This is a genomic window from Muricoccus vinaceus, assembly GCF_042433125.1.
Lineage (GTDB): Bacteria > Pseudomonadota > Alphaproteobacteria > Acetobacterales > Acetobacteraceae > Roseomonas > Roseomonas vinacea.
In genome coordinates this window covers 55738-107508 of record NZ_JBHLVZ010000074.1, presented here as the reverse complement: position 1 = coordinate 107508, position 51771 = coordinate 55738, and the positions used below count along the sequence as shown (strand labels likewise).

Below are 51771 nucleotides of genomic sequence, written 5' to 3'. Positions count from 1 at the left end.
GGTCGATGCCTTCCTCAACGGCATCCGCGCCGCGTGAGGCCACCTCGCCGGAAGTAGGGGCGCCCGCCCCTACTCCTCCTCCACCTCGCCCGGTCCCCGCTCCAGCCGGCTCCGCACCGCCGTCAGCTCCTCCAGCCAGCGGTCCAGCATGGCGCGCAGCCCGTCGGGCGTGACCCCCTCCACGCTGTCCAGCCGCGACACCACCACGCGCTTCTCCTCGGGCAGTTCCACCCGCGCCCAGCGCGTCAGCCCGTGCAGCGCCAGCGCCAGCGCCAGCGCGTCCCCCTCCTCCACGGAGATCGCCAGCGAGAAGGCGATGGTGCCGTAGTGCCAGGCCAGCGCCGGCGGGTCCTCCTCCTCCACGGGGTCCGTCAGCTCCACCTGGAAGGGCAGCGGCGCGCCGTGCTGCACCAGGAAGGCCGGCGCCTCGTCGTCGTCCTCCGGCTCCCCCTCGATGATCTCGAGCCCGGCCTCGCGCAGCAGCCCCTCCACGTGGATCGGCCGCAGCCCCTCCAGGAAGGCCTCCGCCTCGCCCAGCGCCGTCTCGTGGATCACGGAAGCCTGCAACGGCACGCTCGGATCCCAGCCAAAGGCGCCCACCAGCGCCTCCATCACCGTCCGCGCCAGCGAGGCGCAGCCCGCCTCGTCCAGCGGCGGCAGGTCGCGCGACCAGTCCTCCCGCCCCTGCGGCGCCAGCGTCAGCCCGAGCGTCTTGAGCACGCTCGCCCGCTTGCGCGCCGGGACCGCCAGCTTGGCGAAAGCCCCGCGCGGCGCGAACCGCCCGGAGGCCACCTCCACCGCGCTGCTCGCGAAGGGGGCCGAGAAGACCTGCGCATAGGCCGCCTCCCCCATCTCCGGCAGCATGGCCGAGACCGTGAGGAACCGCATGTCCCCCAGGGCCCAGGAGATGCCCTCCTCCTGCGGGTCCCACAGGCAGGTGGACATCACCGCCCGTGTCAGCTTGCGCAGTACCTCCGCCTGGGAGGCCCGGGAGCCCCCCCGGTGCAAGGTCCAGCCCCGGGTCCGTCGTTCCATGGTCATGCGCCCATTGTTTGCGCCGGCGGCCCGATCGCCAAGGCCCCCGCCCGCAACGGTCGCCCCTGCCCCGGACGGTTCCCGGGGATCAGGCGTTCAGGAAGGCCAGCAGGTCCGCGTTCAGCCGGTCCTTCTCCGTGAAGAACAGCCCGTGCGCCGCCCCGCCATATTCCACCAGCTTCGCCCCCTGGATCAGCCGCGCCGCCGCCCGCCCGGACACGTCGATGGGAACGGTCTGGTCGGCATCCCCGTGGATCACCAGCGTCGGCACCGTGAAGGCGCGCATGTCCCCCCGGAAATCCGTCTCCGAGAAGGCGCGCACGCAATCCACCGTCGCCTTGGGCGAGGCCTGCATCGCCAGCCCGAGCGCCCATTGCTGGATCTCGTTCGTCACCGTGAAGTTCAGCATCCCCGCGCCGAAGAACTGTTTCCCGAAGGTGGCCAGGAAGCTCGGCCGGTCCTCCAGCAGCCCCGCGACGATCTTGTCGAACACCTCCCGCGGCACCCCTTCCTCATGGCCCGGGGCCTTCAGCAGATAGGGCGTCACAGCGCTCACCAGCACCGCCTTCGCCACGCGCGACGACCCGTGCCGCGCGAGATACCGCGCCACCTCCCCGCCGCCCATCGAGAACCCCACCAGGGCCGCCCCCTGAAGATCCAGCCCCTCCATCAGAGCCGCCAGATCGTCCGCGAGGGTGTCGTAGTCATAGCCCGAATAGGGCTTGCCGCTTTCCCCGAAGCCGCGCCGGTCATAGGCGATCACCCGGAAGCCCTGCGCCGCCAGGAACATCGCCTGGTATTCCCACATGGCCCCGCTGAGCGGCCAGCCGTGGATCAGCACCACGGGCTTTCCCGACCCCCAGTCGTTGTAGTGGATGGCAACGTCGTCACGCGTCTTCACGAAGGGCACGGCGGTCTCCTCGGCACACAGCGCCGAGGGAACGGCCCCCCGGCGGGCCGGTTGCCCCCGGTCCCCGCCCGCGGGGAAACCAGCGCGGAGAAACCCCGCGGGGAAACCCCCGTTTGCTGCACCGCACATGGCAGCCATGCCCGACGGTCCCCCTCAACACGGCCGCGGCGCACCAAATCCCCCTTCAACCGCCGGCACCCCGGCGCAGCGACCCCGCCGGTTCCCGGCACCCGCAACCCGTGCCCGGCGGCAACCGCCGCTTCGGCACGCCCGACAAAGGCCCAGCATGAACAACGATCCCGCCGGCAGCCCCCTCTTCACCCCCACGAAGACCGGCGCCATCGATCTCGCCAACCGCGTCGCCATGGCGCCCCTCACCCGCAGCCGCGCCGTCGCGGGCGACGTCCCCCGCGCCTCCGCCGCCACCTACTACGCCCAGCGCGCGACCGCCGGCCTGATCATCTCGGAAGCCACCCAGATCTCCCCGCAGGGCAAGGGCTACGCCTACACCCCCGGCATCCATTCCGAGGAACAGGTCGCCGGCTGGCGCCCGGTGACGGAAGCCGTCCACAAGGCCGGTGGCCGCATCGTGGCCCAGCTCTGGCACGTGGGCCGCATCTCCCACCCGGACCTGCAGCCGGGCAACGCCCTGCCCGTCGCCCCCTCCGCCATCACCCCCAAGGGCCAGGCCTTCACGGAAACGGGCTTCAAGCCCCATGTCGAGCCCCGCGCGCTGGAAGCCGGTGAGATCCCCGGCATCGTCGCCGACTACGCCCGCGCCGCCCGCAACGCGCTGGCCGCCGGCTTCGACGGTGTCGAGGTCCACGCCGCCAACGGCTACCTCATCGACCAGTTCCTGCGGAACGGCAGCAACAAGCGCACCGACCGCTACGGCGGCAGCATCGAGAACCGCGTCCGCCTGATGCTGGAAGTGACCCAGGCCGTGGTGGACGCCATCGGCGCCGACCGCACGGGCATCCGCCTCTCCCCGGTCACCCCCGCCAACGACGCCAGCGACAGCGACCCCGCCCCTCTCTTCCAGTACGCGGTGGAAGCCCTCGCCCCCCTCAACCTCGCCTATCTCCACATGATCGAGGGCGCGACCGGCGGCGCGCGCGACGTCGTTCCCGGCTTCGACTTCATGGCGCTGAAGAAGGCCTTCCGCGGCCCCTACATGGCCAACAACGGCTACGACTTCGCGCTCGCCGACGCCGCCATCCGCGAGGGCCGCGCCGACCTCGTCGCCTTTGGCCGCCCCTTCATCGCCAACCCCGACCTGGTGGAGCGCATGAAGACCGGCGCCCCCCTCGCCACCCCCGACAAGAGCACCTTCTACGGCGGCGACGAGCACGGCTACACGGATTATCCCGCCCTCGCCGCCTAAGCGGCCATGGGCCGCCCTCGCCGCGTAAGCGGCAGTTGGGGGAACGCCCTGTCCTGACAGCCCATCAAGGCTGAGCCCCGGGGGGAGGAAGAAGCAGTTCTTCCTCCCCCCGGACGCGTCGAAGGCCGTGCTACCAGCGGGAGAATGGGAAGCGCCCACCAGCGGCCTCAAGCAGGCTGGGTGAACTCCCAGGCTCCGGATGTGCCATGCCCGGGGAAACCGAGCCCCGGCGGTTCACCAGGCAACGACCGCCGAGTAAACCCGCAGGAGCGCCGAGGAGAGCCGGCGCGTGCTGGCCAGCGACCCGGCGCCCGAACCGCGCGCCGGGCTGCTCGTCGCACCGCCCATCGCCGGGAAGGTCCTCAAGGTGAAGGCCGGCCGAGCCGCCGCGCTTCCCGGCATCCCGCCGGAACCCTCAGGCCGAGCGTCCCTCCACCGGCCGGAACGGCACCACCGTTCCCCCGGCCGGTGCGCTGGCGGGCGGCCCGGCCGCCGCCCCGCTCCCGGGCGCGGCGGCCCCCAGGCAGGCCTCCACGGCCTGCACCAGCTCCGCCTGGGCGAAAGGCTTGCCCAGCAGCGGCAGCCCCGACCGCGACAGCTCCGCCCGCTCGGCATAGCCCGTGCCCAGCAGCACCGGCAGCCCCGGCCAAAGGCGCCGGAGCTCCATCCCCAGCTGCACCCCCGTCATGCCCGGCATCACCTGGTCCGTCAGCACCAGGTCCAGCTTGGCCCCGGCCCGCAGGATCTCCAGCGCCTGCCGGCCGGAAGCCGCCTCCACCACCGCGTAGCCCACGTCCTCCAGCATGGAAGCCGTGCTCGCCAGCACCAGCGGGTCGTCGTCCACCACCATCACGGTCCGCCGCCCGGGCGTGTCCTGGGCTGGCCAGGCCACCTCCGGCACCGGCGCCGGCGCACCGCGCGCCGCCGCCTCCTCCGCCCGCGGCAGCCAAAGCTCCGCCGTCGTGCCCTCCCCCGGCCGGCTCCGCAGCACCAGCCGCCCGTTGGACTGCGCGGCCAGGCCATAAACCATGGAAAGCCCGAGCCCGGTGCCCTTGCCCACGCCCTTGGTGGTGAAGAATGGCTCCACGCAGCGCGCCAGCGTCCCCTCGTCCATGCCCATGCCGGTGTCGGTCACCCCCAGCACCACATAGGCGCCCGGCCGCAGCTCCCCCCCGGCCGGGGAGGCCGCCACCCGCTCCTCCCTGGCGAAAACCGTCAGCTGCCCCTGCCCGGCCATCGCGTCCCGCGCGTTCACCGCCAGGTTCAGCAGCGCCAGCTCAAGCTGGTTCGCGTCCACATGCGCGGCGCCGATGCCCGGCGGAAACAGCGTCTCCAGCCGCACCCCGGTGCCGAGCGAGGAGCGCAGCAGGTCCGACATCCCGCGCACCAGCGCCACCACGTCCACCGCCTGCGGCCGGAGCGCCTGCCCGCGGCTGAAGGCCAGCAGCCGCTGCGTCAGCGACGCCCCGCGCTGCGCCCCCTGCAAGGCGTTCTCCAGCAACCGCGCCGCCCGCTCGTCCCCGGCCGGCAGGCGCTTTCTCAGCAGGTGCAGGCTGCCCAGCACGGCCGTCAGCAGGTTGTTGAAGTCGTGCGCGATCCCGCCCGTGAGCTGCCCCACCGCCTCCATCTTCTGCGCCTGGCGCACCCGCTGCTCCGCCGCCTCGCGCTGGCGCGTCTCCTGCCGCAGATTGGCCAGCGCGGCCCGCAGCCGAAGCATCGTCGCCCGCTCCGTCTGCACCCCGCGCAAGGCCAGCCAGGAAACCAGCAGCAGCATGAAGGAAGCGACCCCCGACACCGCGCCGAACAGCCGGAGGTTGTCGTGCCAGCGCCGCAGCAGCGCCGACTTGTCCACGCCATGCGCCACGAAGACCGGGTAATTCCCCACGCGGCGGTAGGCATAGGCCCGCTCCACCCCGTCCTTCCCCGTGACGCCCAGGAAGGACCCGCCCTCGGGCCGCTCCGCGATCTGGCGCAGCAGCCGGCTGTCGGGCGGCAACCGCGCCGCGGCCTCGCTGTGCTCGGGCACCCGCGCCAGCACCGCCCCGTCCGAGCGCAGCAGCGCCGCCACATGCGCCCCCCGCGGCGCCGAGGCCTCGTAGTAGCGCGTGAAGTAATCCGGGCTCAGCGCGATGTGCACGATGCCGTCGAAGCGCCCATCCGCGCTGACGTGCCGCCGGCTGAGGGCGAAGCTCGAAGCCCCCGTCGCCCGCCCCCAGAAGGCGGCGCTCACGAAAAGCCCGGCGTCCCGCTCGCGCTGGGCCTGGAAGAACTCGCGGTTGGCGATCGACGCCTCCGGGTTCCAGCCGTGGCTGCCGGCGCGCACCACCCCCTCGGCATCGGTCACCCAGACGGAAACCACCTGCTCCAGCGGCGCCTTCAGCCGCGCCAGGAAGGCGCTGGTTTCCGGCGCCGCGATCTCCTCCCAGCCCATGCCGCGGATGCGGTCGTCCACCCGCCCCAGCACCAGCTCGCCCGTTTCGAACACCTTGCGCGCATGCTCGTCCATCACCGTCACGGTGCGCGCCACCCCGGCCTGGCCCTCGCGCAGCACGTCCATGCGGTTGTTCAGGGCGGCCACGGCGAACAGCACCGCCGGCATCAGCACGGAAGCGGCGACCAGCAGGTGGTGCAGGCGCAGCGAGCGGGTTCCGCCCTCCGCGGCACGCGACCGGTCCGGCCCGACACCGGATGTTCCACGAAACTGCATCATGCCTTTCCACAGGCGGCCGGCACAACCGGGCCCGGTTCGCCGCGAAGAGCGCTCCGGCAAGGCGGCACAGGCACCGCAGCGTTGCAGGCCGCGCCACACCCGGCTGGCAGAATACCACGCGGCCGCCCGCACTTGCAGCGATGTTCATGCAGCGCCAGTCTCGCCGCCCGGCCGCGCCCGCTCCGGAAAAGCGTCCTGAGACAAGGCCTTGCGGCCCGGCGAATTCATTGGGCTTTGTAAAGAATGGTAGCACGGCGGCGCCCCGCCCGCCGGTCCAGCCCGCCGGCCGGGCCAGGCAGCGGCAGGCCGGTGGAGCAGCGCGCTCCCTCCGGCCCCGCACGTGACCCGTCCAGCGCCTCGAGCCGGAGGGAAGCCCCCGCTCGATCAGCGCCCGCCCGCAGCCGCGGCGCCCCGCCGCGACGGGCGCGGGCATCCGCACGCCGGGCGGCGTCGATGCCCGGCCGAAGGAGCGGGGGCGATGCGCGGTGAACGCCCCGCGACGCTCCTCCCCATCGGGGGAAATATCCCGCTCCCCGATGGAATGGTCCCCTCCGCCCCGCGGATCGGACCCGGCGCGATCCCAAATGCATCGCGCCCGCGAACCTGTTCCCCGGCGCCGCGTTTTCCCGGCACATCCAAGGATCGCACCATGTCCGCCACCGGCCAGGACACCCCCCGCCGCCTCATCTCCGCCGACAAGGTGGAGGGCACCACCGTCTACAACCGCGCCGGCGAGCACCTCGGCACCATCGAAACCCTCATGATCGACAAGGTGTCCGGCCGCGTCGCCTTCGCCGTCATGGCCTTCGGCGGCTTCCTCGGGATCGGGGAAAGCCAGCACCCCCTGCCCTGGTCCGTCCTCACCTACGACACCGGGCTCGGCGGCTACGTCGTGGACCTCACCCAGGACCAGCTCAAGGGCGCCCCCAGCTACGCCCCCGCCGAGGACATGGACCTCAGCGACACCCAGGGCCGCCGCGTCTACGACTACTACAAGGCCGAGCCCTTCTGGCTGGACAACCCCTGAGCCCCCTTCCCCCCGCCCCCGTTCCGCCCGAAAACCTCCGGCACCACCAAGGGGGCAGCACGGCAATGGGCAGGATCGGCATCCTCGGCATCTCCGGCCGCATGGGCCAGCTCCTGGCGGAGGAAGTGGCCGCCGCCGGCGCCACCCTCGCCGGCGGCACCGCCCGCCGGGGCGAGCAATGGCCCAGCGACCCCAATGCCCTCGCCCGCGTCTCCGACGCCCTGATCGACTTCACCACCGCGGACGCCGCCCAGGCCCATGCCCGGGCGGCCGCCGCGGCCCGCAAGCCCCTCATCCTCGGCACCTCCGGCCTGTCCCGCGCCCAGGAAGCCGCGCTGGAGGAGGCCGCGAAGCACATCCCCATCGTCTATGCCGCCAACTTCGCCCCCGGCGTGAACCTCCTCCTCGCCCTGGCCGAGCGCATGGCCGCCGCCCTGCCGGGCGAGACCTACGACGCCGAAATCCTCGAAACCCACCACCGCCAGAAGATCGACGCCCCCTCCGGCACGGCCCTGGCCCTCGGCCGCGCCGTCGCGGCCGGCCGCGGCACCACGCTGGAAGCGGCCGGCATCGAATCCGGCCGCGACGGCCACACCGGCGCCCGCAAGCCCGGCGCCATCGGCTTCGCCGCCCTCCGCGCGGGCCAGGTGGTGGGCGAGCACACCCTTCTCTTCGCCTCCGGCGAGGAACACATCGCCCTCACCCACCGCTCCTTCGACCGCCGCGTCTACGCCACCGGCGCCGTCCGCGCCGCCCTCTGGGCGCTCAAGCAGCCCCCCGGCCTCTACGGAATGAAGCACGTCCTCAACATGGCCTGAGCGCGACCCCCGGATGGACTTCGCCCGCCACAACCCGCGCCTCTTCCACGTCACCCACCGCACGGCGCTGGACAGCATCCGCGCCCACGGCCTCCTGCCCACCGCCGCCCTCGCCACCGGCACCCCCACCACCAGGAACCGCAACGCCTGGACCCCGGCCCCCGCGCCCGACGGCACCACCGCCTGGCTCCGCTGGCAGAACATGCCGGAAGACCCGATCGCCACCCGCCTCCACCCCGCGATCCCGCCCGCGGCCTGGCGCCTGTTCATCAACAGCATGGTCTTCCTCTTCGCCAGCGAGGCCGATGCCCGCCGCCTCGCCGCCAGCCCCCGCGACGCCGACCGGGACTAGGTCACGCTGCGCTTCGAAACCACCGCCCTCCTCCAGGCCGGCTGCGCCCTCCTCGCCTGCCGCTGGAACAACGGCTACCTCGACCGCGCCCCAGCCACCCGCCGGCGCCTCCGCGCCTATGACGACTACCGTCCCGCCGCCCTCTGGCGCCGCGGCGACAACCTCGGCGAGATCACCGCCTTCGGCGGCATCCCCGCCGGCATCCCCTTCGAAGCCCTGGCCTGACCGCCCGGCTTTACCGAATGAAACACCTGTTCGACATGATGTGACGCCCGCAGCCACGCCGGGTTGAGCGCGTTCCCTACCCCGTCACGCCCCCGCAAATGGCCCGACGGACCCCGACCATGACCCACCCCACCCGCCGCACCCTCGCGACCCGCCTCCTCCCCGCCGCCGCCCTCACCCTCGCGGCCACAACCCCTCTTCTCCGCCCGACTCCCGCCCAGGCAGCCACCCGCGCCGAGATCGACGCCGACGTCACGGCCGCCCTCACCCGCCTCCGCAACCTCCCCCAGGCCCGCGCTCTCCACGAGCAGGTCCGCGCCACCCTCATCTTCCCCCGCATCATCCAGGGCGGCTTCGTCGTCGGCGGCCAGTACGGCGAAGGCGCCCTGCTGCAAGGCGGCACCACCCGCGGCTACTTCAACATCGCCGGCGCCTCCTTCGGCCTCCTCATCGGCGCCCAGGCCTCCGGCCTCGCCATGTTCTTCATGACCGAGGAAGCCCTGCGGAATCTCATGAACGCCGAAGGCTGGGAAATCGGCACCGGCCCCGCCGTGGTCGTGCTGGACCGCGGCGCCCAGATCAACGCCACCTCCACCACGCTGCGCGAACCCGTCTACGCCGTCACCTTCAACCAGGAAGGCCTCATGGCCTCCATCGCCCTCAACGGCACCAAGATCACCCAGATCCGCCCCTCTTAATCCGTCGCGGGCAGCCTTCGGGGAGGCTCCGCTCCCCGAAACCCCCAGCCGAAAGCGGAAGGCTTCCTGCCGACGCCGAGGGGGGTGGACGCACCCCCCGGACCCCGCGATCTAATAGCGGGATGGAAAACGTCCTCACCGTTCCCGCGGAACTGCTCCACCGGCAGCTCACCACGGTCTTCACCACCTGGGGCATGTCCCAGGACCACGCCGACACCGCCGCCACCATCATGGTCGAAACCGACCTGTCCGGCGTCGACTCCCACGGCGTCGGAATGCTCCCCTTCTACCAGATCGCCGTGCGCGAAGGCCGCCTCGACCCCCGCGCCACCCCCACCATCGCCAACGACCGCGGCCCCGCCGCCCTCATCGACGCGCACCACTGCATCGGCCACGTCGCCGCCCACCTCGCCATGACCACCGCCATCGACAAGGCCAGGGAACACGGCATCGGCGTCACCGCCGTCACCAACTCCACCCACTACGGCGCCGCCGGCTGGTACGCCCGCATGGCCGCCGAGCACGGCCTCATCGCCATCTCCCTCACCAACTCGCCCCCCCTCCTGGTCCCGACCAACGGCCGCGACCCGGCGCTGGGCACCAACCCCATCGCCTTCGCCGCCCCCGCGCGCGACGGCGCCCGCCCCGTCCTGCTGGACATGGCCACCACCGCCGTCGCCTACGGCAAGGTCTCCATCGCCCGCCGCGCCGGCAAACCCATCCCCGAGGGCTGGGCCCTCACCAGCCAGGGCACCCCCGAGACCGATTCCGCCGCCGCCGCCATCGCCCGCCGCCTCTCCCCCCTCGGCGGCACCCGCAAGCTCGGCGGCCACAAGGGCTACGGCCTGGCCCTGATGGTGGAGGTCCTCTGCGCCACCCTCACCGGCGCCCGCATGGCCGAGAACGAAACCGGCCACTTCTTCCTCGCCCTCGACCCCGCCGCCTTCCGCACGGCCGAAGCCTTCGAGGAAGACATGGAAGAACTCCTCGCCCGCATGCGCGGCATCGCCCCCATCGACCCCGCCCAGCCCGTCCTCATCCCCGGCGACCCCGAGCACGACACCACCCTGCGCCGGCGGGAGAAAGGAATTCCGATGGTGGACACCCTCGTGGAGGAAGTGCGCGCGGTCTGCGCCGAGAGCGGGGCAGCCTTCCTCCTGTAAGAAACGGGCCGCCCGGCCCGGGGCTCTGGCGTCTCCGCCGGCGCGTGGGCACCACAAGCGCGCACGCGCCCCGGCCCGCAAGCGGGGTGCAACTTGTCTGCAGAACGCACCGTTCCCAGGGCGGGTTATAGATGCAATCTCAACGCCTCCAACGAGAGACGAATGTGTCCAGCATCCCAATCGCCGAGCGCCAGCTCGGTGCCGCCGCGGGCCAACCCGGCGCAACCACCAGCCCGTCATGGGGCGGCATCTCACGAACCCTCATGGTGCACGGCCTTTTCCTGGCGGCCGTGCTCGCGCTTCTCCCCGTCGCGGCCAGCAAGGGGCTGGAAATCACCGCGATCACCCCGGCCTTCGCGTCCCTCGTCTTCGTCACGGAGCTGACAACCAGCTTCCTTCTCTTCGTCCAGTTCCGCGCCACCCGCACCTGGTCCGTGCTGCTGCTCGGATGCGCCTACCTGTTCGGCGGCCTGATGCCGCTCCTCCACCTCCTGACCTTCCCCGGCGCAATCCTCCAGAACCAGATCATCCTGGGCACACCCCAGTCTACCGCCTGGGCCTTCCTGTTCTGGATGAGCGGCTACAGCATCCTCATGCTCGCCGCCGTCATCGCCGAACTCGCCGCGCCCGACCGCAAGCTGGCCCCCGCGAACACGAACCGCGCCGCCGCCTGCGCCGTGGCCGCCATCCTCGCCACGGCCGCCGCCTGCGCCCTGGTCTCCACCGCCATGACCGACCGCCTGCCGCCCCCCATGGCCGGCGCCGCATGGACGGGCCTGAACACCGCCATCATCTACACGGCGATGAGCATGCTCGCGGCCAGCGTCCTGCTCATCCTCCTCTTCATCGGCCGGCGGAACACCCTCTTCCTCTGGCTGAGCTGCGCGCTCACGGCCGTGCTCGCCGCCACCATCCTCAGTCACGCCGGCGGCGGCCGCTACACCGTCGGCTGGTCCGTCGGGCGGCTGAGCTGGGCACTCTCGGCCGTCGTGCTCCTCATCTTCTTCCTGCGGCAGTTCGCCCGCCAGCAACACGCCCTCGCCCAAGCCCGGCAATTCCTCGAACAACGCGTGGCCGAGCGGACGACCGACCTCACCCGCACGGTGCACGAGCGCGACCTCCTCCTGCGCGAGGTCCACCACCGCGTGAAGAACAACCTCCAGGTCGTCGACTCCCTCATGAACCTGGAAACCAGCCGCCTGGACGACGCCGCGGCAAAGGAAGCCTTCGAACGCCTGCGCCGCCGCGTCTTCACCCTCGGCCTCGCGCACCAGCAGCTCGCCTCCTCCGAGGACATCCGCGCCTTCAGCATCGCGCCCTTCCTGCGGGACCTCCTGGAGAACCTGTCCGTCGCCCTCTCCGCCAGGGAGGCGGGCATCACCTTCGGCGTCACGGCGGAACCCCTCCCCGTGAACCTCGACCTCGCCATCCCCGTCGGCCTCATCATCACCGAACTGGTCTCCGAGGCGGCCCGGGCCCCGAGGGTGCGGAACGTGTCCGTCGAGTTCCGCCAGGCGGGCGCCGGCACCGCGCTGCTCGCGGTCGACAACGACGCGGCCGCCCCCACCTTCCCCGATGGCCACGTCTCCGGCGTCGGCACCCGCATCGTCACCGGCCTGACCCGCCAGCTCGGCGGCAAGATGAACATCCCGGGCGGCCAGGGCGGCCGCGTGGAAATCCTGATGCCTTCAATGGAGACGACATGACCCTCGCGGCCGAATCCGTCCTGATCGTCGAGGATGAGTATCTCATTGCAGAACTCCTCTCCTCCATGGTCGAGAGGATGGGCCTGACCGTCTGCGGCATGGCCGCCACGGCCGACGAGGCGGCGGAACTGGCGCGGCTCCACCAGCCGCGGATCGTCCTGATGGACGTCCGCCTCCAGGGCCGGAAGGACGGCGTCGACGCGGCCCTGGCCATCCACGCGCAGGTCGGGTCGCTCGTGATCTTCGTCACCGGCTCCCAGGAACCCGCGACGGTCGCCCGCATCCACCTGGACCACCCGGCGGCGATCCTGTTCAAGCCGGTCAGCTACGGCCAACTCCGGAAAACCATCCAGGACGTCAGCGCCTGAAGGCGCCCCCCTCCCCTGTCGCCCGCACGAACAGGAACAAGACCGGCCACTTCTTCCTCGCCCTCGACCCCGCCGCCTTCCGCACGGCCGAAGCCTTCGAGGAAGACCTGGAAGAACGCCTCGCCCGTAGGCGCGGCATCGCCCCCATCGACCCCGCCCAGCCCGTCCTCATCCCCGGCGACCCCGAGCACGACGAGACGGCGCGGCGGCGGGAAGGGGGGATTTCGATGGTGCCGACGCTGGTGGAGGAGGTGGGGGGGGTTTGTGCGGAGAGTGGGGCGGAATTTTTGCTTTCTTAGAAGTGCGTTCCAACAGTGTTGGCGGGAAGCTCTTTAACCTGATAAACCACGTCGCTTCATCGCCATCGCTACTCGGTCATTTATTTTGCGCCGTGTGGCTAACTGCTTACCGGATAGAATTCTCTTCTTGAGATTATCTACGGAAAATCCATATTCCCAGGAGTTGATTAGGCCAACCTCCTTCAGGAAAGCTAGTGCATCTGCATTTAAACTCTTTGTGTTATCCAGACGGACCCTCTTTATGCCTTCGAAGATGAGGTCTGATCGAAATCCGAAGAATCGTTTTACGCACCGGTTGCCGACTTCCGTATTCTTCTTTGTAATTACATTGTGTATGCAGCAAATCTCAATGATTGGAGCGTGACCACATAGGCACACCTGCGGCTCATCCGCCTCATAAATATCAGTGAGTTTCCACTCCTTGCGTGCAACTTCCCAATCTCTTGCTTCACTCAACGCGAGAATTTTCTCCATTAATTTTCTAAGATTGTGTCCGCCTTCCGAGGAAATATCCACTGCATGCCTCACAAGCCAAAGATATTCGGAAAACGCCGCCTTCTATGGTGCAGAGCTTTTCTTTCTTGTGGGTTTCTTTTTCGGAGATGCCACTGAGAGGTCTTCAACGAAGCAGATGCTGCGGTGAACGCCCATAAGCTTAAGAGCCTTCGCCGTTCGCATCAGTGTCATACGCGAGAACAACGGCAAGTTGTCCGATTTTTTTGTTTCATCGCGCGTGGTAATAATACAATAACGCACCGCGTACTCTTCGGATAAAATGGGTGCCAGCAAGGAGGCTGTAGCGGAGCCGCCTGCTGCTCTAACAAGATTTTGTAAATTTATGGATGCAGCCGGTTCAACCTTCAATAGTTCGACTGACACCGCACCTTGGTTAAATAAATGACTTAGCTGACTTGATCTAGTCGAGATTTTGACGTGTCGAAGCAGCGCCCTGCCGCCTTCCACGCTGTATATGTCACATGGCTCCACCGGCGTGTACGATTTCGGGCTGATATTTGTTGTGTCCAGACACAGAGTATCAGGGAGTGACGCCGCTACGGCGGAGTTGTACTCGCCCTCAGTTGCTTGGCTGAACGAAGGAAGCTGTGCGTCGGTGACAAACAAAGGGTCTAGATATTCTCGCATTCGATTGATGTAGCTCTTATCGAAGCGATACCAATTTCCTTCCACTAAATGGTAAACACCGCCATTGCCAGGAAGATTTGTATCAAATATGAGAGATTTATAAAAGGGAAAGGCTTCTCGATCATGAGAGTCGTCGTTGACGAGCAGCATTTTGTATCGTTCTACATCAGCCAAAGTAATGGATGATGGTTTCTTTGCTCTTTCCTCAAGATAGTCATAGAAGTTTTCTATGTCAGCACCGTCGTATAATTGGCTCGGGCCTTGCCCCGAAAAGCTGACGGATAAACTTTCATTGTAGTTTATGATGCTTGGAACTGCCAGGCTAATTGAATCTGATTTCCGCCGCAGTGCTTGCAACAGCTTGTGGTCTAATTGGCTTACAACTGCCGGATCATTAATCGGCGAAACACTTTGAACGTCGGGAAAGATGGCCTTGTATTCGTCGCTCAAATATATCGCAAGAAGTTCGCCGCAAAGGTTGCTCATCTCATCCGTGGAAAGTTTGGCGCTGATGCGAAGACTGCTTGCGCCCGTAGCATTCTTGAAAAGGTGCAAGCGAGAAGCTTTGACCTTACCCGTGAGACTTCGAAGGATGCTGCCATCGTTATCCACGTCAAAAAGTGTCAAATCGGCTGCCGTTGGAATCTGAATCCTGCGCCTGCGGGCTGACCCGGGTTCCAGAATATCAGTGCTTTTCAGAGCGCCCCGGTCCACACTGTTTAAGGTTACTCGAAGACCGAAATCGTACTCGTAACCTTCAGGCTTCATGTTGTGTGAGACATGACCAAATGAGAGCGCAAACCATCGACCTTCTCTCGGAATGAAGACGAGAGCACCTTTGCCCACTTGCTCTAATGGCTGCGGAATGCCAAAGAACCCTCTCCACCAGGGTTCGCGTGGCTTGCTATCTAAGATGTATAATAGCGAACCGTCAGGCAGCGCAGTTGCATCAGTTACTGGGTCAAGTCCGTGGTCGGGTTCCAGCACATTTGCTGGTGTGAATGCGCGCTTTAGCAGAAATATGGAGAACGAACGTGTCTTGGCCATGATCTCACCACCACCCATTCCATCATGGAATCGTAACTTTGTCGACACAAGGTGCGAGTTCCGAAAATCGCAAAATAATGTTAAAAATTTGCAGATCTGCCACACGAAGACCGGAATACGAGCTGAGTGCGGAGATCACTTTAGCTCTTGCATACACGTCAGTCGCAAATCCGCTAAAGGCATTTATTCCTTGACAAGGAACGCGAGCTTAGCTAAGAACGAGCTTAGCTAAGAAGCTGATGCCTCTAGGGAGCCCTCCATGCCCCACCCCCGCCCCTGGTCCCTCCTCACCGACGCCGAGTGGTCCCTCCTCGCCCCCCACCTCCCCCTCACCGGCCCGGGCCGCCCCATCGCCAACCCCCGCGCCCGCCTCGACGCCATCTTCCAGGCCGTCACCTCCACCCTCCCCTGGCGCCACACCCGCAGCGCCCACGCCCCCACCGACACCATCCACCGCACCTTCCGCCGCTGGGCCCATGCCGGCCTCTGGTCCCGCCTCCTCAAGCTCGCCGCCCGCCGCCGCGCCCCCGGAACCCTCCGCCGCCTCGTCGATTGGCTCGCGGCCTGCCACCGCCGCACCTACCGCATCCTCGGCCTGCCGGTCCTCGCCCTCGCCCGCCGCCTGAACCTCCCCCAGGCCCTCCCAGGGCCCTCCTGGATGCTCCCCGACCCCGATTTGTCCGAAATGGTTCATCGCGCGGTGAAATGGCTCCTTACCCAGCCCCTCACCCGCGCCAGCATCCCCTATCTCCGCACCTGCCGCGCCCTTCTCCGCACCGCCGGCGGCCGCGCCCGCATCCACCCCTCCCTCATCCCCGCATGAGTGCCCCCCGCCCCCGCGCCTTGACCCCCCGCTTGGTGGAAGCGATACCCCCCCGCCGCCCGGAAACCGGGGTACCGGCTTCCATTCACGCGACAAGAGGCTGAATCACGCCATGCGCGACAAGGGCGAGTACCTTTTCACCTCGGAGTCCGTCTCCGAGGGCCATCCGGACAAGGTGGCGGACCGTATCTCCGATACCGTCCTGGATACCTTCCTGGAGGCCGATCCCTACGCGCGCGTCGCGTGCGAGACCCTGGTCACCACCAACCGCATCATCATCGCCGGCGAAACCCGCGGCCCCGGTGACATCACGCCCGAGCTGCTGATGCACCGCGCCCGCCTCGCCGTGCACGACATCGGCTACGACCAGGAAGGCTTCTCCTGGCGCAACGCCCATGTGGAGTGCCACCTCCACGCCCAGTCCGCCCACATCGCCCAGGGCGTGGACGCCGCCGGCAACAAGGACGAGGGCGCCGGCGACCAGGGCATCATGTTCGGCTACGCCTGCCGCGAAACGCCCGACCTGATGCCCGCGCCCCTCTACTACGCCCACCTGGTCCTCCGCCGCATCAGCGAGGCCCGCCGCAACGAGGACATCTCCGCCAAGGGCCTCCTGCCCGACGCCAAGTCCCAGGTCACCCTGCGCTACGTGGACGGCAAGCCCGTCGGCGCCACCTCGGTGGTCGTCTCCACCCAGCACCAGGAAGGCATGACCCAGGAGGACGTGAAGGCCCTCGTCCTCCCCTTCATCGAGACCTCCCTCCCCCCCGGCTGGATGCCCTCCGCCGAGGAGATCTACGTCAACCCCACCGGCACCTTCGTCATCGGCGGCCCGGACGGCGACTGCGGCCTCACCGGCCGCAAGATCATCGTGGACACCTACGGCGGCGCGGCCCCCCACGGCGGCGGCGCCTTCTCCGGCAAGGACCCCACCAAGGTCGACCGCTCCGCCGCCTACGCCGCCCGCTACGTCGCCAAGAACGTCGTCGCCGCCGGCCTGGCGGAGCGCTGCACCATCCAGGTCTCCTACGCCATCGGCGTCGCCAAGCCCCTCTCGGTCTACTTCGACCTGCACGGCACCGGCCACGACGTGGACGAGGCGAAGCTCACCAAGGTCGTCTCCGACATGGTGAACCTGTCCCCCCGCGGCATCCGCGAGCACCTGCACCTCAACCGCCCCATCTACGTCCCCACCTCCGCCTACGGCCATTTCGGCCGCACGCCGGACGCCGAGCGCGGCACCTTCACCTGGGAACGCACCGACCTCGCGGGCGAGCTGAAGCGCGCCTTCAACCGCTGAGAACAAATCTGTTGACCTTTTGTTCTCATCTGCCCTAGGTTCCCTTCCACCGGACGCCCCCCTTGTCCGGTCCGCCTCCCCCAAGGCGGAGAGAGCCTGAAAGCGTAAAGCAAAGGGCCGTCCCGCATCCCCCGCGGGGCGGCCCTTCCCCCATTCAGGCACACCCCATGGCCTTTGACACCACCCGCCCCGCCCCGCCCGCCGAGGGCATCCCGGACCGCCTCTACGGCCGCCGCCGCGGCCACCCGCTGCGTCCCCGCCAGCAGCGCCTGCTCGACCTCACCCTGCCCCGCATCACCCTCGCCACCCCCGCCGACCCCCGGGCCTCCTTCCCGATGGAGGCCGAGGCCCTCTGGCTCGAGGTCGGCTTCGGGGGCGGCGAGCACGCCCTGGAACTCGCGCGCCACCACCCGCGCACCGCCCTCATCGCCTCCGAGGTCTTCGAGAACGGCCTCTGCTCCCTCCTCACCCACCTCGTTCCCGAGGGCGAGGAGCACACGGCACCCCTGCCCCCCAACCTCCGCCTCTGGCCCCAGGACGCCCGCCACCTCCTGGCCGCCCTGCCGGACGCCTCGCTCGACCGCCTGTTCCTGATGTTCCCGGACCCCTGGCCCAAGGCCCGGCACAGCAAGCGCCGCTTCGCCCACCCGGCCCTGCTGCCCCTGCTCGCGCAGAAGATGCGCCCGGGCGCCGAGTGGCGCATCGCCAGCGACGACCCGACCTACCAGTCCTGGGTGGAGGAGGTGATGGCCGGCCAGCCCCTGTTCACCCTGGCCGCGCGGCACGACGCCCACCCCGAGGGATGGCCCCACACCCGCTACGAGGCCAAGGCCCTGCGCGAAGGCCGCTCGCCGCGCTGGTGGGTGTGGCGGCGCTCCTAGGGCGTCGCCGGCCCGGGCCTGAACGCCGCGCGCGGGCACCGGTCCCGAAGCCTGACCGGCGCACAGGCCATGTCCGGCGGGCTTAGCCCGCGACGGGACGCAGGTAGACGATCAGCTGGTAGAAGTCGTCCAGGGTGTGGTCGTAGCCGGCCACCGCCCAACCCGGCGCGTGCCGGGCCAGCCAGTCGAAGGTGATAGAGGTATCGCCATAGGTGATGTCGCCCTCGACCGCGTCGCGCTTGTGCGGAATGAAGGTGAAGCCGGTCTCGTCGTGCTCGCGCAGGCGGGTGGTGAGGTCGATCGGCACGTCCACCGACTGGCCCGAGGAGGCCGCCACCTGCCAGTATTCGCGCGGGCGGATCGTGATCACCAGCATCCCATCCTCCGCCACGTAGCGGCGCAGGGTGCCGAGGGCCATCCGCGTCGCCCGCTCGGACAAGTGGGTGAACACCGAAAAGGCGTAGATCAGCCGGAACCGCTGCGTCTCCTCCACCGGCAGCGTGCGCGGTAGGTAGTCGGAGATGGCCAGGTGGGCGGGGACCTTGTCGGTGCGGCAGATCTCGATCGAGCGGTCCCAGGGGTCCACGCCCCAGAGCTGCCCGGGCGGCGAGAAATGCAGCATCAGCCGCAGGAGCCGGCCGTAGCCGCAGCCGAAATCCAGGATGGGCGCCTCGCCGAGCGGCGTGCCCGTCAGCTGCTGGAAGCGCAGCGCGACCGAGCGGACGAAGTTCAGGCTCTGGGCCAGAAGCGGGAAGCCAGCCTGGCCCGTCCAGTCCCGCTGCACCTGCTCCGCTGACATACGCGGCAGCACGGCGGACAAGGCCGGGTATTCCGGGTTGGGCATCTGCAGCAGCAGCACGCCGAAATCGTCGAGCGACAGAGCGCGGAGCTTGCCAAGAGCGGCGTCCAGGCCCCCAGACGCGGCGGCGCCCTCGGCCGCGGCGAGGAGGTCGGTCATATGGGCGAACATCGTGTCTCACGCCGGTGGTTACGCGCCTTCAGCTTCTCCCATCCACCCCGGAACTTGGCAAGGCACGCGCGCGGAACGGCGAGGTAAGCCTTGCCCCGCCGCCGCCGCCCCGCTATATGAGTGGCTGACAAGACAATCCGCCGGTTCAGGGGGGTGGCCTTAACGGGCCGCCTTTTTTCGTTTTTGAGCGACGACCTTCCTCAGCATGAGGGCCTCGAGGCCCGCATCGCCACCGCCATAGCGCCAACCCTCGGCGCGATGGGCTACGAGCTCGTGCGCGTCCAGATCCAGGGCAAGGAGCGCCCGACCGTGCAGGTCATGGCCGACCGCGCCGATGGCAGCCTCATCGGCGTCGGCGACTGCGAGGCGATCAGCCACGCGGTCGGCGCCGTGCTCGACGTGGACGATCCTTTCCCGGGCCTCTGGAACCTCGAGGTCTCCTCCGCCGGCATCGACCGCCCGCTGACCCGGACCAAGGACTGGGTGCGCTTCGCGAGCCAGGTCGCGACGGTGGAGATGACCATCCCGCACGAGGGCCGCCGCCGCTTCCGTGGCCGCATCCTTTCGGCGGACGAGAACGAGGTGCGCCTGAAGCTGGACGAGGGTGACGAGGTCACGCTCCCCCGCCGCGACATCCGCCGCGCCAAGCTGGTGCTGACCGACGAGCTGATCGCGGCCACCGCCCAGCCCGAACCCGACAGCACCGACGCCGAGGAGGCCCCGAAGAAGGCCCCGCGGCGCTGGCGAGCCCCCGCGACCGGCACGCAGGACGGCGAGAAGCCCGCCCGCACCCCGCGTCGCCCCCCGTCCGAGAGGAACTGAGAACCATGGCCGTGGACGTTGCCATCGCCCGCCCGGAGCTGCTCCAGGTCGCGGAAGCGGTCGCCCGCGAGAAGATGATCGAGCGCGAGGAAGTGCTCGAGGCGATGGAGCAGGCCATGTCCAAGGCCGGCCGCGCCAAGTACGGCCAGGAAAAGGACATCCGCGCCACCATCGACCGCCGCAACGGCGAGGTCCGCCTGTCCCGCTGGACCGAGATCGTGGACCAGGAGCCGGTGGAGAACGAGGACACCCAGATCCCGCTCCGCATCGCCCTCAAGTTCAAGCCGGATGCCGAGGTGGGCGGCCACATCGTGGACCCGCTGCCCCCCATCGACTTCGGCCGCATCGCCGCCCAGACCGCCAAGCAGGTCATCGTGCAGCGCGTGCGCGAGGTGGAGCGCAAGAAGCAGTTCGACGAGTACAAGGACCGCGTCGGCGAGATCATCAACGGCGTCGTCAAGCGCACCGAGTACGGCAACCTCATGGTCGATCTCGGCCGCGCGGAGGCCCTGTTGCGCCGCGACGAGACCATCCCGCGCGAGGCCTTCCGCAACGGCGACCGCGTGCGCGCCTATATCTACGACGTGCGCGAGGAGCAGCGCGGGCCGCAGATCTTTCTTTCCCGCACGCATCCGGGCTTCCTGGCCAAGCTCTTCGCCCAGGAGGTGCCCGAGATCTACGACGGCATCATCGAGATCAAGGCGGTGGCCCGCGACCCCGGCTCGCGCGCGAAGATGGCGGTGATCTCGCGCGACAGCTCGATCGACCCCGTCGGCGCCTGCGTCGGCATGCGCGGCTCGCGCGTGCAGGCGGTGGTCGCCGAGCTGCAGGGCGAGAAGATCGACATCATCCCCTGGTCGAACGACATCCCGACCTTCATCGTGAACTCCCTCGCCCCCGCCGAGGTGACCAAGGTCGTGCTGGACGACGAGGGCCGCCGCGTCGAGGTGGTGGTGCCCGACGACCAGCTTTCCCTGGCCATCGGCCGCCGCGGCCAGAATGTGCGCCTGGCCTCGCAGCTCACCCGCTACGACGTGGACATCCTGACCGAGGCCGAGGAATCCGAGCGCCGCCAGGAGGACTTCCGCAAGCGCTCCGGCCTCTTCGTCGAGGGGCTGGACGTGGACGACGTGATCGCCGGCCTGCTCGTGACCGAGGGCTTCGGCTCGCTCGAGGAGATCGTCGAGATCGAGGACGAGGAGCTCGCCTCCATCGAGGGCTTCGACGAGAACGTCGCCACCGAGCTCAAGCGCCGCGCCCAGGCGAGCCTCGAGCGCCGCGACAACGAGCTGGACGAGAAGCGCCGCGAGATGGGCGTGGACGACAAGGTCGGCGAGGTCGGCGGCTTCACCCCGGCCATGATGGTCTCGCTCGGCGAGAAGGGCGTGAAGACGCTCGACGACCTCGGCGACCTCGCGGCGGACGAGCTGATCGAGATCCTCGGCGCCGACAGCGTCGACGAGGAAACCGCCAACGCCATCATCATGGCCGCCCGTCAGCGCGCCGGCTGGTTCGGCCCCGAGGAGCAGGCCCGCGCCGAGGAAGAGGCGGCCGCCGCCGCCGCGGAGGCGGCCGCCCTGGCGGAAGCCGGTGAGGACGCCGGCGACGAGGAGATGGCCGGCGATGCCTCGGAGGAGGAATCGGCCGAGGACGCATCCGGCGAGGAGACATCGGACGAGGCGGAGCCCGCCGAGGGCGAGGCGGAGCCCGCCGAGGGCGAGGAGAACGGCGACGCCCGAGCCTGACCCCCACAAGCCCGCCGGGGACTCCGGCGAGCCCGCGGTGGAGGAGGTGACTCCTCCCTCCACCGGGGCAACGCCCCCGCCGCCGCCCCGGCAAGGCAAGCCCGAAGGGGTGGCCGGGCTGCCCGACGCCGAGGAGAAAGGCCCGCTCCGCCGCTGCGTCGCGACGCGGGAGAGCCTGCCGAAGGAATCCATGATCCGCTTCGTGCTCGGCCCGGAGCGTGTTCTGGTGCCGGATCTTGGCGGCCGCATGCCCGGGCGGGGAATGTGGTTGAGCGCGCGCGGCGATGTGCTAGAACGCGCCCTGACCCGTGGGGCCTTCATGAAGGCCGCCCGCGGCCCGGTGCACCCGATCCCCGACCTTCGCCAGTCGATCGTCGATGGGTTGCGGCGGCGCATCCGGGATCAGGTCGGCCTCGCAAGGCGCGCGGGGCAGGCCGTGGTGGGCTTCCAGCAGGCGCGCGAATGGCTCCAGGCCGGCCGCGCCGCCCTGCTGGTCGAAGCGGCGGATGGAAGCGCGTCCGAGCGTTCGCGGCTGGTGGGCGGCCATGGTGTCCCCGTCATCCCGGTGCTCGACGCGGCGGAGCTGGGTGCGTTGTTCGGGCGGGATCACGCGGTTCACGTGGCGGTGGCGCCGGGCCGGCTGGCCGAGGGCATCCTCGCGGAGGCGGCCCGGCTTTCCGGCATCCTGGACACGGCGCCCACCACACCGTCCGACGGCAGGCGGGCAGCGCAGGGGAGCCGCAAGGCCCCTGGTGCCCGCAGCCCGGAAGCGCCACATGGCGCGGAAGCGGCCCGTTCCGGAAGGACGGGCAAGGCGGGCCACCCGGCATCGGGCGGCCCTGAAGCGGCGACCCGGGGAAAGCCCCGCGGTGGCCATGGCCCGGCGCCCCGAAAGGGCGGCAGGCAGGAAGCGCGCCCTCGGCGCGGAGGGGAGCCGGCCGTGCCAGTGACGCAAGAGCAATGAGCCGCTAGTCGGCCTGACGGCGACGGGGTGTCGGGGACGTTCGTCCCCCTGGCCCCAGCGGGACCGCGCCTCTGGCGCGACCCGGGGGATGCGCGCCCCTGATGGCGCGATGTGAGAAATGGGCCGCCCCTCGGGCGCGGCCGGTGCCCCGGAAACAGATTCCGGCGGGTGCCTTGGAGATGAGTGTGCCGGACAACAAGTTGGATACGGAAAACCCGGGTTCGGGTGACGACAGCGCGCAGGATCAGGGCAAGGGGCGTCTTTCGCTGCGCCCGGGCGGACGCATGGAGCTCGGCAAGACCGAGCAGGCCGGCAGCGTTCGCCAGTCCTTCAGCCATGGCCGCAGCAAGACCGTGCAGGTCGAGGTCGTGAAGAAGCGTGCGGCCGGCCCCGGCGGCGCCCCCGCCGCCACCGGCGCGGCGCCCGCGCGCCCGGCCGGCCCGCAGGCCGCGGGCCCGGCGCGTGCCGGTGGCCCGCCCCGCGCCGGCGGTCCCGCCCGCGCCAGCGGCCCGGCCGCCGCGCCCGGCCGTCCCCTCACCCAGGGCGAGCAGGCCAACCGCCTGCGCGTGCTGGAGGAGATGAAGCGCCAGGAGGCCGAGCGGCAGCGCCAGGAGCGCGAGCGCCAGGCCCTGATGGTGCGCTCCGCGAACGAGGAGGCCCAGCGCCGCCAGGAGGAGGAGCGCCGCGCCGCCGAGGAGGCCGCCGAGCGCGCCGCCGAGGCCAAGCGCGCCGCCGCCGAGGAGGCACGCCGCGCCCAGCTCGAGGCACGCCAGTCCGAGGCCCGCCAGGCGGAGGTCCGTCAGCCCGAGCCGCCGCCCGCGCCCGCCGCCCCGCAGCCGCAGCCCCAGGCCGCCGAGCCCCCGCGCCCGGCTCCCGTGGCCGCGCGCCCCGCGCCGCGTCCGGCGGAGGAGGCGCCCCGCCCTGCCCCGCCCCGCGCGCCGCAGCAGGACCGCGGCGGCTTCGCCGGCCGCGACGACCGTGGCGGCGACCGCGCCTATGTCGCCCGTCCCCCCGCTCCGTCGGGTGACCGGGCCTATGTCCAGCGTCCGGCCGCTCCCTCGGGCGACCGCGCCTATGTGGCACGTCCCCCCGCTCCGTCGGGTGACCGGGCCTATGTCCAGCGTCCGGCCGCTCCCTCGGGCGACCGCGCCTATGTGGCACGCGGCCCCGGTGGCCCGGGCGGTGATCGTGGCTACGCGCCCCGCCCGACCGGTGGTCCCGGCGGCGATCGCGGCTATGCGCCCCGCCCCGCGGGCGGCCCTGGCGGCGACCGCGGTTACGCGCCGCGTCCGGCCGGTGGTGCCGGCGGCTTCGGGCCCCGTGCCGGCGGTCCGGGCGGCTATGGCGGTGGTGGCGGCGCGCCCGGCGCACCGCTGGCGGCCCGCCGCCCCGGCCCCGTGCCGAGCAGCCTGCCCGCCGGCGCCCCCAAGCTGTCGCTGCGCCCGCGCGGCCCCGGCGAGGGTCCCCAGCCCGGGAGCATGGAGGACGAGAACCGCCGTCCGCCGCCGCGCCGCCTGGGCGGGCCTTCCCCGCTCGCGGCCCGCAAGCCCGTTCCGGCGCCCGCCAAGAAGGGCATGAGCCCTTCGGACCGCAAGCGTGAGGGGCGCATCGACGTCCAGGCGGCGATCGAGGGCGATGACGACCGTGGCCGCAGCCTCGCCTCTGTCCGCCGCGCCCGTGAGCGCGAGCGGCGCCAGGCGGAGCTCGCCCGCCTGCGCTCCGGCCAGGAGCGCGTGGTGCGCGACGTGGTCATCCCCGACCTCATCACCGTGCAGGAGCTGGCGAACCGCATGGCCGCCCGCGCCGGCGAGGTGGTGAAGGCGCTGTTCCGCATGGGCGTGATGGCCACCATCACCCAGTCCATCGACGCCGACACGGCCGAGCTGGTGGCCACCGAGTTCGGCCACCGCGTGCGCCGCGTTTCCGAGAGCGACGTGGAGCAGGGGCTGGAGGGCGAGGTCGACGCCGAGGCGGAGCTGGAGCCGCGCCCGCCCGTCGTCACCATCATGGGCCACGTGGACCACGGCAAGACCAGCCTGCTGGACGCGCTGCGCAAGACCGACGTGGCCGGCCGCGAGGCCGGCGGCATCACGCAGCACATCGGCGCCTACATGATCCAGATCCCCAGCGGGGACCGGGTGACCTTCATCGACACGCCCGGCCACGAGGCCTTCACGGCCATGCGGGCCCGCGGCGCGGGGGTGACGGACATGGTGGTGCTGGTGGTGGCCGCCGATGACGGCGTGATGCCCCAGACGATCGAGGCGATCCGCCACGCGCGTGCGGCCGAGGTGCCGATGATCGTGGCCGTCAACAAGATCGACAAGCCCGGCGTCAACCTGGACCGCGTGCGCCAGGAGCTGCTGCAGCACGAGGTGGTCGTGGAATCCCTGGGCGGCGACGTCCAGGAGATCCAGGTCTCGGCCACCAAGGGCACCAATCTCGACAAGCTGCTGGAGGCCATCATCCTGCAGTCCGAGATCCTGGACCTGCGCGCCAACCCGAACCGCGCCGCCGAGGGCACGGTGCTCGAGAGCAAGCTCGACAAGGGCCGCGGCCCCGTCGCGACCGTTCTCGTGCAGAAGGGCACGCTCAACCAGGGCGACATCGTGGTGGCCGGCGCCGAATGGGGCCGCATCCGCGCGATCATCGACGACATGGGCATTCCGCTGACCGGCGCGGAGCCTTCGGAGCCGGTGGAGATCCTCGGCCTGTCCGGCGTGCCGGGCGCGGGCGAGACCTTTGTCGCCGTCGAGGACGAGGCGCGGGCGCGCGAGATCGCCGAGTTCCGCCAGCGCAAGGCGCGCGAGAAGGTGTCCGCCGCGGCGGGTGCCGCGCGCGGCACGCTGAATGACATGCTGGCCCGCATCCAGGCGGGCGAGCAGAAGGAGGTCGCGGTCGTCGTCAAGGCGGACGTGCAGGGCTCCTCCGAGGCGCTCGGCGTCACGCTCGGCAAGCTGTCGCGCGACGAGGTGCGGGTGCGGGTGCTGCACTCGGCGGTCGGCCAGATCACCGAGAGCGATATCCAGCTCGCCAAGGCGTCCAACGCCGTGGTCATCGCCTTCAACGTCCGCGCCACGGTGCAGGCGCGGGAGATGGCGACGCGGGACGGCGTCGAGATTCGCTACTACTCGATCATCTACGAGGTGGCCGACGACATCGAGAAGCTGGTCCGCGGCAAGCTCGCCCCGATCCAGCGCGAGAAGTTCCTGGGCTACGCGCAGATCCTGCAGGTCTTCGAGGTCAAGCGCCTCGGGAACATCGCGGGCTGCCGCGTGACCGAGGGCGTGGTGAAGCGCGGCGCGGGCGTCCGCCTGCTGCGCGACGGCGTCGTGATCCACCAGGGCACGCTGTCCACGCTGCGCCGCTTCAAGGATGACGTGAAGGAGGTCGCCAACGGCTACGAGTGCGGCATGTCCTTCTCGAACTACAACGACATCCGCGTCGGCGACCAGATCGAGTGCTACGAGACGGAGACGGTGGCCGCGGTCTGATCCGCAGCCCTCCTTCGTGTTCACCTGATCCCGCCGCGCCCGGCTCATCCCGGGCGCGGCGGCGTTTCTTCCAAGGCTCTTTTCCCCATGCCCAAGCACATTTCCAAGACCGCCGCCCCGTCCCAGCGGATGCTCCGCGTGGCCGAGGAGGTGCGGCACGCGCTGTCCGGCGTGTTCGCGCGCGGCGACCTGCGCGACCCCGAGCTGGCCGATGCCCGCGTGACCGTCACCGAGGTGCGCGCCTCGCCGGACCTGCGGCACATGACGGTGTTCGTGGCGCGCCTCGGGGCCACGGCAGACAAGGCGTTGCTGGCCCTCCTGCGGGAGAACCAGCCGGACCTTCGCAAGCAGGTGGCGCGCTCGGTCAGGCTGAAGTTCGCGCCCGAGCTGCACTTCCAGGCCGACACCGCGCTGGACCACGCCATGCACATCGACGCGCTGATGCGCAGGCCCGAGGTCGCGCGCGACCTCGGCCCGCGCGCCGAGGCCGATGAGAACGATGACCTCGATGGGGACCGGCCCGCGCCGTGAACCACGCACCCCAGCCACCCGAGGTGGCGCCGATGATCCGCACCATCGCCATGCCCGCCGACACCAACCCGGCGGGCGACATCTTCGGCGGCTGGCTCATGGCGCAGATGGACCTTGCGGCGGGCAATGCCGCCTCCCGCCGCGCGCGAGGTCGCTGCGCCACGGTGGCGGTGGAGGCGATGACCTTCCACCTGCCCGTGCATGTGGGCGACGAGGTGAGCCTTTACGCCCGCATCCTGTCCGTTGGCCGCACCTCGCTGCGGATCCAGGTGGAGGCCTGGCGGCGCGAGCGGCATTCCGACCTGCGCGAGCGCGTGACGGAAGCCGCCTTCACCTTCGTGGCGCTCGACGAGAACGGGCGCCCGCGCGCGGTACCCGCCGAGGGAAGCTGAGGCCTCACCAGGCCGGCAGCGGCGCCCGGCGCCAGGCGAGCCCCGCCGCATCCGCGCCCGATGGCAGGGGCGCGGCCGGATCGGCGATCCAGGCCAGCATGTCCGCGATGACCGTGCCGGCCGCGAGGTCGCGCAGCGGCATGTGGTGGATGCCCGTGTAATAGGCGACCCGGGCCGGAGCTTCCGGCGGGATGCGGTCGAGCAGGGCTCGGGTGGCGACGGGCGGCACGAGCTGGTCCCGCGCGCCGTAGACCAGCAGAAGCGGCGGCATGCCAGGCTCCAGGCGCGGGGCGGCGGCGAGGGCGTCGTCCATCAGGTCGATCAGCCCGGAGGTGGTGTCCACCCGCGTCTCGCGGATGGTCAGCGGGTCGCGTGCCATGCGGCGCAGCGCCTCCATGTTGTCCGTGGGCACGATGCCCGGCACGCCGGAGGCCACGGCCACGCGCGGCACCACATGGGTCAGCACGTCCAGCAGCCCGACGACGATCCCGGGCATGGTCACCCGCCCCCAGACCGCGGGCGCAAGCAGCACGTAGCCCGAGGCCGGCGGCGGGTTGGCCCCCGTTGCCGCAAGCAGCAGCACGGCGCCACCCATGCTTTCGCCGAGCAGAACCAGGGGCAGGCCCGGGTGCCGTGCCTTGAGCAGGCGCGCGGCGGAGGCGGCATCGGCCGCCAGTGTCGGTGCCCCCGGCCAGACGCCGCGATGCGGCGCGCCCCCGAAGCCGCGCTGGTCATAGGCATAGACCGCGAGGCCCGCGCCGTTCAGCGCGCGGGCGGGCTCGGTCATGAAGTTGCGGCTGTCATTGAAGCCGTGGAGGCAGAGCAGCACGCCGCGCGGCGGTCCTTCCGGCAACCAGGCGCGCAGCGGCAGGCGGGCGCCGTCCTCCATGGTCAGCACTCCGTCGGCCAGGGCGGGATCGCCGAGGGAGGGGCCGGCGGGGATGACCTGGGGCGTGCAGGCCGTTGCAGGCAGGGCCAGGAGCGCACGGCGCGGGATCGGGCAACGAGGGGACATGGGCGGCCATGTGAGGATGCTGGAGCGGATCGCATAGCATGGCGGCTCTGGAACCCGGCGCCGGACAGGGCGGGCGCCGGGCTTCGGCTGCCTGGGAACGGCGTCGCCCAGGTGCCCTGTCGCGGAGTGCCGCCGGCGGTAAGGGGCCGGGCGGGCAGGCGGGGATGATGTTCGGTTGGAAACCGCGCTGCGCGCGCGGAGGCGCGGCAAGCGCAGGCCTTATCTCAGCAGGCTTGCCAGCATGATGGACGGCCGGGGGCACCGAGCCCGGGACGCGTCCTTGGGCAGACGGGGCGGACGAGCCTTCTGGCCGGGGGAAGCTGCTCCCCCGGCCCCTCGATCAAGCCCCGTGCTCTCCCGCGGTCGCCTCGTGCGACACGCGCTGCTCCTCCGCTCCGGCGGAAAGGCGGACGGTCTCGGAGTGGTTCCAGGCGGTGACGAAGGCGGGGCCGCTGTCGGGCTCCTCGGGCACCGCCTCGCCACGCCGGAAGGCGTCGAACAGCGCGACCTGACGGGCGAGTTCCCTGGCCAGCGCCGGGTCGACCGGGCGACGGCCGCGGTTGGGGTGCATTTCGAACAGGCCGTTCGGGCAATAGCGGTCGTCGTCCCAGCCGAGATGCGAGACAACCGGGTAGAGGCAGATGCCGCCGATCGGCACGCCCGCGCGCATGGCCGCGCGCACCTCGTCGCACACATAGCGCAGCCAGGGGGCGCGGGGCGTACCCTCGATGCTGGTCTCCGCCATGATGATCGGTCGCTGGATGCGGGCATGGGCCTCGGCCAGCAGCTCGCGCAGCGGGCGGTGGCGCGGATCGCCGAGGCGCACCGTGTAACCTCGGTCGCCTTCGCGCACGAACTGGTTGTTCCAGTAGTAGTTCACGCCCATCAGGTCGAAGCCATCCGGCGTGCCGCCCAGCTCGGGCTGCCAGCGGCCGAGCAGACCCTCCCAGGCGTGCCACTGGGCCTCGTCGTGCTCCTCCGCGAACTCGGCATCGTCCGGCGTTTCGGGAAAGACCTTGATGATGGGGTCCACCGCGATCAGGCGGGTGCCCGGCACGGCCTCGCGCGCCGCGCGTCCGGCGGCGATGGAGGCGGCGACCAGCCTGGCCTTCAACTCCGCGCCCCAGTGGCGACGGCCGGGATTGAAGTAGGCGACATCCCCGGCAGCCCAGGACCAGAAGGAGATCTCGTTCACCGGGCAGAGGATCGGGGGCTCCCCCTCCTCCTCCAGCAGCAGGCGGGCGAAAGCGGCGGCGAAGCGGGCCAGCGCCTCGGCGAAGCCGTCCTCCATGGGGCTGACATGGTCGGGGTGGCCATAGTGGCAGACATCCCATGCCACCCGCACCCCGGCCTTCTTCGCGGCGCGGATCAGCGGCAGCACCGGCGACCAGTTGTACTGGCCGGGCACCCGCTCGATCAGGTGCCAGCGGGCGCCGTCGCGCGCGCCGAGAATGCCGTGGGCGGCCAGGGCCTCGTAGTCCTGTTCCGCCAGCAGGTCGTGGCGGGTGGAGGCGATGAGGTCCAGGCGCTTGCCGTCGTTGCGGCGGTGCGTCGAGCACTCGAAGCCGCCCATGAAGAAGGAGGGCGAGAAGCTGGACATGGTGGGGGTGTCGGGCTCTGCCATGCGTACTCTCATGCTCCCGTGGCGACGAGGCCGGTGGCATCGTTGGCCGAGCGCAGCGGCACGCTCGTCTCGATGCGACGGAAGGTGGCCAGGGCCTGCGCCACCACCTGGTCCATGTTGTAGTAGCGGTAGGTCGCGAGACGCCCCACGAACCACACGTCCGGCGTCGCGTCGGCCATCGCCTCGTAGCGCTTGTACAGCTCGGCGTTCTCCGGCCGCGGCACGGGGTAGTAGGGATCGCCTTCGGCGGCCGGGAACTCGGTGGTGATGGTGGTCTTCGCGTTCACCTGGCCGGTGAGGTGCTTGTACTCGGAGATGCGGGTGAAGGGCACCTCCTCGCCGGGATAGTTCACGGTGCCGCAGGGCTGCGCCCACTCGCGGTCCAGCGTCTCGTGCTTGAAGGTCAGCGAGCGGTAGGGGAGCTTGCCGTGGCGATGGTCGAAGAACTCGTCCACCGGGCCGGTCCAGACCATCCGGCGATAGGGAACCTTGCCCTTGATCGCGCCGAACTCCGTGCCGGTCATCACCGTGATGTTCGGGTGGTCCAGCATGCGCTTGAACATGGCGGTGTAGCCGTCCAGCGGCATGAACTGGTGCGTGTCGGTGAAGTAGCGGTCATCCGTGTTCGCGCGTGTCGGCACGCGGGAGGTGACGGACTTGTCGAGTTCCGACGGATCGAGGCCCCACTGCTTCCGGGTATAGCCACGGAAGAAGGTCTCGTAGAGCTCGCGCCCGACGCGCGACACCACGACATCCTCGGAGGAGCGGATTTCCGCCACGTGCTCGGCCCGCGCGTTGAAGAAGGCCTCGACCTCATCCTCCGTCACGAGGGACAGGTCGTTCAGCCGGTTCACCGTGGTGCGGTTGATCGGCATGGGCACCATCTTGCCGTCCGCGAGGCGGGCCAGCACGCGATGCTCATAGGCGCGCCACTTGGTGAAGCGCGAAAGATGCGCGAACACCGCGTCGGAGTTGGTGTGGAAGATGTGCGGACCGTAGCGGTGCATCAGGATGCCGGCGGCGTCCTGCTCGTCGAAGGCGTTGCCCGCGACATGGTCGCGCTTGTCGATGATGAGGACGCGCTCGCCACGGACGGTGGCGATGCGCTCCGCGAGGGTCGCGCCGGCGAAGCCGGCGCCCACGATCAGCCAATCAAACATGGTTCGGACTCGCCACGGCGCGGGAGGAAACGGCGCCGTCGCCGGCGACCTTGGTCGACGCGGCCTGACGCAGAAGATCGTGCATGGAAGACCAGATCCCGTCCCAGGAACCCTGGGCCAGCAAGCGGTCCGCCTTCGGCTGCCATTCCGCGCGCGGCTTCGCCATCGCCGCCTCGATCGCGGCAACCGTGTCCTCGGCGTTGTCGGCGATGCCGACCAGTCCCTCGGCGCCCCAGGAGCGCACCACGTCCTTGATCGGGGTGGAGACCACCGGCACGCCGGCGGCCAGGTATTCGGGCGTCTTGGTCGGCGAGATGAAGCGCGTGCTCTCGTTCAGCGCGAAGTTCATGAAGCCGCAGTCCCAGCCCGCGAGGTAGGCGGGAAGCTCGTCCATCCTGCGGCCGCCGAGCCAGTGGATGTTGGGGCGCTGGGGAAGGCTCGCGGGGTCGATCTTCACCACCGGGCCGATCATCACGAAGGACCAGTCGGGGCGAAGTGCCGCAACCTCGTCCAGCAGCGCGAGGTCCATGCGCTCGTCGATCACGCCGAACCAGCCGATGCGCGGGTGCGGGATGTTCTCCTGGTCGGCGGGGCCGGGCGTGCCGGCATCGCGCAGCGCGCGGGACTGCGCGAAATGCGCCGCGTCCACGCCGGAGGTGAAGAGGTGCACGCGCGGGTGCAGACCGAGCTTGGCCTCATAAAGCGAGCGGCCGCCGGTGAAGACCACGTCCGCCTGGCGCAGCAGGCGGCGTTCCAGCAACGTCAGCTGCGGGGAAGCGCCGCGGAAGGCCGAAAGCTCGTCCATGCAGTCGTACACCGTCACCACGGGCTTCAGGTGCGTGGTGAAGCCGAGCGACATCGGCGTGTAATACCAGGCGATGTCCGGGCGCGTGCCGGCCAGCAGCCCATCGATCAGCACGCGCTGCGCGTCCTCGCTCGCGGCCTCGTCCATGTTGTCCGGCAGAATGGGCACCACGACCTCCACGCCCGATGGCGTGGGATGGCGCTCCAGCCGCGGCAGGTCAGGCGCAGCTGGTTTGCGGATCGGCTCCTCGAAGAAGATCACGCGGTGCGTCTGGGCCGCGCGGGAGAGCAGATGCTGCGGGCGCTGGAACACGAAGTCCCACCGGAGATGGGAAAGGCAGAGCAGCAGCGGCGCATGCGCGCCCGCCGGATGAGGCTGGGTCGGAGCGAGAAGAATGGTTTGGGTCCTTCCTCGTGTGGGGCGAGACGCGCCTTGCGGCCCGTCCTGATCCCAATTCCATCGAACGATGTTCCGTCGCGGTGACGGGTTAACGCGGGCCAACGCGCTGCGATGCAGCAGAGGCGAAATGACCGCGGGGCTGTGCTGGCTTCCTGATCAATGAAGCGGTTGCGCACGGCAAAACTGTGGCATTGGAGGCGATGCCGGATGACGACTTCGCGAGTGCAGCAAATTGGATGGCGGGTTCGTGGCGACGCGGTCCGCACAAATCGCGCGCACCGCGTCCGGCATGTTGGTCCGAACTCATCCGCGGGTCTTATCGGCCTGCACGATTGTTCCGCGTAACCTATGTTACGCGGAACAATCACCGATGCTCCACGGGCGCCGATGCCCGCGCGCAAGTTCGCGTGAGACTCTCGGCCCCGCGCCGCGCGGCGCGGCATCGTGCCGCGATGAGGCACGCCGCGGGTGGTCGCCCGCGGCGACGCGTGCAATACGCGCCGCATGGAAGGCGGACCGGCGCATCTCGACGGCATCGCGCGCAGGATGCCGGCCGGCATGGCCGCGCCGCGCACCGATCTCAACAACCTGCTCGGGCACGCGGCGCCGGACGCGCTGTCGCTCCTCGTGACCGGCTACATGCTGCTGCCGGCGCTGCTCTTCCTCATGGGGTGGGGCGCGGCCTGGGCGGGGGCGATGGGGCTCGCCGCCGGCGGGGTGGCGCTCGCGCTCTCGCCGGGCTGGCGGGAGCGCTGGCCGCTTTCCTGGCGCCGCACCGTGCTTTGCCTCCTCCTCGGGCTGCTCTGGGCCGGCGGCAGCGGCGCGCACCACCTGGTTTACAGCGCGTCGGACTGGCAGATCCGCGACGCGGTGCTGCACGACCTTTCCGCCGGCCCATGGCCGGTGGTGCACCGCCACCTGGAGGACGGGACCGACTGGCTGCTGCGGGCGCCGCTCGGCTACTACATGCCGGCCGGGCTGGTCGGGCGCCTGGCGGGGCTGCGGGTGGCGGAGCTGTTCCTGGGGGCCTGGACGGGGCTGGGCCTGGGCTTGGTGCTGATGCTGCTGGACCAGGTCGCGCGGGCTTCGGTGCCGGGGCGCCGGTGGGGCTTCGCCGTGCTGGCCGGGCTGTTCGTCGTGTTCGGCGGGCTGGATATCCTGCCCAACATGTGGCTGGACGGCACGGCGGGCGTGGGGGTCTTCAAGAGCTGGGGACGGGGCGGGGAATGGTGGCCGCGCTTTTTCCAGTATTCCGGGCACGTGACCGCCGTGCTCTGGGTGCCCAACCACGCGCTGCCGGCCTGGCTGCCGGCTCTGCTGCTGCTGCGTCACGGGGCGAACGCCGCCTTTCTGCGCGGCGTGGCCCTGCCGCTGGCCGGCGCGGCCTTCTGGAGCCCGGTTTCCGCCGCCACCGCGGCCCTGCTGGCCGGGCTGGCGGCGCTCCGCCAGGGCTGGCCCGCGCTGCGCGGTGCCGTGCTGTCGCTGCCGAACTGGCTGGCGGCCGGGCTGGCGGCGCCGCTCTGCCTCTACATGGTCGCGGGCTCCGCCGCCGTGCCGCACGGTTTCCTGCTGGCGGTGCATCCGCCCGGGCGCGCCCTGGCCACATGGGCGCTGTTCCTGCTGGTGGAGGTGCTGTGCTGGGCGGTGCCGACGGCCTTGCTGGTGCGGAGCTGGACCCTGGGCTTCGCCGCGGCCCTGCTCTGCGCCCTGCCTGGTTACGTGTTCGGGCCGGGCAACGAGATGACGGCCCGCGGCGGCATGGTGCCCCTCGCCATCCTGGCTGTGCTGGCCGGGGTAGCGCTGCTGGCGCCCGCGCCGGACCGGCGGCGGCGCTGGGCCCGGGGCGTTCTGCTGGGCTGCGTGGCGCTGGCGGCGGCGGGATCGGCGATGGAGGGCAGCCTGCTGGTCACCCACCGGCCCTGGCCGGCCAGCACCCACTGCTCCTTCCCCGAGGCGGCGCGGCAGTCCGTTTTCGCGGCTTCCACGGAATGGGCGCATTACGTGGCGCACTGGCCGGACCCGGTGTTGCAGGCCTGGATGGGCATCCCGGTGCCCCGGCCGGTGCCGCCGCCGGGTGTCTCGCCGCCCTGCTGGACCCAGGGCGGGCCCTGAACCGGCGCGATGCGATCACCGGTGGGCGCTGAGCACCACCCGCGCGATGGAGGCGGTGGGCACGGCCCAGCCCCCGGTCACCCCGCCTTCCGCCAGGGAGCCGATGCCCGCCACGATCCAGCCGCCGTCGGGCCGGCGGGCCAGCAGCGGGCCGCCGCTGGCGCCGGTGGTGGCGGCGCAGGAATGGTGCAGCATCACCCGCCCGGCGGGGTCGCGGGCGTAACCGGACACGGCGCAGTTCAGGTCGGCCACCATCTGCCCCTCGCGGTCGGACTGATAGCCGCCGAAGACCAGCGGCGTGCCGGGGGGAAGAAGGCCCGCCTCCAGCGACATCACCTGGCCGGGGGCGCCCAGCGGGGTGTCCAGCAGCAGCACGGCCCAGTCGGAGTCCGGCGGTGCGGACGGGTCCGGGCGGGGACCGGGGGCAACGGAGAAGCCTGGGCCGATCAGCGCCTCGGTGGCCCGTGCCTGCCGGGGCGTGCCGCCCGGGGACACGGCCCCGGGGGGGGATGCGAGGGTGAACTGCACGGCGCGCGGCGCCACCGCGCGGTTGGTGCGCGGGTCCACCAGGCAGTGCGCGGCGGTGAGCACGGTGTTGGGGCTGACCAGCACCCCCGTGCAGCGCCCACCCACGGCCGTGGCGACCAGGCCAAGGGAGCGCCAGGGGGCGGCGGTGACGTCCACGGGAACCCGGGCCGCGTCGGGGCCAAGGCCAGGGGATGGGGCCGCGCAGCCGGCCAGGGCGGCCCAGAGCACGGCGCAAAGGATGGCTTGGCCGGACATCGCCCGGCGGGTGGCTTGCGGGCGCGTGCAGGACCTGCCGGCCGGAAGGGCAGGCCGCGGGGCGGCAGGGCGCCGCAGTGGGTGAAAGCTCATGCCGCGGGCGGTGCTCCGTTGCGCGTCCTCGCCGGGGCGCCGGTGGGCAGGGCACCCTGGCAACAAGGCTGAGGCAACATTGCTGGGGCAACGGCGCTGGCGCCCGGCGGTTCCGTCGATCCTTCCGGTTTCGATTCCCTTTGCCGCCACGCCGGCCATTGCCTGCCTCACCCCCCGGCGCGGGCGATCGGCTCCAGCCCGGTGCGGACCAGCACCGGCGCGGCCTCGGGGGAGGACAGGAAGCGGATCAGCGCCCGTGCGGCCTCGGGGTTCTCCGACTTGGCCGCGATGCCCGCGCAGAAGATGGTGGGCTGCTGCACCGCCTCGGGGATGGTGCCGAGATAGTCGATGCCCTGGATGGGAAGCAGCTCGCTGACCTGCTGGAAGCCGATCTCGGCCTCGCCGCGCGCGACCACCGTGCCCACGCGCTCGCTCAGGATGCGGCGGCTCTTCGCCATCATCTCGTCGTGGATGCCCAGGCGGCGGTACATCTCGGTCTCGATGTAGACCCCGCTGGCGCTGGCGGAATAGGCCACGGAGCGGGCGGCCAGCAGGGCCTGGCGGAAGGTATCGACGGTGGAGATGTCGGGCTTCGGGGCGCCGGCGCGCACGGCCATGCCGATCAGGGAGCGGGCGATGTCCACGCGGCTTCCGGGCATGGCGAGGCCCTTGGCCACCAGCGCCTCCAGCCCGTCCACGGCCAGCAGCACCACGTCGGCCGGCTCGCCGCGGGCCAGGCGCTGCGGAATGGCGTCCGGTGCCGCGCCCATGGAGGCGCCCTGCACGGTGTGAAGCGTGTGCGAGCTGCTTTTCTCGAAGTCCGGCGAAAGGGCGCGGTAGGCGGCGGTGAGGCCGCCCGAGGTCATCACCCGGATTTCCGCCGCCGCGGCGGGGCGGGGCAGGAAGGGCAGGGCGGCGGCGGCGAGCAGCAGGGCGCGGCGGCCCTGAAGAGGCGTGGGATGGCGCATGGTGGGTTTCCTCCGTCCGGGTGGAGGTTAGCGGGACCTGCCGTGGAGGCCCAGCGCGGCGGATGGGGGATCCGCCCCCGAAGGGTCAGCCCCGGTAAAGGTGATCGGCGGAAAGCCCCAGCCGCAGGCAGGACTGTGCCGCGGGGCCGCCGCGCAGCACCAGCCGGTCCGCCAGCGCGCCGATGGACCGCACCAGCGGCCTTTCCCAGGGGCGCAGGCCCTCGCCGCGGCCAAGCCCCAGACGTTCCCGCACCCAGCCCGGCACCAGCTCCACGCCGGCGCGCAGCAGGAGGTGCTGCACCGGGCGCAGCGGCGGCGGCAGGATGGGCGCCGCGCGCATGATCCGCAGGAACTCCGCGAGGATGGGGGAGGGCTCCAGCCTGTCCCGCATGGCCGTGAACAGGTCCCGCGTCGCGGCCGCCGAGGGCGGTGCCGCCTCCGCGCCGTAAAGCCGGGCGGCGGGAATGGCCTCCGCGTGCAGCCGGTCCACCTCCCCTTCGGTGAGGGGCCGCACATGGCGGCTGTAGCCCTCGGCGAAGCCGAACAGGGCGGTGGCCTGCACCCAGCACAGAAGCTCCGGGTCGCTTGCGCTGTAGGGCAGGCCACCGGGCGTCGTGCCCCGCACCGCCCCATGGGCGCGGCTCACGCCCGCGATCATGCGCTCGGCCACCCCGCGCGGGCCGTAAACGGTGACCATGGCGGCGAGCCCCGTGCGCTGCAGACGGCCCAGCGGGTCCGTGCGGAAGGTTGTGTGCTCCCAGACCCCCGTCCGCACGCGGGGCTCGGCCAGTTCCAGCACCACCGCGGCGACGCCCCCGGTGAACAGGGCCACCGGGTTCTTGAAGATGCGCCAGGACAGCGAGTCCGGCGGAACCAGCGCCGGTTCCCCCAGGGGTTGGGCAAAGTCGATGGCCGGGCCACCGGGGGGGTGGAGCAGCGCCGCGGCGGTGGCCTCGACCCAGCGCTGCAGGGGCGGGGGCAGGATCAGGGGCATGGGGGAAGCGGCGGTGCCTGCCCCTCGCAGCGCGGCAGGTCCGGATGCACCAGGCCCCAGGCAGGCGCGGAACGCGTCCAGATGGTGCCGCCCGGCCGCGCCAGGCCAGGGTCGTCCAGCGCGCCCGCCCGCACCACCATGAGGTCCGGCGCGTCGGCGGCCTCGCTGAAGAGGGGTGTGCCGCAGCGGTCGCAGAAGCGGCGGCGCATGCGCGTGCCGCTGTCGGCCGTGCTCTCGAAGGCCAGGGGCTCCCCGTGCAGGGTCAGGCCCACCCGGCGGAAGATGACGTTCACCGATGCATTGCCGGAGGAAAGATACTGGCAGTCCCGGCACCAGCAGGCGCGGGCGGCCAGCGGTGCGTGGTCGAAGGCGAAGCGCACCGCGCCGCAAAGGCAGCGGCCTGTGACGGGCGCGCTCATGCCGCCGGGCCCCGCTCGGCCGGACAGTTCCTTCGCAGCGCCGCCGCCCTGGGGCGGGTGGCGGTGGCCACCTGGGCCGGGGCGCGCATGTGCTCCACCCGCGCCCGGGTACCGATGGCGTGCACCCTCTGCAGGACGCGTTCCAGCGCGGAGGCGGCGGTCTGGGACATGGGGTCCTCCCGCCATCGCAATTGGGCGGGCCGCATGCGCGTGTCCAGGCTGGCCCTGGCCGGAGCCGGGGAGGCTGGTCGCGCATGCCGGGCGCGGCGGTTCAGCCGCGCTTCACCTGCTCCACCAGCGCCGCCACATGCGCGGGCGGCGTATCCGGCGTGATGCCGTGGCCGAGGTTGAACACGAAGGGCCGCCCGCGCATGGCATCCAGGATATGGGCGGTGGCGGCCCGCAGGGTCTCGCCCCCGGCCACCAGGGCACGGGCGTCGAGGTTGCCCTGCAGCGTCACGCCCTCGGGCAGGGGGCCGGTGAGGTCCACGGTCTCGTCCAGTCCCACCGCGTTCACGCCGGCCCGGGCGGCATAGGCGGGAATGCCGTCCCCCGCCAGGCGGGGAAAGCCGATCAGGGGGAAATCCGGCCCCAGACGGGCGCGCAGGCGGGCGGTCAGCGCCGTGGTGGGGGCCAGCACCCAGCGCTCGAAACCCTCGGGCGGCAACAGGCCGGCCCAGGAGTCGAACAGCATCAGCGCCTCGGCCCCGGCTTCGGCCTGGGCCACCAGATAGGCCTCCGCGGCCTCCGTCAGCGTCGCGAACAGCGATTGGAGGAGGTGCGGGTTGTTCTCGGCCATGTGGCGCGCCACCGGAAAGCCATGGCCGCCGCGGCCGTCAATCATGTAACAGGCGACCGTCCAGGGGGCGCCGGCGAAGCCGATCAGGGCGGTTCCCGGATGGTCGCGGTCCAGCCCCGCCCGGATGCGGGAGACGGTTTTCATGATCGGTGCCGCACGGCGCGCGGCGTCCCCAGGGCGAAGGGCGGCGAGGGCGGCCTCGTCGCGCACGGGGTCGAGGATGGGGCCCACCCCGTCGGCGCCGCCCTGGCCGTAGCGCAGCCCCTGCCCCATGGCCCAGGGCAGCATGGGCAGGTCGGTGAACAGGATCGCCGCGTCCATGGGGAAGCGGCGCAGCGGCTGGAAGGTGACCTCGGCCGAAAGCTCGGGATTCAGGCACAGCTCCAGGAAGCCGCCCGCCTCCTCCTTGGTGGCGCGGTATTCCGGCAGGTAGCGGCCGGCCTGACGCATCAGCCAGATCGGTGGCGGCCAGACCGACTCCCCGGCCAGGGCTCTCAGGAATGGCTTGTCCACGGCGTTCATCGCTCCCCTTTCACTCTAATTAGGATTCTTAGAAAGGAGGGGTGGTAGGTGGATGCCTGTGAGTCCTGTGGACGCAACCGACGGCACCGTCCTTCCCCTGGGTTTTCCACAGGCTGGTGAGTCACGCGACTCGGCGATCGAAGCCGAGTCGGGGATTCGCTCCGGATGACTCCTCCCCCGATCCGAAGATTCCATACCGGCTGGCACGCCCGGTGACTCACCATCCCCGTGACTCATGGCGTGCATCAAGGGGGGTGGATTCGTCCCCAGGACTCACCGCCGTGAGTCGCGTCCTCCCCATGCTGCGGCCGCTGGGCTAGGCTTTGCCACCATGCCCCGTACCACCAACCTCCACCTCGTCTCCGACAGCACGGGGGAAACGCTGAACTCGATGGCGCGCGCCACCCTCGCGCGCTTCGAGGAACCGCACGTGATCCAGCACCGCTGGTTCCTGGTGCGCTCGCGCTTCCAGCTGGAGCAGGTGCTGGAGGGCATCCAGGCGGAGCCCGGCCCGGTGCTCTTCACCATGGCCGACAAGTCGCTCCGCCACAGCCTGGAGGAGTTCTGCGGGCGCCTGGGCGTGACCAGCCTGTCCGTGCTGGACCAGACGCTGGACCTCCTGCAACGCGAGATCGGCGAGGCCGCCAAGGAGAAGCGCGCCGCCCAGCACGTGCTGGACGCCGACTATTTCCGCCGGATCGACGCGATGCACTACGTGCTGGCCCATGACGACGGCCAGGGCACCGCCGGCATCTCGGAGGCCGATGCCTGCCTGGTGGGCGTGTCCCGCTCCTCCAAGACGCCCACCTGCTTCTATCTGGCCAACCGCGGCATCAAGGCGGCCAACGTGCCGATCGTGCCCGGCGCCGCCCTGCCGATGGAGCTGGACAAGCCCCCCTGCCCGGTGATCGGCCTGACCATCGAGGTCAACGCCCTGCTGGAAATCCGCCGCCACCGCCTGAAGCTGATCGGCACCGGCGGCGTGCGGCAGGACACGACCGACTACGTGGACCCGGAGGCGGTGAAGGCCGAGATCCTGTCCGCCCGCCGCCTCTGCACCGCCCGCGGCTGGCCGGTGATCGACGTCACCCGGCGCAGCATCGAGGAAACGGCGGCCACCGTGCTCCAGCTCATGGAGGCCTGGCACGCGCGGGCGGCGCCGCCCGGTACCCCCCATGGCGCCAACCAGGGGCCCCCTGCGCGGTGAGGCCGGTCGGCCTTTCTCCCGGAACCCGGAGTGATCGCATGGCAAGCCTTCAGGCCGCCGAACCGCCGCTGATCCTCGCCAGCGCCTCAGCCGCCCGCCGGGCGCTGCTGGAGTCCGCCGGACTGCGCTTCGAGGCCCTGGCCGCCGCCGTGGACGAGGCCTCGATCAAGGAAAGTGCCAGGGCCGAAGGCTTCCCCGCCGCCGACGCCGCGCTGATGCTGGCCGAGGCCAAGGCGCGCCGCATCGCCGCCCGCCGGCCGGAGGCGCTGGTGATCGGCTGCGACCAGATCCTGGTGCAGGAGGGGCGCTGGTTCGACAAGCCCGAGGGGCTGGCCGGCGCCCGCGCCCATCTCGAGGCGCTGCGCGGCCGCACGCACGAGCTGGTCACGGCCGTGCTGTGCTGGCGCGGGGGCGAGCGCATCTGGCAGCACGTGGCGATGCCGCGCCTGGCGATGCGCCCGGTGTCGGACGCCTTTCTCGACGCCTACCTCGCGCTGGAGGGCGAGCGGGCGACGGAAAGCGTGGGCGCCTACCGGCTGGAAGGGCCGGGGGTGCATCTGTTCGACCGGGTGGAGGGCGAGCACGCTGCCATCCTCGGCCTGCCGCTGCTGGCCCTGCTGGGCTTCCTGCGGCAGCACGGGGTGTTGCTGGCTTAGCCTTCCGTGAGCGTGGCCCAGACCGGGTCCTTCAGCTTGGCCAGGAAGGCCGCGTGGCGCTCCAACTCCTCGGCACCGGGGGCGATGGGGCGCGGGGTGCGGATGGTGGGCCCGCTGGTGGCGACCAGGCCGGAACGCGAGCCGCCGAGCGTCGTGGCCAGGGCCAGCCCCGGCTGCTTGCCGCCCATCAGCTCCAAGTAGACCTGGCCCAGGAGCTGCACGTCCAGCAGCGCGTTGTGGGTGGTGCGGGCGGACAGGTCGATGCCGAAGCGCCGGCACAGCGCATCCAGCGAGTTGGGCAGGCCGGGGAAGCGCTTCTTGGCCATGGCGAGCGTATCGACCATGCGCGCGCGGTCGATGCGCGGGGCGCCGGCGCGGTCGAACTCGGCGTCGAGAAAGCCGAAGTCGAAGGGGGCGTTGTGCGCGATCACCGGGTCGCTGCCCAGGAAGTCCAGCAGTTCCGGCAGGATGGCGGGGAACAGCGGCTTGTCGGCCAGCATGGACGCCGTGAAGCCGTGCACCTTGCTGGCCTCGGGCGGCACGTCGCGTTCGGGGTTGATCAGCCGGTGGAAGGACCGGCCGGTGGGCATGAGGTTCACCACCTCGATGGCCGCCACCTCCAGCACGCGGTCGCCGGTGGCGGGGTCGAGGCCGGTGGTTTCGGTGTCGAGGATCAGGGCGCGGGTCATGGTATTCTAATATAGGGGGATCGGGCGCCGCGACCCAGAGGCGGGGCTCCCGCTCAGATCAGGCCCTTGAGCCGTTTCCCGGCCTCGCTCTCCGGTTCATCCCTCGCGCGGTCGAGGTGCAGGTAGTTCGCCTCGAACTTTGCCGCACGCTGCAGACCGGCGATGTCGAGCACGGTCCAGCGCCTGCCCTGGGTGGCGATCAGCCCTTCGTCACGCAGGCGCTGCAGCATGCGGTTCACGTGAACGGGGGTCAGGCCCGTGGCATCGGCCAGGTCCGCCTGGGTGATGGGGAAGTCGAAGGCCGTGTCCCCGATGATGCCGACGGCCCGCATGCGGAGAAGCATCTCGTAGATCATGAAGGCGATGCGCGAATAGGCGTCGCGCCGGCCCTCGTCGAGGATGCGCTCGCGCAGGATGCCCTCGTCCTGCAGCGTGCTCCACCAGAAGGCGAGCGCGATGCCGGGGCGGTTCAGCAGCAGGTCCTTCATGACGTCGCCGGACACGGAGGCGACGAGGCTGGGTGCGATGGCGCCGATGGAGTGGTCCATGGTCTTGAGGATGAAGATCTCGGAATCGCAGGGATCGCCCGGGATCAGGAAGGCCATGATCTGCCGGTTGCCGTTCTCGAGCAGTTTGTAGCGGCATGCGAGCCCGGACAGGACGATGTGGATGTCGGGTGAGTGCTCGCCCTCGCGGACGATGTCCTCGTGCGCGGCATAATGCCGCTGGCGCTGGGAGACGAGTTCGTCGAGCAGCCGACGGTCTTCGTCGGAAAAGCGCGTGTACTGCTCCATCCGACGGACCATCGGGTTGTTCATGGCTCTCTTTCTTTTCCGGCCAGGCGGCAACCGGCGCAGGCTCAGACCGTGCAACGTGCGGGATAGTGGAAGGAATGAAAACCCGCGCCCGGGAACGCGCGCCGGCGCTGATCCATTGAGGTTCGCCGGGAGCCTCGTCCCGGCACCTCCGGGGGATGGCACCTCCTCCGCCCCACGGCACCGGCCGCGCCCCACGGCAGGGGCCGCTGTCCGGGTTCGCCGAGGCGGCGGGGACGCGCGTGCTCGCCGCCGCGCGGGATCAGCTCTTCGAGGATCTGGTGCGCGGCCATGACCGGCTGGAAAGCGCACGGGCCGTGCTGTCGTTCACCACGGAACTGGTCGCGCGCTCGCACGACGCGCTCGCCCGGTCGATCGCGATTCTCGCGCCAAAGGCCCGGCGCGTCCGTTCGGTGCCGGGGCGGGAGGCATCCATCCCGGCTTGGAGGCGCGGCAGGGCGGTGCGACGCCGGGGATGCGGCCTGGCGGCGGAGGACAACAGGAGGGCGCCTGACCCTTAGCGGCTCAACCCGCCCGGGCGCCGCGCCCGGCGGCCACGATGCGCCGCATGGCCCGCTGCGCATGGTGGCGCGACAGGCCCGTGTGGATCAGGTGGTCGGCATGGCGGCGGCGCAGGCTGTCCGGCACCTGGCGGGCCAGGATGGCGCGCAGCCGCTCCTCCGTCATGCCGCGGCGGCGCAGAACGCGGGCGCGCTGGATGGCGGGCGGGGCCGTCACCACGATCACCGCGTCCGCGCGCCGCTCCCCGCCCGTCTCGAACAGCAGGGGAATGTCCAGCACGGCCAGCCGCGCCCCGCCGCGGCGTGCGCGGGCCAGGAAGCGCCTTTCCTCGCGCCGCACGAGGGGATGGACGATGGCCTCCAGCCGCCGCAGCGCTGCCGGGTCGGCCAGCACCACGCGGCGCAGTGCCTCGCGGTCCACCATGGGTCCGCGCGGCGTGGGGCGGGTGGTGGCGGGAAAGGCGGCCTCGATCGGGCGCACCGCGGCGCCGCCCGGCCCCTGCAGGCGGTGCACCGCCGCGTCGGCGTCGAAGACGGGGATGCGGAGGCGGCGCAGGGTGTTGGTGGCAGTGGACTTGCCCATGCCGATGCCGCCGGTCAGCGCCCAGATTTTCATGTCGCGGCCGTCATGCGCGCCTGGGGATGTCCGAGGCCACGAAGGCGCGGAGCGCCTCATCCACGGCCGGCATGGTGCCGAACCAGGCCTCGAAGCCCCGCCGCCCCTGGTGCAGCAGCATGCCCAGCCCGTCCACCGCCACGAGCCCCCGCGCCCGTGCGGCGGCGAGAAGCGGCGTTTCCAGCGGCACATAGACCAGGTCCGCCACCACCGCCCCGGGCGGAAGGGGGGAAAGGTCCACCGCCAGGGACGGCTGGCCCTGCATGCCCTGGCTGGTGGTGTTCACCAGCAGCGCAGCACCGTCCAGCGGCGGGCGGTCGGCTGCGGAAACGACCGCTCCGTGCGCCGTCAGCTCCTCCGCCAATGCCTCGGCCCGCGCCCGCGTGCGGTTCACCAGGGTCAGGGCTGGGCAGCCGGCCGCGAGCAGCGCGTGGGCCACCGCGCGTGCCCCCCCGCCCGCGCCCAGCACCACGGCCGGGCCGACCTCCGGCCGCCAAGCCGGGGCCTGCTCGCGCAGGCTTTCCATGAAGCCCCAGCCGTCGGTGTTCCAGCCCTCGATCCGGCCATCGGCGTGGAAGACCAGCGTGTTCACGGCGCCGATCCGCCGCGCCTCCTCCTCCACCACGTCGCAGGCCGCGAGCGCCGCCTGCTTGTGGGGGATGGTGACGTTGGCGCCGGCGAAGCCCAGGGCGGGCAGCGCGCGCAGCCCCTGGTCGAAGCGCGCGGGCTCCAGCGGCAGGGGAACATAGGCGCCGTCGATCCCGTGCCGATGGAGCCAGAAGCCGTGCAGCCGTGGGGAGCGGGAGTGCGAGACGGGATGGCCGATGATCCCGGCGACGCGGGTCTTGCCGGTGTGTGTAGGGGGCGCCTGCATTCCTCAGCCATAGCGCAGGCGCGCGCCGGGCGGCAGGGCGGAGCTGGCCGCGCGCCTGGATCGCTCCTGCCCTCTGGCGCGGGAGGCGCGGGAATGCCACCAAAGCGCAAACGCGATCAAGGAACGAGAGCCATGGCGAAGGCCCTGCGTGTGGCGGTGCAGATGGACCCGATGGAAAGCATCGGGATCGAGGGCGACAGCACCTTCGCCCTGATGCTGGAGGCCCAGGCCCGGGGCCATGCCCTGTGGCACTACCACGTGCGCGACCTGGCCCTGCATGGCGGCCGCGTCACGGCCTGGGCGCATCCGGTGGAGGTCCGGCGGGAGAAGGGCAACCACTTCACCTTCGGCCCCGAGGTGGAGCTGGACCTGGGCCGGGAGGTGGACGTGGTGCTGATGCGCCAGGACCCGCCCTTCGACATGGCCTACATCACGGCCACCCATATCCTCGAGCACATCCACCCGAAGGTGCTGGTGGTGAACGATCCGGCCAGCGTGCGGAACGCGCCGGAGAAGCTCTTCGTCACCCACTTCCCGGACCTCATGCCGGAAACCCTGGTGACCGCGGACCGCCGCCGCATCGCCCGCTTCCGCGAGAAGCACGGCGACATCATCGTCAAGCCGCTGTTCGGCAATGGCGGCGCCGGGGTGTTTCACATGAAACCGGGCGATTCCAACCTCAACTCGCTGATCGAGATGTTCACCGAGCGCTCGCGCGAACCGCTGGTGATCCAGAAATACGTCCCCGCCGTGCGGCAGGGCGACAAGCGCATCATCCTGGTGGACGGCGAGGCCATGGGCGCCATCAACCGCGTGCCGGCCGAGGGCGAGGCGCGGTCGAACATGCATGTGGGCGGGCAGGCCGCGCAGACCACGATGACCGACCGCGAGAAGGAGATCTGCGCCGCCATCGGGCCGGAGCTGAAGGCACGCGGCATGATCTTCGTCGGCATCGACGTGATCGGCGGCTACCTGACGGAGATCAACGTGACCTCGCCGACCGGCCTGCAGGAGATCGCGCGCTTCGACGGCGTGCACCTGGAGCGCGCGATCTGGGACGCGATCGAGGCGAAGCGGTAGCGCGGTCTCAGGCGCGGTCGAGCAGCAGGCGAAGCAGCAGCCCGGCCGCGCGGACGATGTTGCGCGCGTCCACGAACAGTGTCGCCATCTGGTAGGTGACGAGGAAGAGTACGCCGTAGAAAGCGCCGCGATGCGCCTGGGCGAGCCGCAGGATTCCCCCTCCCATGCGGCCCGGCAGGGGCAGGTGCGTGGCCATTGCCATGATGGCGACCCCGACCACTGCGCCGCCGATGATGTCGGTGGGGTAGTGCATGCCGAAGTAGACCCGCGGCAGGCAGCTGACGACCAGCGCCCAGGCGAAGGCGAACAGCCCGAGGCCCCGATGCGACAGGAACACCGCCGTGGCCAGGGCGAAGGCGAGCACGGCATGGTCGCTCGGGAAGGAGCTCATGTCCCGCAGCGCCTCGGGCGAGATCATCTCCGACCGCAGCAGGCCGCTTTCGAGAACGGCCGGGTCGTACAGTGGCCGCGAGCGGTTCGGCAGCAGGTTCTGCAGGCTGCGCGCGAGCGCGATCGCGAGAAGCGCGCCGGCGAGCGTGCGGACGATCACGAGAACCGGTTCGCCACGCCCCCCACGCTGCCAGGACCACCAGAGCAGCGCGACAAGAACCCCTGTCTTGAGGAGGTAATTGTAGGCGGTCAGCGACACCAGGAAGTCAAAGGCCCAACTCTGTCCAACCCCGCCGTTCAGGGCAAGGAGAACGGCAAGATCCGGATTGGTCATCGCGAGCTTATTGCAGGCCGTTCATCCGCGCGCCAAACGCGGAGACGGCGCGCCGCAGTCAACTTTCGGGCAGGCGGCGCGCCGGAAAGCGGGGCGTCCTAGCGCCCCAGCCCGTCCCAGAACTCCTTCACGCGGGAGAAGAACCCCTCGCTCTCCGGGCTTGTCCGGCTGTCGGAGGTGGCTTCCGCCTCGAACTGCTCCAGCAGCTCGCGCTGCTTGGCCGACAGGTTCTGCGGCGTCTCGACCGAGACCTGCACGTACATGTCCCCGCGCGCCGCGCTGCGCAGGATGGAGAAGCCCTTGCCGCGCAGGCGGAACTGGTCCCCCGCCTGGGTGCCGGAGGGAATGGAGACCCGGGCGCGCCCGCCGTCGATGCTCGGCACCTCCACCGCGCCGCCCAGTGCCGCCTGCGTCATGCGCAGCGGCACGCGGATGAAGATGTTGTTCCCCTCCCGCTGGAAGATCGGGTGGGGGCGGATGCCGATATCGACGTAAAGGTCGCCCGCCGGCGCGCCGCGCAGACCGGCCTCGCCCTCGCCCGCCAGGCGGATGCGGGTGCCCTCCTCCACGCCGGCGGGGATGGTGACGTTGAGGTTGCGCTCGCGCTCCACCCGCCCCGCGCCGTGGCAGACCTTGCAGGGGTTCTTGATGATGCGCCCGGTGCCGCCGCAGGTGGGGCAGGTTCGCTCCACCAGGAAGAAGCCGGACTGGGCCCGCACCTTGCCGGCGCCCTTGCAGGTGCCGCAGCTTTCCGTCTGCGCCTTGCCACCCTCGGCGCCCGAGCCCGAGCAGTTGTCGCAGGTGACGGAGGAGGGGACGCGGATGGTGGTCTTGGTGCCCGCGAAGGCCTCGTCCAGCCCGATCGTCACCTCGGTCCGCAGGTCCGAGCCACGGCCGGAGTTCTGCTGGGCCCGGCCGCCCCTGGCGTTCAGGTTGCCGAACATCTGCTCGAAGATGTCCTCGAACCCGCCGCCGGCAAAGCCGCCTGCGCCGCCGAAGGGGCCGCCGCCCCCGCCCCCACCCTCGAAGGCGGCATGGCCGTAACGGTCATAGGCGGCGCGCTTCTCGGCGTCCTTCAGGACGTCGTAGGCCTCGTTGGCTTCCTTGAACTTCGCCTCGGCCGCCTTGTCGCCGGGGTTGCGGTCGGGGTGGTGCTGCATCGCGAGCTTGCGGAAGGCCTTCTTCAGACCGTCCTCGTTCACGTCCCGGGCGACGCCCAGCACCTCGTAATAATCACGCTTGGCCATTTCTGTTCCCGTGCGGGGCTCTCGCTCAGCCCTGTAGGGTTGCGTTCAGGCGGGTGCCACAAAAAAGAAGCGCCCGGCCCGCGTGTCGCGATGCCGGGCGCCACCTGTTGCCGCGGGGCCGATCAGCCCTGCTTCTTCTTGCTGGGATCGACGTCCTCGAACTCGGCGTCCACCACCTTGCCGGGGTTCGGGCCACCGGGGCCGGCCGCGCCGGGTCCGTTCGGGTTGGCGTTGCTCGGGCCGCTGGTGCCCTCGGCGGCGGCCGCGGCCTCCGTCTCGGACTGCGCCTTGTAGACGGCCTCGCCGATCTTCATCGACGCGGCCGAGAGACGCTCGCCGGCGGTCTTCATCGCCTCCGGGTCGGTCCCCTCCAGCGCGGAGCGCGCGGCGGAGAGGGCGGCCTCGACCTCACCCTTGTCGGCATCGGCGAGCTTGTCGCCATTGTCCTTCAGGGCGCGGTCGGTGGAGTGGACGAGGGCCTCGAGGTTGTTCTTCGCCTCGACGGTCGCGCGGCGCTGCTTGTCGGCCTCGGCATTCGCCTCGGCGTCGCGCACCATCCGCTCGATGTCGGCATCCGACAGGCCGGAGCGGGCCTGGATCTTGATCTGCTGCTCCTTGCCCGTCGCCTTGTCCTTCGCCTGGACCGAGACGATGCCGTTCGCGTCGATGTCGAAGGTCACCTCGACCTGCGGCACGCCGCGCGGCGCGGGCGGGATGCCCTGCAGGTCGAAGTTGCCCAGCAGCTTGTTGTCGGCGGCCATCTCGCGCTCGCCCTGGAAGACCTTGATGGTCACCGCCGTCTGGTTGTCGTCGGCGGTGGAGAAGGTCTGGGACTTCTTCGTGGGAATGGTGGTGTTGCGGTCGATCAGCCGGGTGAACACGCCACCCAGCGTCTCGATACCGAGGCTCAGCGGGGTCACGTCGAGCAGCAGGACGTCCTTCACCTCGCCCTTGAGCACCGCGCCCTGGATGGCGGCGCCGATGGCGACGACCTCGTCCGGGTTGACGTTGCGGGCCGGCTCCTTGCCGAAGAAGGTCTTCACGGCCTCGATGACCTTGGGCATGCGGGTCATGCCGCCGACCAGGATCACCTCGTCGATCTCGCCGGCGGTGACGCCCGCATCCTTCAGCGCGTTCTTGCAGGGCTCGAGCGTGCGCTGGATCAGGTCATCGACCAGGGCCTCCAGCTTCGCGCGCGTCAGCTGCAGCACGAGGTGCTTCGGGCCGGATGCGTCGGCGGTGATGAAGGGCAGGTTGATCTCGGTCTGCTTGGCCGAGGACAGCTCGATCTTCGCCTTCTCCGCGGCTTCCTTCAGGCGCTGCAGGGCCAGCTTGTCGCCGCGCAGGTCGATGCCGTTCTCGCGCCGGAACTCGTCGGCCAGGTAATCGATGACGCGCTGATCGAAGTCCTCGCCGCCGAGGAAGGTGTCGCCGTTGGTGGACTTCACCTCGAACACGCCGTCGCCGATCTCGAGGATCGACACGTCGAAGGTGCCGCCGCCGAGGTCGTACACGGCGATCGTGCCGTGGTTCTTCTTGTCGAGGCCGTAAGCCAGCGCCGCCGCCGTCGGCTCGTTGATGATGCGCAGCACCTCGAGGCCGGCGATGCGGCCCGCTTCCTTGGTGGCCTGGCGCTGGGCGTCGTTGAAGTAGGCGGGGACGGTGATGACGGCCTGCGTCACCTTGTCGCCGAGATAGGCCTCGGCCGTCTCCTTCATCTTGCCCAGGATATAGGCGCTGATCTGCTGGGGCGCCTGCTTCGTGCCGCCGGCATCAACCCAGGCATCGCCGTTGTCGGCGCGCGCGATCTTGTAGGGGACGAGCGAGACGTCCTTCTGCACCATGGGGTCGTCGAAGCGGCGGCCGATCAGGCGCTTCACGGCGTAGAGCGTATCGGTCGGGTTGGTCACGGCCTGGCGCTTGGCGGACTGGCCGACGAGACGCTCCCCGTTCTTGGCGAAGGCGACCATGGAGGGGGTGGTGCGCGTGCCCTCCGCGTTCTCGATGACCTTCGTTTCGCCGCCTTCCATGATGGCGACGCAGGAATTGGTGGTGCCGAGGTCGATACCGATGACCTTGCTCATCCGTCACTTCTCCTTCGCGGCGGCCGGGGCACGGCCCGAAACCAGGCACCGTGCGCGGCCCCAATATCTCAAATCGGATGGGGGTGGACGGGGCGACCCGTCCTGATCCCCGATGTATTCAGGGGAGGAGCGCGGGACAAGACCCCATCCCATGAATCAGGAGGGTCGGAAGAGAGAAGTGCCTCGCACCTCCTCCCCTCCTGAAATGAAAGGCGAGGGCGGGACCGCCCTCGCCAAGCAACCGGAAGAAGAAGGATGGTTCCCGGCGGCCCCGCCGCCCGGCCCTTACTTCCCCGCCACCACCACCATGGCCGGCTTCAGCAGCCGCCCGTTGATGGTCCAGGCCGGTGTCCAGGCGGTGATAACCGTGCCGGGCTCCACGCCCTCGGGCGCGGGCTGCTCGGCCATCGCCTGGTGCAGCTCGGGGTCGAAGGGCTTGCCCTTGGGGTCCTCCGCCTTCACGCCGTGGCGCTCCAGCATCGCGATGAAGGCGCGCTCCACCCCCTCGAAACCGCCACGCAGCTTCGCGATGGGGCCGTCCTCGCCCTCGGCGGCGGGCAGGGCGTCCAGGCCTCGGCGCAGGTTCTCGGCGGCGTCCGCCACGTCGCGGGCGAACTTGGTCACGGCGTAGTTGCGCGCATCCTCCAGCTCCCGCTTGTGGCGGTTGCGCAGGTTCTGCATCTCGGCCTCGGCGCGGAGCCACTTGTCGCGCATGGCGTTCAGCTCGGCCGCCGGGTCCAGGGGCTGTGCGGCCTCCTGGCCTGAACCGTTCTGGCCTGACCCATCCTGCGCGCCCGCCGGCTGGGCCTCGGCGTCGTTGGGGCTGGTGTCGGTCGGGGTGTCGCTCATGAGGGTGTCTTCGGTCTTTCCTGGCCCGCAGGGGGCCCGTGGCGGCGCCTTCGGCGGAGGCGTGTGTCGGCGCTTCACCTAGTGGGCGGGGGGCGGCGGGACAAGCGCCCGGGCCGGCTTCCGTTGCGGCGCAGCATGAGCGGGCCTAGCCTCCATGTGCTTTGCCCACTCCCTTTCCCCCCCACCTTCCGTCCCAGCCCGGCCCGGAGGATGCCCCGGGCGGTCCGCCGCCCACCCTCCGCGTGCCCTTGTGGCTGCTCGCCTCCATCACCTTCAGCGGCACGGTGGGCATGTACATCTTCGTCCCCGCCATGCCCCAGGCGGCGGAGGCGCTGGGCGGCTCGGCGGGAGCCATGCAGCTCACCGTCAGCCTCTACGTGCTGGGCCTGGCGCTGGGCCAGCCTGTCTACGGCCCGCTGGCCGACCGCTTCGGCCGCCGCCCCGTGCTGGTGGGGGGGCTCAGCCTCTATGTCCTGGCCGGTCTGCTCGCGGCGCTGGCGCCCGATGCCGGCACGCTGGTGGTGGCCAGGCTGTTTCAGGCGCTGGGGGGGTGCGCTGGCGTGGTGCTGGGCCGTGCCATCGTGCGCGACACCTCGGCGCCCCGGGAAGCCGCGCGGCGGCTGGCGCTGCTGAACCTGATGGTCACCGCCGGGCCCGGCCTCGCGCCCCTGATCGGGGCGGCGGTGGCGGCCACGGCGGGGTGGCGCATCGTGCTGCTGCTGCTTTGCGCGCTGGGGGTGGCCAACCTGTTCTTCACCTGGCGCCTGCTGCCCGAAACCGGGCAAAGCACGGGAAGCCCGGCCGCCGCCATCATCCGGGACTACGGGCGCCTCGCGCTCTCCCCGGTTTTCCTGGGCTACGCGTTTCTCGGGGGCTGCATGACCACGGCGGCCTATGCCTTCTTCAGCGCCGCCCCCTTCATCTTTCGCGAACTCGGCCGCCCCGACCACGAGGTCGGGCTCTACCTCGCCGTGCTGGTGATCGGCATCTCGCTGGGCAACGTGGTGGCCAGCCGGGTGATCGGCCGCGCCTCGCTGGACGGGGTGCTGCGCTGGGCCGGGGCGGCCAGCCTGGCTTCCGCGGCGCTGCTGCTGGCCGTGGTGCTTTCGGGCGGGCTGACGGTGGGCTGGGCCATGGGCTGCATGTTCGCCTTCACCATCTGCACGGGCATCGGCGGCCCCTCCGCGCTGGGGCAGGCGATCGGGGTGAACCCGCGGGTGGTGGGCTCGGCCTCGGGCCTCTACGGCTTCGTGCAGATGGCGGTGGGCGCGGTCTGCTCGGCCCTGGCGGGGGTGGGGCCCGACCCGGCGCTGGCCGCCGCCCTGGTCACCTTCGGCGCGGCCCTGGCCGGGCAGGTGGCGTTCCGCGTGGCGCTCCGGTCCAAGCGCCAAGGTGGTGCCGCCGGGGCGGGGGATTAGCCGGCTCCCGTTCACTCCGGCCGCATCAGGCCTTGACCCGGCTTCCCCAGGTGGCATGTGGCGGCATCATGAGCATCACAGCCCCCGCCGAGCCCGCCGCCCCGCCCGTCCCCAGGGGCGAAGGCCGCCGCAAGGTGGCGGTGGTGCTGTTCAACCTCGGCGGGCCCGACAGCCCGGCGGCGGTGCGGCCCTTCCTGACCAATCTCTTCACCGACCCGGCCATCCTCCGCTTCCCCGCCTTTCTCCGGATCCCCTTCGGCCGCCTGATCGCGGCGCGGCGCACCAAGGAGGCAACGGCCAACTACGCCGTGCTCGGCGGCAAGTCCCCGCTGCGGGAGCTGACGGAGGAACAGGCGGCGGCGCTGGAGGCATCGCTGGCGGCGGGCGGCATGCAGGCGCGCTGCTTCGTCGCCATGCGCTACTGGCACCCCTTCACCGAGGCGGCGCTGCGCGACGTCATGGCATGGGCGCCGGACGAGGTGGTGCTGGTG

At 70.9% G+C, this 51771-nt stretch carries 49 protein-coding genes (1 of these 49 only partly in view); 25 read left to right on the top strand and 24 right to left on the bottom strand.

Annotated elements, in window-relative coordinates; all coding sequences use genetic code 11:
• Positions 1-69: 69 nt before the first annotated feature.
• Together ACFFIC_RS21335 and ACFFIC_RS21330 are read right to left on the bottom strand one after the other, a co-directional pair.
• Positions 70-1035, bottom strand: a complete 966-nt coding sequence (locus ACFFIC_RS21335) for a hypothetical protein (protein WP_377054120.1) — start codon at positions 1033-1035, stop codon at positions 70-72.
• Between the two features lie 88 nt (positions 1036-1123).
• Entirely contained in the window at positions 1124-1945 is an 822-nt protein-coding gene (locus tag ACFFIC_RS21330) for an alpha/beta fold hydrolase (protein WP_377054118.1), read from the bottom strand.
• A gap of 286 nt (positions 1946-2231) precedes the next feature.
• Here ACFFIC_RS21330 and ACFFIC_RS21325 point away from each other — a divergent pair, with 286 nt between their 5' ends.
• A complete protein-coding gene (locus ACFFIC_RS21325) occupies positions 2232-3329 on the top strand; it encodes an alkene reductase (protein ID WP_377054116.1) in 1098 nt (365 codons plus the stop codon).
• A 415-nt stretch (positions 3330-3744) separates the two neighbouring features.
• On the opposite strand, the gene ACFFIC_RS21320 is transcribed toward ACFFIC_RS21325, so the two are convergent.
• Entirely contained in the window at positions 3745-6039 is a 2295-nt protein-coding gene (locus ACFFIC_RS21320; protein ID WP_377054114.1) for a hybrid sensor histidine kinase/response regulator, read from the bottom strand.
• A gap of 649 nt (positions 6040-6688) precedes the next feature.
• Here ACFFIC_RS21320 and ACFFIC_RS21315 point away from each other — a divergent pair.
• The 8 genes from ACFFIC_RS21315 (at position 6689) to ACFFIC_RS21280 (ending at position 12695) form a co-directional block, all read left to right on the top strand.
• A complete protein-coding gene (locus tag ACFFIC_RS21315) occupies positions 6689-7066 on the top strand; it encodes a PRC-barrel domain-containing protein (RefSeq protein WP_377054112.1) in 378 nt (125 codons plus the stop codon).
• A gap of 65 nt (positions 7067-7131) precedes the next feature.
• Positions 7132-7884, top strand: coding sequence for a 4-hydroxy-tetrahydrodipicolinate reductase (dapB, locus tag ACFFIC_RS21310; protein ID WP_377054110.1), 753 nt, complete (start codon positions 7132-7134; stop codon positions 7882-7884).
• A gap of 13 nt (positions 7885-7897) precedes the next feature.
• Positions 7898-8236, top strand: a complete 339-nt coding sequence (locus tag ACFFIC_RS21305; RefSeq protein ID WP_377054108.1) for a DUF7002 family protein — start codon at positions 7898-7900, stop codon at positions 8234-8236.
• A gap of 344 nt (positions 8237-8580) precedes the next feature.
• The gene (locus tag ACFFIC_RS21300; RefSeq protein WP_377054106.1) at positions 8581-9159 is read left to right on the top strand and encodes a lipid-binding SYLF domain-containing protein; all 579 of its coding nucleotides are present in this window, start codon (positions 8581-8583) and stop codon (positions 9157-9159) included.
• A gap of 122 nt (positions 9160-9281) precedes the next feature.
• The gene (locus tag ACFFIC_RS21295) at positions 9282-10322 is read left to right on the top strand and encodes an Ldh family oxidoreductase (protein WP_377054104.1); all 1041 of its coding nucleotides are present in this window, start codon (positions 9282-9284) and stop codon (positions 10320-10322) included.
• A 164-nt stretch (positions 10323-10486) separates the two neighbouring features.
• Complete coding sequence (locus tag ACFFIC_RS21290; RefSeq protein ID WP_377054102.1) at positions 10487-12028, top strand: sensor histidine kinase; 1542 nt, start codon at positions 10487-10489, stop codon at positions 12026-12028.
• Positions 12025-12396, top strand: a complete 372-nt coding sequence (locus ACFFIC_RS21285; protein WP_377054100.1) for a response regulator — start codon at positions 12025-12027, stop codon at positions 12394-12396. The genes ACFFIC_RS21290 and ACFFIC_RS21285 overlap by 4 nt, the downstream gene beginning before the upstream one ends.
• Positions 12393-12695 (top strand): Ldh family oxidoreductase, encoded by a 303-nt coding sequence (locus ACFFIC_RS21280; RefSeq protein ID WP_377054126.1) that lies wholly within the window; start codon positions 12393-12395, stop codon positions 12693-12695. The genes ACFFIC_RS21285 and ACFFIC_RS21280 overlap by 4 nt, the downstream gene beginning before the upstream one ends.
• A 33-nt stretch (positions 12696-12728) precedes the next feature.
• Here ACFFIC_RS21280 and ACFFIC_RS21275 read toward each other — a convergent pair whose 3' ends face one another.
• Both ACFFIC_RS21275 and ACFFIC_RS21270 read right to left on the bottom strand, forming a co-directional pair.
• Positions 12729-13211, bottom strand: coding sequence for a hypothetical protein (locus ACFFIC_RS21275; protein ID WP_377054098.1), 483 nt, complete (start codon positions 13209-13211; stop codon positions 12729-12731).
• Positions 13212-13253: 42 nt separating this feature from the next.
• Positions 13254-14885 carry a DUF6119 family protein gene (locus ACFFIC_RS21270; protein ID WP_377054096.1) on the bottom strand — a complete coding sequence of 544 codons (1632 nt, stop codon included), beginning with the start codon at positions 14883-14885 and terminating at the stop codon, positions 13254-13256.
• 259 nt (positions 14886-15144) lie between these two features.
• Between ACFFIC_RS21270 and ACFFIC_RS21265 the strand changes: the two genes are divergently transcribed.
• The 3 genes from ACFFIC_RS21265 to trmB all read left to right on the top strand — a co-directional run bounded on the left by ACFFIC_RS21265 (position 15145) and on the right by trmB (position 17889).
• Positions 15145-15708: a transposase gene (locus ACFFIC_RS21265; protein WP_377054094.1), complete on the top strand. Its 564-nt coding sequence runs from the start codon at positions 15145-15147 to the stop codon at positions 15706-15708.
• Positions 15709-15820: 112 nt separating this feature from the next.
• Positions 15821-17008 (top strand): methionine adenosyltransferase, encoded by a 1188-nt coding sequence (gene metK, locus ACFFIC_RS21260; RefSeq protein WP_377054092.1) that lies wholly within the window; start codon positions 15821-15823, stop codon positions 17006-17008.
• 167 nt (positions 17009-17175) lie between these two features.
• Positions 17176-17889 carry a tRNA (guanine(46)-N(7))-methyltransferase TrmB gene (gene trmB, locus ACFFIC_RS21255; protein ID WP_377054090.1) on the top strand — a complete coding sequence of 238 codons (714 nt, stop codon included), beginning with the start codon at positions 17176-17178 and terminating at the stop codon, positions 17887-17889.
• 82 nt (positions 17890-17971) lie between these two features.
• On the opposite strand, the gene ACFFIC_RS21250 is transcribed toward trmB, so the two are convergent.
• Positions 17972-18859 carry a class I SAM-dependent methyltransferase gene (locus ACFFIC_RS21250; RefSeq protein WP_377054088.1) on the bottom strand — a complete coding sequence of 296 codons (888 nt, stop codon included), beginning with the start codon at positions 18857-18859 and terminating at the stop codon, positions 17972-17974.
• Between the two features lie 153 nt (positions 18860-19012).
• Here ACFFIC_RS21250 and rimP point away from each other — a divergent pair, with 153 nt between their 5' ends.
• The 6 genes from rimP to ACFFIC_RS21220 all read left to right on the top strand — a co-directional run bounded on the left by rimP (position 19013) and on the right by ACFFIC_RS21220 (position 26807).
• The gene (gene rimP, locus ACFFIC_RS21245; RefSeq protein ID WP_377054086.1) at positions 19013-19681 is read left to right on the top strand and encodes a ribosome maturation factor RimP; all 669 of its coding nucleotides are present in this window, start codon (positions 19013-19015) and stop codon (positions 19679-19681) included.
• Positions 19682-19686: 5 nt separating this feature from the next.
• Entirely contained in the window at positions 19687-21426 is a 1740-nt protein-coding gene (gene nusA, locus ACFFIC_RS21240; protein WP_377054084.1) for a transcription termination factor NusA, read from the top strand.
• A 46-nt stretch (positions 21427-21472) separates the two neighbouring features.
• Positions 21473-22390, top strand: a complete 918-nt coding sequence (locus ACFFIC_RS21235) for an RNA-binding protein (protein ID WP_377054082.1) — start codon at positions 21473-21475, stop codon at positions 22388-22390.
• 179 nt (positions 22391-22569) lie between these two features.
• Positions 22570-25884, top strand: a complete 3315-nt coding sequence (infB, locus tag ACFFIC_RS21230; protein ID WP_377054079.1) for a translation initiation factor IF-2 — start codon at positions 22570-22572, stop codon at positions 25882-25884.
• Between the two features lie 87 nt (positions 25885-25971).
• Positions 25972-26415, top strand: a complete 444-nt coding sequence (gene rbfA / locus ACFFIC_RS21225) for a 30S ribosome-binding factor RbfA (RefSeq protein WP_377054077.1) — start codon at positions 25972-25974, stop codon at positions 26413-26415.
• Positions 26416-26447: 32 nt separating this feature from the next.
• Positions 26448-26807, top strand: coding sequence for an acyl-CoA thioesterase (locus ACFFIC_RS21220; RefSeq protein WP_377054124.1), 360 nt, complete (start codon positions 26448-26450; stop codon positions 26805-26807).
• Between the two features lie 4 nt (positions 26808-26811).
• Here ACFFIC_RS21220 and ACFFIC_RS21215 read toward each other — a convergent pair whose 3' ends face one another.
• The 4 genes from ACFFIC_RS21215 to ACFFIC_RS21200 form a co-directional block, all read right to left on the bottom strand.
• Complete coding sequence (locus ACFFIC_RS21215; RefSeq protein WP_377054075.1) at positions 26812-27822, bottom strand: alpha/beta fold hydrolase; 1011 nt, start codon at positions 27820-27822, stop codon at positions 26812-26814.
• Between the two features lie 340 nt (positions 27823-28162).
• Entirely contained in the window at positions 28163-29446 is a 1284-nt protein-coding gene (locus ACFFIC_RS21210) for a beta-glucosidase (protein WP_377054073.1), read from the bottom strand.
• Between the two features lie 8 nt (positions 29447-29454).
• Positions 29455-30606 (bottom strand): UDP-galactopyranose mutase, encoded by a 1152-nt coding sequence (gene glf / locus ACFFIC_RS21205; protein ID WP_377054071.1) that lies wholly within the window; start codon positions 30604-30606, stop codon positions 29455-29457.
• A complete protein-coding gene (locus ACFFIC_RS21200) occupies positions 30599-31723 on the bottom strand; it encodes a glycosyltransferase (protein WP_377054069.1) in 1125 nt (374 codons plus the stop codon). The genes glf and ACFFIC_RS21200 overlap by 8 nt, the downstream gene beginning before the upstream one ends.
• A gap of 645 nt (positions 31724-32368) precedes the next feature.
• On the opposite strand from ACFFIC_RS21200, the gene ACFFIC_RS21195 reads away from it, so the two are divergent.
• Complete coding sequence (locus ACFFIC_RS21195) at positions 32369-33922, top strand: hypothetical protein (RefSeq protein ID WP_377054067.1); 1554 nt, start codon at positions 32369-32371, stop codon at positions 33920-33922.
• A 15-nt stretch (positions 33923-33937) separates the two neighbouring features.
• On the opposite strand, the gene ACFFIC_RS21190 is transcribed toward ACFFIC_RS21195, so the two are convergent.
• The 6 genes from ACFFIC_RS21190 to hemE form a co-directional block, all read right to left on the bottom strand.
• Positions 33938-34705, bottom strand: a complete 768-nt coding sequence (locus tag ACFFIC_RS21190) for a trypsin-like serine peptidase (RefSeq protein ID WP_377054065.1) — start codon at positions 34703-34705, stop codon at positions 33938-33940.
• 260 nt (positions 34706-34965) lie between these two features.
• Entirely contained in the window at positions 34966-35766 is an 801-nt protein-coding gene (locus ACFFIC_RS21185) for a substrate-binding domain-containing protein (protein ID WP_377054063.1), read from the bottom strand.
• 85 nt (positions 35767-35851) lie between these two features.
• Positions 35852-36760: an oxygenase MpaB family protein gene (locus tag ACFFIC_RS21180; RefSeq protein WP_377054061.1), complete on the bottom strand. Its 909-nt coding sequence runs from the start codon at positions 36758-36760 to the stop codon at positions 35852-35854.
• Entirely contained in the window at positions 36751-37179 is a 429-nt protein-coding gene (locus tag ACFFIC_RS21175) for a GFA family protein (RefSeq protein WP_377054059.1), read from the bottom strand. The genes ACFFIC_RS21180 and ACFFIC_RS21175 overlap by 10 nt, the downstream gene beginning before the upstream one ends.
• The gene (locus ACFFIC_RS21170; protein WP_377054057.1) at positions 37176-37349 is read right to left on the bottom strand and encodes a hypothetical protein; all 174 of its coding nucleotides are present in this window, start codon (positions 37347-37349) and stop codon (positions 37176-37178) included. The genes ACFFIC_RS21175 and ACFFIC_RS21170 overlap by 4 nt, the downstream gene beginning before the upstream one ends.
• 101 nt (positions 37350-37450) lie before the next feature.
• Positions 37451-38500, bottom strand: coding sequence for a uroporphyrinogen decarboxylase (gene hemE, locus ACFFIC_RS21165; RefSeq protein WP_377054055.1), 1050 nt, complete (start codon positions 38498-38500; stop codon positions 37451-37453).
• A 331-nt stretch (positions 38501-38831) separates the two neighbouring features.
• Here hemE and ACFFIC_RS21160 point away from each other — a divergent pair, with 331 nt between their 5' ends.
• Together ACFFIC_RS21160 and ACFFIC_RS21155 are read left to right on the top strand one after the other, a co-directional pair.
• Positions 38832-39707, top strand: a complete 876-nt coding sequence (locus ACFFIC_RS21160) for a pyruvate, water dikinase regulatory protein (protein ID WP_377054053.1) — start codon at positions 38832-38834, stop codon at positions 39705-39707.
• A 38-nt stretch (positions 39708-39745) separates the two neighbouring features.
• Entirely contained in the window at positions 39746-40363 is a 618-nt protein-coding gene (locus ACFFIC_RS21155) for a Maf family protein (RefSeq protein ID WP_377054051.1), read from the top strand.
• Here the strand turns inward: ACFFIC_RS21155 and dnaQ are convergent.
• Both dnaQ and ACFFIC_RS21145 read right to left on the bottom strand, forming a co-directional pair.
• Complete coding sequence (gene dnaQ / locus ACFFIC_RS21150; RefSeq protein WP_377054049.1) at positions 40360-41052, bottom strand: DNA polymerase III subunit epsilon; 693 nt, start codon at positions 41050-41052, stop codon at positions 40360-40362. The two genes, ACFFIC_RS21155 and dnaQ, sit on opposite strands and share 4 nt — an antisense overlap.
• 53 nt (positions 41053-41105) lie before the next feature.
• A complete protein-coding gene (locus ACFFIC_RS21145) occupies positions 41106-41870 on the bottom strand; it encodes a Crp/Fnr family transcriptional regulator (RefSeq protein WP_377054047.1) in 765 nt (254 codons plus the stop codon).
• Positions 41871-42025: 155 nt separating this feature from the next.
• On the opposite strand from ACFFIC_RS21145, the gene ACFFIC_RS21140 reads away from it, so the two are divergent.
• Complete coding sequence (locus tag ACFFIC_RS21140) at positions 42026-42388, top strand: hypothetical protein (protein WP_377054045.1); 363 nt, start codon at positions 42026-42028, stop codon at positions 42386-42388.
• A 4-nt stretch (positions 42389-42392) separates the two neighbouring features.
• On the opposite strand, the gene coaE is transcribed toward ACFFIC_RS21140, so the two are convergent.
• Both coaE and ACFFIC_RS21130 read right to left on the bottom strand, forming a co-directional pair.
• Entirely contained in the window at positions 42393-43004 is a 612-nt protein-coding gene (coaE, locus tag ACFFIC_RS21135) for a dephospho-CoA kinase (protein WP_377054043.1), read from the bottom strand.
• Positions 43005-43014: 10 nt separating this feature from the next.
• On the bottom strand, positions 43015-43878 hold the full coding sequence (locus ACFFIC_RS21130) for a shikimate dehydrogenase (protein WP_377054041.1): 864 nt from the start codon (positions 43876-43878) through the stop codon (positions 43015-43017).
• Positions 43879-44010: 132 nt separating this feature from the next.
• Between ACFFIC_RS21130 and gshB the strand changes: the two genes are divergently transcribed.
• On the top strand, positions 44011-44958 hold the full coding sequence (gene gshB, locus ACFFIC_RS21125) for a glutathione synthase (RefSeq protein ID WP_377054039.1): 948 nt from the start codon (positions 44011-44013) through the stop codon (positions 44956-44958).
• 7 nt (positions 44959-44965) lie between these two features.
• On the opposite strand, the gene ACFFIC_RS21120 is transcribed toward gshB, so the two are convergent.
• From ACFFIC_RS21120 to ACFFIC_RS21105, 4 genes are all read right to left on the bottom strand, one after another.
• On the bottom strand, positions 44966-45682 hold the full coding sequence (locus tag ACFFIC_RS21120) for a phosphatase PAP2 family protein (protein ID WP_377054037.1): 717 nt from the start codon (positions 45680-45682) through the stop codon (positions 44966-44968).
• 98 nt (positions 45683-45780) lie between these two features.
• The gene (gene dnaJ / locus ACFFIC_RS21115; RefSeq protein WP_377054035.1) at positions 45781-46929 is read right to left on the bottom strand and encodes a molecular chaperone DnaJ; all 1149 of its coding nucleotides are present in this window, start codon (positions 46927-46929) and stop codon (positions 45781-45783) included.
• A gap of 122 nt (positions 46930-47051) precedes the next feature.
• Complete coding sequence (dnaK, locus tag ACFFIC_RS21110) at positions 47052-49013, bottom strand: molecular chaperone DnaK (protein WP_377054033.1); 1962 nt, start codon at positions 49011-49013, stop codon at positions 47052-47054.
• A gap of 285 nt (positions 49014-49298) precedes the next feature.
• Entirely contained in the window at positions 49299-49862 is a 564-nt protein-coding gene (locus tag ACFFIC_RS21105) for a nucleotide exchange factor GrpE (RefSeq protein ID WP_377054031.1), read from the bottom strand.
• Between the two features lie 161 nt (positions 49863-50023).
• Between ACFFIC_RS21105 and ACFFIC_RS21100 the strand changes: the two genes are divergently transcribed.
• Together ACFFIC_RS21100 and hemH are read left to right on the top strand one after the other, a co-directional pair.
• Positions 50024-51280 carry a multidrug effflux MFS transporter gene (locus ACFFIC_RS21100; protein ID WP_377054029.1) on the top strand — a complete coding sequence of 419 codons (1257 nt, stop codon included), beginning with the start codon at positions 50024-50026 and terminating at the stop codon, positions 51278-51280.
• 68 nt (positions 51281-51348) lie between these two features.
• Positions 51349-51771, top strand: the 5' portion of a protein-coding gene (gene hemH, locus ACFFIC_RS21095; protein WP_377054027.1) for a ferrochelatase. Its footprint extends 744 nt past the window's final position; only the first 423 of its 1167 coding nucleotides appear in the window; its start codon is at positions 51349-51351; the stop codon falls past the right edge of the window.

Excerpts from the sequence above, each read along its gene's own strand:
- ACFFIC_RS21335 (WP_377054120.1), bottom strand. The coding sequence starts at position 1,035 with ATGGAACGACGGACCCGGGGCTGGACCTTGCACCGGGGGGGCTCCCGG.
- ACFFIC_RS21325 (WP_377054116.1), top strand. The coding sequence starts at position 2,232 with ATGAACAACGATCCCGCCGGCAGCCCCCTCTTCACCCCCACGAAGACC.
- ACFFIC_RS21320 (WP_377054114.1), bottom strand. The coding sequence starts at position 6,039 with ATGATGCAGTTTCGTGGAACATCCGGTGTCGGGCCGGACCGGTCGCGT.
- ACFFIC_RS21315 (WP_377054112.1), top strand. The coding sequence starts at position 6,689 with ATGTCCGCCACCGGCCAGGACACCCCCCGCCGCCTCATCTCCGCCGAC.
- dapB (WP_377054110.1), top strand. The coding sequence starts at position 7,132 with ATGGGCAGGATCGGCATCCTCGGCATCTCCGGCCGCATGGGCCAGCTC.
- ACFFIC_RS21305 (WP_377054108.1), top strand. The coding sequence starts at position 7,898 with ATGGACTTCGCCCGCCACAACCCGCGCCTCTTCCACGTCACCCACCGC.
- ACFFIC_RS21300 (WP_377054106.1), top strand. The coding sequence starts at position 8,581 with ATGACCCACCCCACCCGCCGCACCCTCGCGACCCGCCTCCTCCCCGCC.
- ACFFIC_RS21295 (WP_377054104.1), top strand. The coding sequence starts at position 9,282 with ATGGAAAACGTCCTCACCGTTCCCGCGGAACTGCTCCACCGGCAGCTC.
- ACFFIC_RS21285 (WP_377054100.1), top strand. The coding sequence starts at position 12,025 with ATGACCCTCGCGGCCGAATCCGTCCTGATCGTCGAGGATGAGTATCTC.
- ACFFIC_RS21270 (WP_377054096.1), bottom strand. The coding sequence starts at position 14,885 with ATGGCCAAGACACGTTCGTTCTCCATATTTCTGCTAAAGCGCGCATTC.
- ACFFIC_RS21265 (WP_377054094.1), top strand. The coding sequence starts at position 15,145 with ATGCCCCACCCCCGCCCCTGGTCCCTCCTCACCGACGCCGAGTGGTCC.
- metK (WP_377054092.1), top strand. The coding sequence starts at position 15,821 with ATGCGCGACAAGGGCGAGTACCTTTTCACCTCGGAGTCCGTCTCCGAG.
- trmB (WP_377054090.1), top strand. The coding sequence starts at position 17,176 with ATGGCCTTTGACACCACCCGCCCCGCCCCGCCCGCCGAGGGCATCCCG.
- ACFFIC_RS21250 (WP_377054088.1), bottom strand. The coding sequence starts at position 18,859 with ATGTTCGCCCATATGACCGACCTCCTCGCCGCGGCCGAGGGCGCCGCC.
- nusA (WP_377054084.1), top strand. The coding sequence starts at position 19,687 with ATGGCCGTGGACGTTGCCATCGCCCGCCCGGAGCTGCTCCAGGTCGCG.
- infB (WP_377054079.1), top strand. The coding sequence starts at position 22,570 with ATGAGTGTGCCGGACAACAAGTTGGATACGGAAAACCCGGGTTCGGGT.
- rbfA (WP_377054077.1), top strand. The coding sequence starts at position 25,972 with ATGCCCAAGCACATTTCCAAGACCGCCGCCCCGTCCCAGCGGATGCTC.
- ACFFIC_RS21220 (WP_377054124.1), top strand. The coding sequence starts at position 26,448 with ATGATCCGCACCATCGCCATGCCCGCCGACACCAACCCGGCGGGCGAC.
- ACFFIC_RS21215 (WP_377054075.1), bottom strand. The coding sequence starts at position 27,822 with ATGTCCCCTCGTTGCCCGATCCCGCGCCGTGCGCTCCTGGCCCTGCCT.
- ACFFIC_RS21210 (WP_377054073.1), bottom strand. The coding sequence starts at position 29,446 with ATGGCAGAGCCCGACACCCCCACCATGTCCAGCTTCTCGCCCTCCTTC.
- glf (WP_377054071.1), bottom strand. The coding sequence starts at position 30,606 with ATGTTTGATTGGCTGATCGTGGGCGCCGGCTTCGCCGGCGCGACCCTC.
- ACFFIC_RS21195 (WP_377054067.1), top strand. The coding sequence starts at position 32,369 with ATGGCCGCGCCGCGCACCGATCTCAACAACCTGCTCGGGCACGCGGCG.
- ACFFIC_RS21190 (WP_377054065.1), bottom strand. The coding sequence starts at position 34,705 with ATGTCCGGCCAAGCCATCCTTTGCGCCGTGCTCTGGGCCGCCCTGGCC.
- ACFFIC_RS21185 (WP_377054063.1), bottom strand. The coding sequence starts at position 35,766 with ATGCGCCATCCCACGCCTCTTCAGGGCCGCCGCGCCCTGCTGCTCGCC.
- ACFFIC_RS21180 (WP_377054061.1), bottom strand. The coding sequence starts at position 36,760 with ATGCCCCTGATCCTGCCCCCGCCCCTGCAGCGCTGGGTCGAGGCCACC.
- ACFFIC_RS21175 (WP_377054059.1), bottom strand. The coding sequence starts at position 37,179 with ATGAGCGCGCCCGTCACAGGCCGCTGCCTTTGCGGCGCGGTGCGCTTC.
- ACFFIC_RS21170 (WP_377054057.1), bottom strand. The coding sequence starts at position 37,349 with ATGTCCCAGACCGCCGCCTCCGCGCTGGAACGCGTCCTGCAGAGGGTG.
- hemE (WP_377054055.1), bottom strand. The coding sequence starts at position 38,500 with ATGAACGCCGTGGACAAGCCATTCCTGAGAGCCCTGGCCGGGGAGTCG.
- ACFFIC_RS21160 (WP_377054053.1), top strand. The coding sequence starts at position 38,832 with ATGCCCCGTACCACCAACCTCCACCTCGTCTCCGACAGCACGGGGGAA.
- ACFFIC_RS21155 (WP_377054051.1), top strand. The coding sequence starts at position 39,746 with ATGGCAAGCCTTCAGGCCGCCGAACCGCCGCTGATCCTCGCCAGCGCC.
- dnaQ (WP_377054049.1), bottom strand. The coding sequence starts at position 41,052 with ATGACCCGCGCCCTGATCCTCGACACCGAAACCACCGGCCTCGACCCC.
- ACFFIC_RS21145 (WP_377054047.1), bottom strand. The coding sequence starts at position 41,870 with ATGAACAACCCGATGGTCCGTCGGATGGAGCAGTACACGCGCTTTTCC.
- ACFFIC_RS21140 (WP_377054045.1), top strand. The coding sequence starts at position 42,026 with ATGGCACCTCCTCCGCCCCACGGCACCGGCCGCGCCCCACGGCAGGGG.
- coaE (WP_377054043.1), bottom strand. The coding sequence starts at position 43,004 with ATGAAAATCTGGGCGCTGACCGGCGGCATCGGCATGGGCAAGTCCACT.
- ACFFIC_RS21130 (WP_377054041.1), bottom strand. The coding sequence starts at position 43,878 with ATGCAGGCGCCCCCTACACACACCGGCAAGACCCGCGTCGCCGGGATC.
- gshB (WP_377054039.1), top strand. The coding sequence starts at position 44,011 with ATGGCGAAGGCCCTGCGTGTGGCGGTGCAGATGGACCCGATGGAAAGC.
- ACFFIC_RS21120 (WP_377054037.1), bottom strand. The coding sequence starts at position 45,682 with ATGACCAATCCGGATCTTGCCGTTCTCCTTGCCCTGAACGGCGGGGTT.
- dnaJ (WP_377054035.1), bottom strand. The coding sequence starts at position 46,929 with ATGGCCAAGCGTGATTATTACGAGGTGCTGGGCGTCGCCCGGGACGTG.
- dnaK (WP_377054033.1), bottom strand. The coding sequence starts at position 49,013 with ATGAGCAAGGTCATCGGTATCGACCTCGGCACCACCAATTCCTGCGTC.
- ACFFIC_RS21105 (WP_377054031.1), bottom strand. The coding sequence starts at position 49,862 with ATGAGCGACACCCCGACCGACACCAGCCCCAACGACGCCGAGGCCCAG.